54 protein-coding genes (1 of these 54 running past the window's edge) are annotated in these 56,417 nt (G+C 60.5%); 41 read left to right on the forward strand and 13 right to left on the reverse strand.

Features of this window, described 5'->3' with window-relative positions:
• Positions 1-812, reverse strand: partial view of a zinc/cadmium/mercury/lead-transporting ATPase gene (locus ACRAWE_RS21750; RefSeq protein WP_432525875.1) — the 5' portion only. The gene continues 1,507 nt to the left of window position 1, outside the view; only the first 812 of its 2,319 coding nucleotides appear in the window; its start codon is at positions 810-812; its stop codon lies beyond the left edge, outside the window.
• Between the two features lie 681 nt (positions 813-1,493).
• On the opposite strand from ACRAWE_RS21750, the gene ACRAWE_RS21755 reads away from it, so the two are divergent.
• Positions 1,494-2,957, forward strand: a complete 1,464-nt coding sequence (locus ACRAWE_RS21755) for a serralysin family metalloprotease (protein WP_019452520.1) — start codon at positions 1,494-1,496, stop codon at positions 2,955-2,957.
• A gap of 55 nt (positions 2,958-3,012) precedes the next feature.
• Positions 3,013-3,390, forward strand: a complete 378-nt coding sequence (locus ACRAWE_RS21760) for an AprI/Inh family metalloprotease inhibitor (RefSeq protein ID WP_025160390.1) — start codon at positions 3,013-3,015, stop codon at positions 3,388-3,390.
• Positions 3,391-3,432: 42 nt separating this feature from the next.
• On the opposite strand, the gene ACRAWE_RS21765 is transcribed toward ACRAWE_RS21760, so the two are convergent.
• The gene (locus ACRAWE_RS21765) at positions 3,433-4,059 is read right to left on the reverse strand and encodes a lysoplasmalogenase (protein WP_019452518.1); all 627 of its coding nucleotides are present in this window, start codon (positions 4,057-4,059) and stop codon (positions 3,433-3,435) included.
• A 160-nt stretch (positions 4,060-4,219) separates the two neighbouring features.
• Between ACRAWE_RS21765 and ACRAWE_RS21770 the strand changes: the two genes are divergently transcribed.
• On the forward strand, positions 4,220-4,576 hold the full coding sequence (locus tag ACRAWE_RS21770) for a DUF2500 domain-containing protein (protein WP_015376283.1): 357 nt from the start codon (positions 4,220-4,222) through the stop codon (positions 4,574-4,576).
• A gap of 3 nt (positions 4,577-4,579) precedes the next feature.
• On the opposite strand, the gene ACRAWE_RS21775 is transcribed toward ACRAWE_RS21770, so the two are convergent.
• The gene (locus ACRAWE_RS21775; RefSeq protein ID WP_004934327.1) at positions 4,580-4,852 is read right to left on the reverse strand and encodes a DUF1145 family protein; all 273 of its coding nucleotides are present in this window, start codon (positions 4,850-4,852) and stop codon (positions 4,580-4,582) included.
• Complete coding sequence (gene rsmD, locus ACRAWE_RS21780) at positions 4,842-5,462, reverse strand: 16S rRNA (guanine(966)-N(2))-methyltransferase (RefSeq protein WP_049186124.1); 621 nt, start codon at positions 5,460-5,462, stop codon at positions 4,842-4,844. The genes ACRAWE_RS21775 and rsmD overlap by 11 nt, the downstream gene beginning before the upstream one ends.
• Positions 5,463-5,704: 242 nt before the next feature.
• Between rsmD and ftsY the strand changes: the two genes are divergently transcribed.
• The 4 genes from ftsY (at position 5,705) to rpoH (ending at position 10,148) form a co-directional block, all read left to right on the forward strand.
• Complete coding sequence (gene ftsY, locus ACRAWE_RS21785; RefSeq protein ID WP_432525876.1) at positions 5,705-7,354, forward strand: signal recognition particle-docking protein FtsY; 1,650 nt, start codon at positions 5,705-5,707, stop codon at positions 7,352-7,354.
• A gap of 5 nt (positions 7,355-7,359) precedes the next feature.
• Positions 7,360-8,031 (forward strand): cell division ATP-binding protein FtsE, encoded by a 672-nt coding sequence (ftsE, locus tag ACRAWE_RS21790; protein ID WP_004934337.1) that lies wholly within the window; start codon positions 7,360-7,362, stop codon positions 8,029-8,031.
• On the forward strand, positions 8,021-8,974 hold the full coding sequence (gene ftsX, locus ACRAWE_RS21795) for a permease-like cell division protein FtsX (RefSeq protein ID WP_019455313.1): 954 nt from the start codon (positions 8,021-8,023) through the stop codon (positions 8,972-8,974). The genes ftsE and ftsX overlap by 11 nt, the downstream gene beginning before the upstream one ends.
• 316 nt (positions 8,975-9,290) lie before the next feature.
• Positions 9,291-10,148 (forward strand): RNA polymerase sigma factor RpoH, encoded by an 858-nt coding sequence (rpoH, locus tag ACRAWE_RS21800; protein WP_004934345.1) that lies wholly within the window; start codon positions 9,291-9,293, stop codon positions 10,146-10,148.
• Positions 10,149-10,210: 62 nt separating this feature from the next.
• Here rpoH and ACRAWE_RS21805 read toward each other — a convergent pair whose 3' ends face one another.
• The 3 genes from ACRAWE_RS21805 to panM are packed head-to-tail and all read right to left on the reverse strand — an operon-like array spanning position 10,211 to position 13,879.
• The gene (locus ACRAWE_RS21805) at positions 10,211-12,229 is read right to left on the reverse strand and encodes a hypothetical protein (protein WP_154747421.1); all 2,019 of its coding nucleotides are present in this window, start codon (positions 12,227-12,229) and stop codon (positions 10,211-10,213) included.
• Positions 12,230-12,272: 43 nt separating this feature from the next.
• Positions 12,273-13,490, reverse strand: coding sequence for a DUF3142 domain-containing protein (locus tag ACRAWE_RS21810; protein WP_432525877.1), 1,218 nt, complete (start codon positions 13,488-13,490; stop codon positions 12,273-12,275).
• Positions 13,487-13,879 carry an aspartate 1-decarboxylase autocleavage activator PanM gene (gene panM, locus ACRAWE_RS21815; protein ID WP_019455310.1) on the reverse strand — a complete coding sequence of 131 codons (393 nt, stop codon included), beginning with the start codon at positions 13,877-13,879 and terminating at the stop codon, positions 13,487-13,489. The genes ACRAWE_RS21810 and panM overlap by 4 nt, the downstream gene beginning before the upstream one ends.
• 405 nt (positions 13,880-14,284) lie before the next feature.
• Here panM and ACRAWE_RS21820 point away from each other — a divergent pair, with 405 nt between their 5' ends.
• The 12 genes from ACRAWE_RS21820 (at position 14,285) to ACRAWE_RS21875 (ending at position 26,695) form a co-directional block, all read left to right on the forward strand.
• A complete protein-coding gene (locus ACRAWE_RS21820) occupies positions 14,285-15,400 on the forward strand; it encodes a branched-chain amino acid ABC transporter substrate-binding protein (RefSeq protein WP_015376289.1) in 1,116 nt (371 codons plus the stop codon).
• A gap of 117 nt (positions 15,401-15,517) precedes the next feature.
• A complete protein-coding gene (gene livH / locus ACRAWE_RS21825) occupies positions 15,518-16,444 on the forward strand; it encodes a high-affinity branched-chain amino acid ABC transporter permease LivH (protein ID WP_019455308.1) in 927 nt (308 codons plus the stop codon).
• Positions 16,441-17,724 (forward strand): high-affinity branched-chain amino acid ABC transporter permease LivM, encoded by a 1,284-nt coding sequence (locus ACRAWE_RS21830; RefSeq protein WP_019455307.1) that lies wholly within the window; start codon positions 16,441-16,443, stop codon positions 17,722-17,724. The genes livH and ACRAWE_RS21830 overlap by 4 nt, the downstream gene beginning before the upstream one ends.
• Positions 17,721-18,491: a high-affinity branched-chain amino acid ABC transporter ATP-binding protein LivG gene (gene livG / locus ACRAWE_RS21835; RefSeq protein ID WP_019455306.1), complete on the forward strand. Its 771-nt coding sequence runs from the start codon at positions 17,721-17,723 to the stop codon at positions 18,489-18,491. The genes ACRAWE_RS21830 and livG overlap by 4 nt, the downstream gene beginning before the upstream one ends.
• A 1-nt stretch (position 18,492) precedes the next feature.
• Entirely contained in the window at positions 18,493-19,194 is a 702-nt protein-coding gene (livF, locus tag ACRAWE_RS21840; protein WP_019455305.1) for a high-affinity branched-chain amino acid ABC transporter ATP-binding protein LivF, read from the forward strand.
• A 44-nt stretch (positions 19,195-19,238) separates the two neighbouring features.
• On the forward strand, positions 19,239-20,426 hold the full coding sequence (locus ACRAWE_RS21845) for a PLP-dependent aminotransferase family protein (protein ID WP_309530784.1): 1,188 nt from the start codon (positions 19,239-19,241) through the stop codon (positions 20,424-20,426).
• A 311-nt stretch (positions 20,427-20,737) separates the two neighbouring features.
• A complete protein-coding gene (gene ugpB, locus ACRAWE_RS21850; protein WP_432525878.1) occupies positions 20,738-22,057 on the forward strand; it encodes a sn-glycerol-3-phosphate ABC transporter substrate-binding protein UgpB in 1,320 nt (439 codons plus the stop codon).
• A gap of 78 nt (positions 22,058-22,135) precedes the next feature.
• The gene (gene ugpA, locus ACRAWE_RS21855) at positions 22,136-23,023 is read left to right on the forward strand and encodes a sn-glycerol-3-phosphate ABC transporter permease UgpA (protein ID WP_432525879.1); all 888 of its coding nucleotides are present in this window, start codon (positions 22,136-22,138) and stop codon (positions 23,021-23,023) included.
• Positions 23,020-23,865 (forward strand): sn-glycerol-3-phosphate ABC transporter permease UgpE, encoded by an 846-nt coding sequence (ugpE, locus tag ACRAWE_RS21860; RefSeq protein ID WP_019455301.1) that lies wholly within the window; start codon positions 23,020-23,022, stop codon positions 23,863-23,865. The genes ugpA and ugpE overlap by 4 nt, the downstream gene beginning before the upstream one ends.
• Before the next feature lie 5 nt (positions 23,866-23,870).
• Positions 23,871-24,941: a sn-glycerol-3-phosphate import ATP-binding protein UgpC gene (locus ACRAWE_RS21865; RefSeq protein WP_019455300.1), complete on the forward strand. Its 1,071-nt coding sequence runs from the start codon at positions 23,871-23,873 to the stop codon at positions 24,939-24,941.
• Positions 24,941-25,678 (forward strand): glycerophosphodiester phosphodiesterase, encoded by a 738-nt coding sequence (gene ugpQ, locus ACRAWE_RS21870; RefSeq protein ID WP_019455299.1) that lies wholly within the window; start codon positions 24,941-24,943, stop codon positions 25,676-25,678. The genes ACRAWE_RS21865 and ugpQ overlap by 1 nt, the downstream gene beginning before the upstream one ends.
• Before the next feature lie 60 nt (positions 25,679-25,738).
• On the forward strand, positions 25,739-26,695 hold the full coding sequence (locus ACRAWE_RS21875) for an AEC family transporter (RefSeq protein ID WP_074055617.1): 957 nt from the start codon (positions 25,739-25,741) through the stop codon (positions 26,693-26,695).
• Here the strand turns inward: ACRAWE_RS21875 and ACRAWE_RS21880 are convergent.
• Positions 26,676-27,005 (reverse strand): hypothetical protein, encoded by a 330-nt coding sequence (locus ACRAWE_RS21880; protein ID WP_198636712.1) that lies wholly within the window; start codon positions 27,003-27,005, stop codon positions 26,676-26,678. The genes ACRAWE_RS21875 and ACRAWE_RS21880 overlap by 20 nt on opposite strands.
• A 151-nt stretch (positions 27,006-27,156) precedes the next feature.
• On the opposite strand from ACRAWE_RS21880, the gene ACRAWE_RS21885 reads away from it, so the two are divergent.
• On the forward strand, positions 27,157-28,017 hold the full coding sequence (locus tag ACRAWE_RS21885) for a carboxylate/amino acid/amine transporter (protein WP_019455296.1): 861 nt from the start codon (positions 27,157-27,159) through the stop codon (positions 28,015-28,017).
• 33 nt (positions 28,018-28,050) lie between these two features.
• Here the strand turns inward: ACRAWE_RS21885 and metR are convergent, their stop codons facing one another.
• Positions 28,051-28,995, reverse strand: coding sequence for an HTH-type transcriptional regulator MetR (gene metR / locus ACRAWE_RS21890; protein WP_063918291.1), 945 nt, complete (start codon positions 28,993-28,995; stop codon positions 28,051-28,053).
• A gap of 90 nt (positions 28,996-29,085) precedes the next feature.
• Here metR and metE point away from each other — a divergent pair, with 90 nt between their 5' ends.
• Positions 29,086-31,374: a 5-methyltetrahydropteroyltriglutamate--homocysteine S-methyltransferase gene (gene metE, locus ACRAWE_RS21895; protein WP_432525880.1), complete on the forward strand. Its 2,289-nt coding sequence runs from the start codon at positions 29,086-29,088 to the stop codon at positions 31,372-31,374.
• 83 nt (positions 31,375-31,457) lie between these two features.
• Here the strand turns inward: metE and ACRAWE_RS21900 are convergent, their stop codons facing one another.
• Positions 31,458-32,285: a dienelactone hydrolase family protein gene (locus ACRAWE_RS21900; protein ID WP_063918293.1), complete on the reverse strand. Its 828-nt coding sequence runs from the start codon at positions 32,283-32,285 to the stop codon at positions 31,458-31,460.
• 487 nt (positions 32,286-32,772) lie between these two features.
• On the opposite strand from ACRAWE_RS21900, the gene udp reads away from it, so the two are divergent.
• The 12 genes from udp (at position 32,773) to hemB (ending at position 43,391) form a co-directional block, all read left to right on the forward strand.
• Positions 32,773-33,534, forward strand: coding sequence for a uridine phosphorylase (udp, locus tag ACRAWE_RS21905; RefSeq protein ID WP_004934432.1), 762 nt, complete (start codon positions 32,773-32,775; stop codon positions 33,532-33,534).
• Between the two features lie 129 nt (positions 33,535-33,663).
• Positions 33,664-34,446, forward strand: coding sequence for a tyrosine-protein phosphatase (locus ACRAWE_RS21910; protein WP_063918294.1), 783 nt, complete (start codon positions 33,664-33,666; stop codon positions 34,444-34,446).
• A 79-nt stretch (positions 34,447-34,525) separates the two neighbouring features.
• Positions 34,526-35,056: a DedA family protein gene (locus ACRAWE_RS21915; protein ID WP_019455291.1), complete on the forward strand. Its 531-nt coding sequence runs from the start codon at positions 34,526-34,528 to the stop codon at positions 35,054-35,056.
• Between the two features lie 140 nt (positions 35,057-35,196).
• Complete coding sequence (gene rmuC / locus ACRAWE_RS21920) at positions 35,197-36,744, forward strand: DNA recombination protein RmuC (protein ID WP_432525881.1); 1,548 nt, start codon at positions 35,197-35,199, stop codon at positions 36,742-36,744.
• A 78-nt stretch (positions 36,745-36,822) separates the two neighbouring features.
• Entirely contained in the window at positions 36,823-37,578 is a 756-nt protein-coding gene (gene ubiE, locus ACRAWE_RS21925; RefSeq protein ID WP_004934443.1) for a bifunctional demethylmenaquinone methyltransferase/2-methoxy-6-polyprenyl-1,4-benzoquinol methylase UbiE, read from the forward strand.
• Positions 37,579-37,591: 13 nt separating this feature from the next.
• Entirely contained in the window at positions 37,592-38,200 is a 609-nt protein-coding gene (ubiJ, locus tag ACRAWE_RS21930) for a ubiquinone biosynthesis protein UbiJ (protein ID WP_019455289.1), read from the forward strand.
• A complete protein-coding gene (ubiB, locus tag ACRAWE_RS21935; protein ID WP_019455288.1) occupies positions 38,197-39,828 on the forward strand; it encodes a ubiquinone biosynthesis regulatory protein kinase UbiB in 1,632 nt (543 codons plus the stop codon). The genes ubiJ and ubiB overlap by 4 nt, the downstream gene beginning before the upstream one ends.
• Before the next feature lie 79 nt (positions 39,829-39,907).
• Complete coding sequence (gene tatA / locus ACRAWE_RS21940; protein WP_019455287.1) at positions 39,908-40,171, forward strand: Sec-independent protein translocase subunit TatA; 264 nt, start codon at positions 39,908-39,910, stop codon at positions 40,169-40,171.
• A gap of 3 nt (positions 40,172-40,174) precedes the next feature.
• The gene (gene tatB / locus ACRAWE_RS21945) at positions 40,175-40,744 is read left to right on the forward strand and encodes a Sec-independent protein translocase protein TatB (RefSeq protein WP_019455286.1); all 570 of its coding nucleotides are present in this window, start codon (positions 40,175-40,177) and stop codon (positions 40,742-40,744) included.
• A 3-nt stretch (positions 40,745-40,747) separates the two neighbouring features.
• Positions 40,748-41,518, forward strand: coding sequence for a Sec-independent protein translocase subunit TatC (gene tatC / locus ACRAWE_RS21950; RefSeq protein ID WP_019455285.1), 771 nt, complete (start codon positions 40,748-40,750; stop codon positions 41,516-41,518).
• Between the two features lie 53 nt (positions 41,519-41,571).
• Entirely contained in the window at positions 41,572-42,354 is a 783-nt protein-coding gene (gene tatD, locus ACRAWE_RS21955) for a 3'-5' ssDNA/RNA exonuclease TatD (protein ID WP_432525882.1), read from the forward strand.
• A gap of 14 nt (positions 42,355-42,368) precedes the next feature.
• Entirely contained in the window at positions 42,369-43,391 is a 1,023-nt protein-coding gene (gene hemB / locus ACRAWE_RS21960) for a porphobilinogen synthase (RefSeq protein ID WP_019455283.1), read from the forward strand.
• A gap of 42 nt (positions 43,392-43,433) precedes the next feature.
• Here the strand turns inward: hemB and rfaH are convergent, their stop codons facing one another.
• Positions 43,434-43,922, reverse strand: a complete 489-nt coding sequence (gene rfaH, locus ACRAWE_RS21965) for a transcription/translation regulatory transformer protein RfaH (protein ID WP_019455282.1) — start codon at positions 43,920-43,922, stop codon at positions 43,434-43,436.
• 247 nt (positions 43,923-44,169) lie between these two features.
• On the opposite strand from rfaH, the gene pepE reads away from it, so the two are divergent.
• The 3 genes from pepE to fre all read left to right on the forward strand — a co-directional run bounded on the left by pepE (position 44,170) and on the right by fre (position 47,230).
• Positions 44,170-44,895, forward strand: coding sequence for a dipeptidase PepE (pepE, locus tag ACRAWE_RS21970; protein WP_432525883.1), 726 nt, complete (start codon positions 44,170-44,172; stop codon positions 44,893-44,895).
• A 62-nt stretch (positions 44,896-44,957) separates the two neighbouring features.
• Positions 44,958-46,478, forward strand: coding sequence for a 4-hydroxy-3-polyprenylbenzoate decarboxylase (gene ubiD / locus ACRAWE_RS21975; RefSeq protein ID WP_043129093.1), 1,521 nt, complete (start codon positions 44,958-44,960; stop codon positions 46,476-46,478).
• 50 nt (positions 46,479-46,528) lie between these two features.
• Positions 46,529-47,230 (forward strand): NAD(P)H-flavin reductase, encoded by a 702-nt coding sequence (fre, locus tag ACRAWE_RS21980; protein ID WP_025160385.1) that lies wholly within the window; start codon positions 46,529-46,531, stop codon positions 47,228-47,230.
• Between the two features lie 172 nt (positions 47,231-47,402).
• On the opposite strand, the gene fadA is transcribed toward fre, so the two are convergent.
• The gene (gene fadA, locus ACRAWE_RS21985; protein ID WP_063918298.1) at positions 47,403-48,566 is read right to left on the reverse strand and encodes an acetyl-CoA C-acyltransferase FadA; all 1,164 of its coding nucleotides are present in this window, start codon (positions 48,564-48,566) and stop codon (positions 47,403-47,405) included.
• A gap of 10 nt (positions 48,567-48,576) precedes the next feature.
• A complete protein-coding gene (gene fadB / locus ACRAWE_RS21990) occupies positions 48,577-50,766 on the reverse strand; it encodes a fatty acid oxidation complex subunit alpha FadB (RefSeq protein ID WP_019455278.1) in 2,190 nt (729 codons plus the stop codon).
• Between the two features lie 233 nt (positions 50,767-50,999).
• On the opposite strand from fadB, the gene ACRAWE_RS21995 reads away from it, so the two are divergent.
• The 5 genes from ACRAWE_RS21995 (at position 51,000) to hemG (ending at position 56,296) form a co-directional block, all read left to right on the forward strand.
• Entirely contained in the window at positions 51,000-52,196 is a 1,197-nt protein-coding gene (locus ACRAWE_RS21995; protein ID WP_432525885.1) for an MFS transporter, read from the forward strand.
• Between the two features lie 112 nt (positions 52,197-52,308).
• Complete coding sequence (pepQ, locus tag ACRAWE_RS22000) at positions 52,309-53,640, forward strand: Xaa-Pro dipeptidase (protein ID WP_432525886.1); 1,332 nt, start codon at positions 52,309-52,311, stop codon at positions 53,638-53,640.
• A complete protein-coding gene (locus ACRAWE_RS22005; RefSeq protein ID WP_019455275.1) occupies positions 53,640-54,254 on the forward strand; it encodes an IMPACT family protein in 615 nt (204 codons plus the stop codon). The genes pepQ and ACRAWE_RS22005 overlap by 1 nt, the downstream gene beginning before the upstream one ends.
• Positions 54,255-54,289: 35 nt before the next feature.
• Positions 54,290-55,741 (forward strand): Trk system potassium transporter TrkH, encoded by a 1,452-nt coding sequence (gene trkH, locus ACRAWE_RS22010; RefSeq protein WP_004934492.1) that lies wholly within the window; start codon positions 54,290-54,292, stop codon positions 55,739-55,741.
• A 21-nt stretch (positions 55,742-55,762) separates the two neighbouring features.
• Positions 55,763-56,296: a menaquinone-dependent protoporphyrinogen IX dehydrogenase gene (hemG, locus tag ACRAWE_RS22015; protein ID WP_004934493.1), complete on the forward strand. Its 534-nt coding sequence runs from the start codon at positions 55,763-55,765 to the stop codon at positions 56,294-56,296.
• Positions 56,297-56,417 lie beyond the last annotated feature (121 nt).

Raw genomic sequence — 56,417 nt, forward strand, 5'->3', positions numbered from 1 at the left:
GGCACCAGCTCCATCAGCGCCGTCACCCCGCGCCGCGCGCGGTTGGCGGCGTAGGATTCCAACAGTTCACCAACCATAAACAGCAGCAGCACCATCGCCGCCTCGGCGGTGGCGCCGATGAACAGCGCGCCGATGGCCGCCACGCTCATCAGCGTTTCGATGGCGAACGGCGTGCCGGAACGGATCAGGCGCACTGCCTTGGCGGCAACCGGTGCCAACCCGACCAGCGTGGTGGCGATAAAGGCGATGCGGCCCAGCTCCGGGTTAACCCGATCCAGCACCCAGCTGACGACCATCAACGAGGTCAACAGCAGCAGCGGCGCGAATTCGCCGAAGCGCGAGGTTTTTTCCGCGGCGCCTTTGGCGGTCTGCGCGCCGAGCAGGGTAAAGCCGGCCTGGGCGACCGCGTCCTGGATCCGCTGGCTGATGTCGGACTGCGCGTCTACCACCAATTTCTCAGTGGCGAACAGCACCCGCGCGCTGTCGACGCCAGGGATGGCGGTGACGGCATTCTCAATTTTCTTGGCGCAGCTGGGGCAGTCCATACCGGTGACTTTCCAGCTGAAACGTTGGCTGCCGGAAGGGGGAGCGGCGGCCAGCCTGTCGCTTTCCTCGTCCGGATCGTCGGGCGCGGCGGTGCCGCAGCCGCTATCGCCATGATCGTGATGGTGGTGAGCGTGTTCGGTCTGTGCGGCGGCGTTTTTCGGCTCGCTGCTGCAGCCGTGCTGCGTTTTGCTGTGGCTGTGGTTGCAGCCGCACCCGCCTTCGGCGTGGTGATGTTCCTGATGATTATGATTTTGCTGATTGAGCATAACGTCCCCCTTCGGGCTGTTAACCGGGTTTGCTTGTCCGACTCTACACCCTGGAGTCCACTCCAGAGTCAAGCGATGGATGAGAATTATTGCTAACGGCGCTCAGGCGCATGCAGGAATATTCATTCAATAATGAATAATGCGAATTTCAACCTATTGGCTTTCCTTATTACCTATTTCGATAAAGCGGCTCGCCGCCGTTAGTTTAAATAAGAAAATAATATTCCTATAGAAACTAAAAAGTCGCCCGACCTAATAATAAAGAGTTATTAATCTATGACGCTTTAGCAAAATTTACCTTTTTGTGATGGGGCAGCCAGCATTATTCGCTTGTGTCTGCAGGCCGCATTTCTATTGAAGTTTGGTGCCAACTTATCGGTGTTGAGTTTCATTTGTTTTGTAAAGATAGCGATAAAGTAGCATAACAATCTTTCGTTGAGTCAATAAATGGTTGATTATTTTATGTTCAGTTTTGCGGCCCTGCCTATAATTGGAATCGATTACCATTTTTAGTGGTGATCTTATTTGCTGATATATATGCATTAATTCTACCTAACACACTGCCGGCAACGGCGCATAAGCCCCTTCCAGCAAGCTTAAGGTTCATTAACCGTGGCTTACGGGGAGGTTATGTCTATCTGTCTGATTGATATCAATCAGGTAATGAGTGGAATCGAACCAATGCAATCTACTAAAAAGGCAATTGAAATTACTGAGTCCAACTTCGCGGCCGCCAAAACCGGCTACGATGCTGTAGCCGACCTGCTGCATTATCATGAGCGTGGCAACGGGATTCAGATTAATGGCAAGGATTCATTTTCTAACGAGCAAGCTGGGCTGTTTATTACCCGTGAGAACCAAACCTGGAACGGTTACAAGGTATTTGGCCAACCGGCCAAATTAACCTTCTCCTTCCCGGACTATAAGTTCTCTGCCACCAACGTCGCCGGTGACACCGGGCTGAGCAAGTTCAGCGCGGAACAGCAGCAGCAGGCTAAGCTGTCGCTGCAGTCCTGGGCCGACGTCGCCAATATCACCTTCACCGAAGTGGCGGCCGGGCAAAAGGCCAACATCACCTTCGGCAACTACAGCCAGGATCGCCCTGGTCACTATGATTACGGCACCCAGGCCTACGCCTTCCTGCCGAACACCATTTGGCAGGGCCAGGATCTGGGCGGCCAGACCTGGTACAACGTCAACCAGTCCAACGTGAAGCATCCGGCGACCGAAGACTACGGCCGCCAGACGTTCACCCATGAGATTGGCCATGCGCTGGGTCTGAGCCATCCGGGCGATTACAACGCCGGTGAAGGCAACCCGACCTACCGTGACGCCAGCTATGCGGAAGACACCCGTCAGTTCAGCCTGATGAGCTACTGGAGTGAAACCAACACCGGCGGCGATAACGGCGGTCACTACGCCGCCGCTCCGCTGCTGGACGACATTGCCGCCATTCAACACCTGTATGGCGCTAACCTGTCGACCCGCACCGGTGACACCGTGTATGGCTTCAACTCCAACACCGGTCGTGACTTCCTCAGCACCACCAGCAACTCGCAGAAACTGATCTTTGCGGTCTGGGATGCGGGCGGCAACGATACCTTCGACTTCTCCGGTTACACCGCTAACCAGCGTATTAACCTGAATGAGAAATCGTTCTCCGACGTGGGCGGTTTGAAGGGCAACGTGTCGATCGCCGCCGGTGTAACCATCGAAAACGCCATTGGCGGTTCCGGTAACGACGTGATCGTCGGCAACGCGGCCAACAACGTGCTGAAAGGCGGCGCGGGCAATGACGTGCTGTTCGGCGGCGGCGGGGCGGATGAGCTGTGGGGCGGTTCCGGTCAGGATACCTTCGTCTACACTGCCGCCAGCGAGTCCGCACCGGGCGCTTCCGACTGGATCCGCGACTTCCAGAAAGGGATCGACAAAATTGACCTGTCGTTCTTCAACAAAGAAGCGAATAGCAGTGATTTCATCCACTTCGTCGATCACTTCAGCGGCGCAGCCGGTGAGGCGCTGCTCAGCTACAACGCGTCCAACAACGTGACCGATCTGGCGGTGAACATCGGCGGCCATCAGGCGCCGGACTTCCTGGTGAAAATTGTCGGCCAGGTAGACGTTGCCACCGACTTTATCGTGTAACACAGCAACGAAACGCCCGGCGCTGTCTCGGCCGGGCGTCATGCGGGAGCCCGGTATGAAAGGTAATCTAACGCGCACCGCTCTGGCAGCGGGAGGCATGATGGTGACGAGTGCGGTAATGGCCGGCAGTTTGGCGCTGCCGACCGCGCAGTCGCTGGCGGGGCAATGGCAGGTTGCCGACAGTGAACGGCAATGCCAAATCGAGTTTCTGGCCAGTGAGCAAAGTGAGACCAACGGCTATCAGCTGGTGGATCGGCAACGTTGTCTGCAAAGCGTGTTTGCGACCGAAGTGGCGGGCTGGCGCCCGGCGCCGGACGGCATCGCGTTGCTGAGGGAGGATGGCAGCACGCTGGCGTTCTTCTCGCGCGACGGCGATCTGTATCGCAACCAGCTGGGCGCTGATGATGCCCTGACGTTGAAAGCGCTGGCGTAATATGAAGAAACGGGTTCGGCGCGCCGAACCCGCGGCAGGTATTTACAGGTAGAGCGAGCGCACGATCAGGAAGTGGCCGGAGAAGTAGCAGAAGGCCACGATGGCGTCCGCCGCGCGGAAGGTAAAGCGGTAGCGGTTGATCAGCCAAACTACGTTGGCCAGCAGCAGCAGCGAGGTGCCGGTCAGCAGCGAAAAACCGAAATCGGTGCTGCGCAGGAAGTATTGCTCACCTGCCAGCCAGACCATCAGCAGCGTCATCGCCACGTAGGTGACGATTGGCCAGCGCATCTCTTCCAGCCGGGTCCAGACGGTGGCCAGCAGCAGTGCGCCGATCGCCAGCAACGCCAGCGGCAGCGGCCAAAACAGGCTGAACGTCATCTGGCTGGCGAAACTCAGGGTATACAGCAGGTGGGACAGGAAAAAGGCGCCGATGGCGTACAGCACCCGTTCGCGCGGCAACAGGAGCAATGCGTCGCCGATCAGCGTCGCCAGCAGGCCGAGTACGATCAGATAGCCCGCAGCGCTGAGCACCGGCGCCTGCCAGGCCAACAGCAACAGCAACAGCAGCGTGACGGGTTTGAACACCCAGCGCTGCCAGCGCGGCCCACGGTAAGAGGCGTCGACGAACAGCCAACCGGAAAAGAATACGGCAAGGAACGGCCAACTCATTAATGTCTTCCTTATGTATGAGGGAGCCGCAACAACCGGCTCCAAACTGTCACCAATGTCACTTCTTCATTTCAGTGTAGGTAGCCTGTCGGCGATCGACAATGCTTTCTTGAGAATGCTATGTTTACGCTGATTTAGCCGCGAAGGAAATGGGAAACCGATGAGTAAGCCACCGTTATTTTTTGTCGCCGTGATTGCGTTGATCGCCGTGCTGGCCACGCAACGCTACTTCAAGCAGCGGCAGCAGGAGGCGGAAAACGATCGCGCGCCGATGCGCAGTCTGCAGGTGACGGTGAGCGACAAACGCGCGGTGCCGGTCACCAAGACCCGCGCGCCGCAGCGCGAGCCGTTGGTCAATGAACCGATGAATTACGAGGTGGTGTTCAGCCCGGTACAGGGAGGTGAAGACATCCAGCTGCGGCTGAAGCAATGGCAGTACAACCCGATAGAAAAGGGCGCGCAGGGCACGTTGAACATGCAGGGCACGCGCTTCGTCTCGTTCACCGCTCAGCCGTAGCGGTCACTTCTTCTTGATGGGCGGCTGTTTCTTTTGCCAGGCCAGCAGCTCGAACACGCCAAAGATAAAGATCTTGGCCTCTTGCCAGTAGCTGATCGGCTGATCCTTCGGCTGGGTGGATTTCAACAGCACCAGTTGCAGGCCGTGCATCACCACCATAAAGAACAGCGCCACGTCGATGAAATACTTCAGCGGCTTGGGAAATGGATGGAACAGGTTAGAGAGCAGGAAGCCCCACACGCACAGCATCAGCAGGCGGCCCAGATTAATCAGCATGGTCGGTTTTCTCTTGCGAACGAATATAAAGGCGATAGGCCACCTGGCCGGCGACCTTCTCCCGGTGCAGCTGCCAGCTGGCAGGCACGTCCGCCGCGGCGCTTTCCGCCTCGGCTTCTACATAGATCCAGGCCTCGTCGGCCAGCCAGCCACGTTGCTCCAGCAACAGGGCGGTTTCCGCCAGCAGGCCTTTGCGAAACGGCGGATCGAGGAACACCACGTCGAACGGTTGGCCATCGCCCGCCAGCCAGCTCAGCGCGTTGGTGTTGATAACCACCCCTTTGCCCTGCAGCAGTGCCAGATTTTTTTCCAGTTGCTGCGCCACCGGCCGTTCGAATTCCAGCAGCGTGGCGCTGCCGGCATAGCGCGATAGCGCCTCCAGCCCCAATGCGCCGCTGCCGGCGAAACAGTCGAGGCAGCGTGCGCCCTGAATCACCGGCGCCAGCCAGTTGAACAGGGTTTCGCGTACCCGATCGGTGGTGGGGCGCAGCCCCGGGCTGTTCGGCACCGGGAGTTTGCGACCGCGCCATTGGCCGCCGATGATGCGGATCTGTCCGGCTGCGGCCTGGGGCGGTTTTTTGGCCGCCGCCCGTGGCGAGAGTCTTGTCATAAGCGTTGTTTGGTTTCTTTTGCGGCGCGGGGCCGCCGAGGTTAACGAAAAGTTGTCCCTATTCTACCGGTGACGGGCGTCGGGGGGAACGGTAAAACGTTGTTGTCTGATTTCACGCCGGAAAGCATGCCGGATGCGTGTTGCTGCGCGAGGGAAAGTGATAGACTCGGCGGATTATTGTCAGCATATATCCTTCAGGTATGTAGGGTAAGCGAGCCTTCGGTACGGAGTAGAGTCATAACATGGCAAAAGATAAGAAACGTGGGTTTTTCTCCTGGCTGGGCTTTGGCCAGAAGGAGAAGGAAGAAGAGCAACAGCAACCTGAGCCGTCGGTAGAGCAGGCGGAACCTCAGGCCGCGGAGACGCCGGCTGAACCGGTCGCCGCCAAGCTGGACGACAAGCTCCCCGCCCAGGAATCTGAACCTGCCGCCTCCGTCGACACCCCGGGAGAGTGGGATAACGGTCAGGCCGGCGAGCAAATCGCAGAAAATCTGCCTGCGGCGGCCGAACATCCGGCGGCGCAAGCGCTGGCCGAAGAGATCGTCAGCGTAACTGAACAGGTGGCGGCGCAGCAGCAACCTGTCACCGAACCCGAGCCGGTTGTCGAGCCAGAGCCGGTCGTTGAATCCGAGCCGGTCGTTGAATCCGAGCCGGTTGTCGAGCCAGAGCCAGTCGTTGAACCCGAGCCGGTTGTCGAGCCAGAGCCAGTCGTTGAACCCGAACCGGTTGTCGAGCCTGAGCCGGTCGTTGAGCCTGAGCCGGTCGTTGAACCTGAGCCGGTCGTTGAGCCTGAGCCGGTCGTTGAGCCTGAGCCGGTTGTCGAACCCGAGCCGGTCGTTGAGCCTGAGCCGGTCGTTGAGCCTGAGCCGGTCGTTGAACCCGAGCCAGTCGTTGAGCCCGAGCCGGAAGCGGAAGAAGAGCCGCTGGAACCCGTCGTGCCGGCCGCTGCGCAAGAGCAAGAGCGCCCGACCAAAGAGGGCTTCTTCGCGCGCCTGAAGCGCAGCCTGCTGAAGACCAAGCAGAACCTCGGCTCCGGCTTTATGGGGCTGTTCCGCGGCAAAAAGATCGACGACGACCTGTTCGACGAGCTGGAAGAACAGCTGCTGATCGCCGACGTTGGTGTGGACACCACGCGCAAGATCATCACCTCCCTGACTCAGCACGCCAGCCGCAAGCAGCTGAAAGACGCCGAAGCGCTGTACGGCAAGCTGAAGGAGGAAATGTCCGAAATTCTGGCCAAGGTCGATCAGCCGCTGGATGTCAGCGGGAAAACCCCGTATGTCATTCTGATGGTCGGCGTGAATGGCGTGGGTAAAACCACCACTATCGGTAAACTGGCGCGCCAGTTCCAGGCGGAAGGCAAGTCGGTGATGCTGGCGGCGGGGGACACCTTCCGCGCCGCGGCGGTGGAGCAGCTGCAGGTGTGGGGCGAGCGCAACCGCATTCCGGTGGTGGCGCAGCATACCGGCGCGGATTCCGCTTCGGTGATCTTCGATGCGGTGCAGGCCGCCAAGGCGCGTGGCATCGATGTCTTGATCGCCGATACCGCCGGCCGTCTGCAGAACAAATCGCATCTGATGGAAGAGCTGAAGAAGATCGTCCGCGTCATGAAAAAACTGGACGACCAGGCCCCCCATGAGGTTATGCTGACGCTCGATGCCAGTACCGGCCAGAATGCGGTCAGTCAGGCGAAATTATTTAATGAAGCCGTGGGCTTAACCGGCATCACGCTGACTAAACTGGACGGTACCGCCAAGGGCGGGGTGATCTTCGCCATCGCCGATCAGTTCGGTATCCCGATTCGCTATATCGGCGTCGGGGAAGGCATCGAAGATTTGCGGCCGTTTAAGGCTGACGATTTTATTGAGGCACTTTTTGCCCGAGAGGATTAATACGGATGATTCGCTTTGAACAGGTCAGTAAAGCTTATCTGGGCGGACGGCAAGCGCTGCAGGGGGTAGATTTCCATCTGCGCCCAGCGGAAATGGCGTTTCTGACCGGCCATTCCGGCGCGGGGAAAAGTACCCTGCTGAAACTGATTTGCGGTATCGAACGGCCCAGCGCCGGCCACATCTGGTTTGGCGGTCACGACATCAGCCGTTTGAAAAACCGCGAGGTGCCGTTCCTGCGCCGGCAGATCGGCATGATCTTCCAGGATCACCACCTGCTGCTGGATCGCACGGTGTATGACAACGTGGCGATGCCGCTGATCATCGCCGGTGCCAGCACCGAAGACATCCGTCGCCGCGTCTCCGCCGCGCTGGATAAGGTCGGTCTGCTGGATAAAGCGAAGAACTTCCCGATTCAGCTGTCTGGCGGTGAGCAGCAGCGTGTGGGCATCGCCCGTGCGGTGGTGAACAAACCGGCGGTGCTGCTTGCGGATGAACCGACCGGTAACCTGGACGATGCGCTGTCGGAAGGCATTCTGCGCCTGTTTGAAGAATTCAACCGCGTCGGCGTGACCGTCCTGATGGCGACGCACGACACCGGGCTTATCGCCCGCCGCAATTACCGCATCCTGACGCTGAGCCAGGGCCGCATGCAAGGGGGCGCTCACCATGGCCAATAACGCAAAAACCGCCAAGAGCAAGGCGCTGCGCGGCGGCTGGCGCGAACAGTGGCGTTATGCCTGGATGAACGCCATCAAAGACATGCTGCGTCAGCCGTTGGCGACGCTGCTGACGGTGATGGTGATCGCCATTTCCCTGACGCTGCCGAGCGTGTGCTACATCGTGTGGAAAAACGTCAGCACCGCAGCCAGCCAGTGGTACCCGACGCCGCAGTTGACGGTCTACCTGGATAAATCGCTCGATGACGACGCGGCGCTGAAAGTGCTCGACGCCATCAAGGCGGAAGCCGGGGTGGAGAAAGTGAACTACCTGTCGCGTGAAGAAGCGCGCGGCGAGTTCCGCAACTGGTCGGGCTTTGGCGGCGCACTGGACATGCTGGAGGAGAACCCGCTGCCGGCGGTGGCGATCGTCACGCCGAAGCTGAGCTTCCAGAGTTCGGACACCCTCAACACCCTGCGCGATCGCGTAGCGGCGGTGCAGGGGGTGGAAGAAGTGCGTATGGATGACAGCTGGTTTGCCCGCCTGGCGGCGCTGACTGGGCTGGCGGGCCAGATCGCGGCGATCATCGGCGTGCTGATGATCGTGGCGGTGTTCCTGGTGATCGGCAACAGCGTGCGTCTGAGCATCTTCAGCCGTCGCGACACCATCAACGTGATGAAGCTGATCGGCGCCACCGACGGCTTTATTCTGCGGCCGTTCCTCAACGGCGGGGCGATGCTGGGCTTTGCCGGCGCGCTGCTGTCGCTGGTGCTGTCCGGCGCGCTGGTGTGGCAGCTTGAGTCGGTGGTCACCGGCGTAGCTAAAGTGTTCGGCACCACCTTCACCCTGCACGGGCTGGGTTGGGATGAGGCGCTGCTGCTGCTGATCATCTCCGCGATGATCGGTTGGATCGCCGCCTGGCTGGCGACGGTGCAACATTTACGCCGATTTACACCACAGTAAGATTTTTTTGGTATACTCTTCTCCTGCTGCTTTTGATCGCGTTGCGGGAGAAGAGTGACCTCAAGCGAAGTCAGCACCATCCTCTCTTCTTAGCGCACAAATTCCCTATCGGCCTGTACCCTCGTCACGTATTGTCAGCAACAATGCTTGCAAAAAAGGGTGAACTTATAGGGCGGAGTACGGTCAAAAATTGCAGCAAATGTTAAGGTGCCCGGCGTGTGGAACCGCTTTTGCTTCAGCAACTGCCGTAGAATCAATCATTTCCCCGCTGTAATAATCACCTGCATGATTTTGTATTCTCATAGAGAGGGTTTGAATGACCAAAGAAATGCAAACTTTAGCCTTAGTACCCCAAGGTAGCTTGGAAGCCTATATCCGGGCAGCCAACGCCTATCCGATGCTGACGGCAGAGGAAGAGCGGGAGCTGGCTGAACGGCTGCATTATCAGGGCGATCTGGATGCCGCTAAGCAGCTCATCCTGTCTCACCTGCGCTTTGTCGCTCATATTGCCCGCAACTATTCAGGCTATGGTCTGCCACAGGCGGATCTGATTCAGGAAGGCAATATCGGCCTGATGAAAGCCGTTCGCCGCTTCAACCCTGAAGTCGGCGTGCGTCTGGTTTCCTTTGCGGTGCATTGGATTAAGGCGGAAATCCACGAGTACGTATTGCGCAACTGGCGCATCGTAAAAGTGGCGACCACCAAAGCGCAGCGCAAGCTGTTCTTTAACCTGCGCAAAACCAAACAGCGTTTGGGCTGGTTCAACCAGGACGAAGTGGAACTGGTGGCCCGCGAGCTGGGCGTAACCAGCAAAGACGTACGCGAGATGGAATCTCGCATGGCAGCGCAGGACATGACTTTCGATCCGACTCCGGACGACGAGGCCCGCGACGGCCAGTCGATGGCGCCGGTGCTGTACCTGCAGGACAAGAGTTCTGACTTCGCCGAAGGTATCGAGGAAGATAACTGGGAAAGCAACGCCGCAGACAAACTGGCCTATGCGCTGGAAGGTCTGGACGAGCGTAGCCAGCATATCATTCGTGCCCGTTGGTTGGACGACGACAACAAGTCGACGTTGCAGGAGCTGGCCGATCAGTATGGCGTTTCCGCCGAGCGTGTGCGCCAGTTGGAAAAGAACGCCATGAAGAAACTGAAAATGGCGATCGAAGCCTGAGTTGACGCGATATTCGAAAAAAAGCCCGGCAAGCCGGGCTTTTTCATGCCTGAAATCCGGCGTTATGGCGCTACGGTGGCGAAGTCCGGCGCCGGGCAGTCGTAGCCGAATTTCGCCGCCCACGGGTAGCGGGTGCCGGTGTTGATGTAGCGCTGATAAAGCGCCCGGCCGGTTTTGGCGTCGCGCTTGATCACCCAGCTGGCGGCGTTACACAGCACGGCGGCGTAGGCCTGGCTCTTCGGCGGCAGCAGATCGGCCGCCTGTTGCGCCAGCTCCACCGCCTGCCAGCGATAGTGCAGGAAACGGTTGTCTTCCGGCGGCAACGCCGCCTTGGCGCGCGCCGCTTCTGCGCTGTCGATCCAGCTTTTATGCTTCAGCTCGCGAGTATCGAACGCATCCCCCAGATAGGAATAGCCGGCGCCATAGATGGCGTAGTCCGGCGTCATCTCATAGCCGGTAAATTCCAGCCCCTGGGCGCGCAGCAGGTTGGCAGCGCGATAGTAAGCCTGCGCACGCGCCAGCGGTGCGGCGGATTTGTCCTTGGTGGCCTTCAGCTCGTCGGCGTACTGCTGCGCCGCCTGCCGGTAGTTGGGTATATCGAAGTAGGCCAGCGCCTCCGGGGCTCTTCCTACGCGCATCAGCCGCCGCGCCAGCAATTCGCGCAGCTGCACCTCCGGCGTGATCTGCTGGCCGCCGTAGTCGTCCGGGTTAACCGGCTTGAGTGGCGTCGTCGGCGCCGGGACGTGCTTATCGACAAAGCCTTTCAACTCATCGACGGTCAGCACCCGCTCCGCCACATCGGCCACGTCGGCCCAATAGAGTGCCTTGCCGCGATACAGCAGGTCCATCGCCTGCAGATAGTCGCCGCGGTTCAGCGCCAGAATGGCCTGTTCGCCGGCCACCCGGCATTCGGGCACGATGGTTTCCGCGACAAAGTCGGCGTTGCGCTGTTCGCCCCAGCTTTCGTCGGCGGGGAACGCGCTTGCCGCCTTGGCGTAGGCTGCGGTGGCGGCTTTCACGTCGCCGTCGCGCAGCGCCATTTTCGCGCGCAGCCACCATGCGAGGCCGCTGTCACCGGCGTTTTTCAGCAGGCTTGCCGCCATCGGGTACTGGCCGGAGCGGTAAGCCAATGCCGCCAGCCGATCGCTGCCGGCGAAGCCGCTTTTCACGGAGCCATCCAGCAGCGCCAGGATCTGGCTGATGATCTGCGCGGAGCGGCTGTTACCGTCGGTATCTGCCATTTGCAGGTTGCCGCTGCGGGCGAATAGCTCAATGGTTACCAACTGCTGGATCAAGGGATCGCCGATCGCCTGTTTCAGCGTGTCCAAATGATCGGGGTTGACCAGGAAGCTGGAGACGTACTGCAACGACTGCCCGCCGCTCGGATCGCCCTGCGCCGCCTGCTGTGCGTACAGGTGGGCGGCGGGGGTGACCTCACCCAGCCACAGATGGATGCGCGCCTGCTGCCCAAGGCTGCTCAGCGCCAGCTGATCGGGATCGGCGGCGCCGCCTTTCACCCGGTCGATCACCTGCTGGAATGCCGCCAGCGCCTGTTCAAGTTCGGCTTTGGGCGGATGCTCGGCGGCGGGAGCCGCTTCACCAGATTCATTCACCGGCGTACCGTGGTCATCCATCAATACCCGCCCCAGCGAATACTGCGCCCGCAGTCCCCAATCGCCCTGCTCGGCGGCCGGCAGCTTCAACACCTGCTGGAAATAGTCTGTGGCGCGCGGATCGTGGCTGGCGAAAGCGACGGCCCCCAATTGATAAAGACGCGCGGCGTTGGATAACCCCTGTGTATTGACTGCGTCGGCTTCTTCCACCGTATTGGCGGCGCGCATTTTGCCGATCGCCACCGTTTCCAGCGACTGCGGCATCGGTTTCGGCGGCATCGGCGGCGGCGGGGCCTGCCAGTGCGGCAACTGACTGTCCGCCGGCACCAGCCGGCCGGCTTCGAAGGCGAAATTGCCCTCCGGCATATACAGCAGGGTGCCATTGCGGTCGATCAGCAGCCGGTTAGGGAAATCCGGGCCGCAGGCATAGCCGTTCAGCGGCAGCGTCAGCGCGGCGCCGATCAGCATGGCCAGCGGAAGAAGGCGGCGGGTGTTCCGTGCCGCGCGCGTATCAAGGTGTGACAAGGGTGCCTCCTGGCGTCAGTTGTTGGCAGCGCAGCCAGCCCAGCGGCCGGGATTGCCCGACGCGCAGCTGATCGCTGCTGATGCGGATAAAACGCTGCCGTTGCGGTGCGGATTCCAACCGGTAGTTACCGACCGCGTCCGCCGCCAGACAGTCGTCGGCGCGGATGAGCACTTCTTGCGGCAGCGGGGCGTCCACCGGCCCGTTGTTATGAATTATCAGATCATACAGCCCGTTTTGCTGTGGCTGAGGCCTAAATTTTACCTGCCACTCGACGTTCAGTGGCCGCCGTTCGATCACCGCTCGTAGCGTAGCGAGCGACCAGGCGCGCCGATCGTCCGCCAGCGGCAAGCGGAACCAGATAATGCCGCGCAGCCGGGGCGGCGTTTGCTGCGTCAGCGTTTGCAGAAAATCGGCGATCTGCCGCGGCGCGGCCGTCAGCTCGCGGCCGTTGCCCGCCACGCGCAGCGAGGATTCGCTCTCCACCTGTGCGCCCTGCGCATCAAAACCCAGCAGCGCCATGCCATAGGCCGGCAGCGCGACGCGAAACGGCTTCGGTGTGACGGCGGCGTACTGCCGTACCCAGCGCAGCGCCAGCGGGCCGTCAAACAGCCCTTGCTGCGGTGAGAGCACCGCGTGTACCTGCAGGACGGAGCTATCGGCCTGTTGCAGTATGCCGGGCAGGTCGGGCGAGCCGATCCAGGCCGGCAGGGCGGTAATGCCGAGTTGCAAAGAGGCGGGCAGCCGTTGGCGCAGCTGCTGCAGAAAACGTTGATAGTCGGGCAGGCGAGCGGTGGCGGCGTCATGATCGATCTCGACGCCGGTGACGTGGAGCCCGGCCGTCTGCCAGCGCTGGGCCAGCGCCAGCAGACGCTGGATAATGGCCGCCTGGTCCAACTGCGGCAGCTGGCCGTCAAGGCGCGCCACCAGCCACAGCGGGCGGCCGTCCTGCCGCAGCAAGCGAAGGTCGGCCGGGATTTCTCGCCAACCTTCGCCTGGATGCACCTGCAATGCCAATACTCGCAGCTCGGTGAACAGATCACGGCTGTGCGCCAGCGCATCGGCGTGTTGCGGCGTCCAGACCCGCTGCCAGACATAAACCTGCTGATCCCAGACAGGGGGCAGGCGCAGCGCCTGCTGGCGCCCGGCGAACCAGGCCGCCAACCCCAGCGCAATCAGCACCAGCGCCGCCAGCCGGCGTTTCATTTTTGCCAGAGATCGCCCTGCGGTGCGAAGCCGCAGGCGCGCATGAAGTTATCGACTTCGCCGCGTTCGCGCGGCGTCAGACCGGCAGTCGACAGCTGCCAGTGGGCTGCCTGCGGCAGCTGACGCTGCGCATCCTGCACCAGGTAAAGACCGACGCCGCGGCGGCGCGTCACTTCACGGACCAGCAAATCCTGCAGCTCGGCGCGGTCGTCCTGCAGCACGATTTTTACCGCGCCCAGCAGGCGCTCGTTAAAGCGGGCGGCGAACAGCGCTTTGCCGTCGTTCAGCCAGTTCTGCCACTGTTCCGGCTGCTGGTGTGGCCAAATTTTACCGAGGTCGATAAGGTCTTGCGGGGACAGCGCGGTCAGGCGCTCGATGGTCAGTTTCATGCAGAATTTCCGCGCAGCTAAATGATGCCGACAGTGTAATAGATCTTGTGCAGAGCGTTGTGTAAGTTTTTCTGTACGATTACTGTGCAATATGTTTTTTGCACGGGGCATTTTCCGAGTAAATAGTTAGTAAAGGGATTGTTAACCAGCACAACGCGCTACGCCTCAAGGTAAACAGCGCAGATTTAATTCGAATTTTATCCTGTTTACACCGCTTGTTTCTGCCGGATGAAGTTGATTTGCAGCAGAAAATTCCTGTTTAATGGTATGAAAAATAAAGTCTTATTAGAAAATAATGCCGACAAAACGCCTAAATCATTATTACTTATAACAAAAGCGGTCAATAACGATCGGGCGCAGGCAAACACAACAGGTACGTTCACAACGACAGATGGGGATTTGCGGATGAAATTAACAACAGGTAAGGCACTGCTGGCGGGTTGTATTGCGATGGCCATGAGCCAGGCGGCCATGGCGAAAGACATCAAGGTGGCGATCGTCGGGGCGATGTCCGGTCCGGTGGCGCAGTATGGCGACATGGAGTTTACCGGCGCGCGCCAGGCGATCGCCGACATCAACGCCAAGGGCGGCATCAAGGGCGACAAGCTGGTCGGCGTCGAATACGACGACGCCTGCGACCCGAAACAGGCGGTTGCGGTCGCCAACAAGGTGATCAACGACGGCATTCGCTACGTAATCGGCCACCTGTGCTCCTCTTCCACCCAGCCGGCGTCCGATATCTATGAAGACGAAGGCGTGATCATGATTACCCCGGCGGCCACCAACGCCGACCTGACCACCCGCGGCTACAAGATGATCCTGCGCACCACCGGCCTGGATTCGGATCAGGGCCCGACTGCCGCCAAGTACATCCTCAGCGACATCAAACCGAAGCGCATCGCCGTGGTGCACGATAAGCAGCAATACGGCGAAGGCCTGGCGCGCTCGGTGCGCGACAGCCTGAAAAAACAGGGCACCGAAGTGGCGATGTTCGAAGGCATCACCGCCGGCGACAAAGACTTCTCCACCCTGGTGGCGCGCCTGAAGAAAGAAAATATCGATTTCGTGTATTTCGGCGGTTACTACCCGGAAATGGGCCAGATCCTGCGTCAGGCCAAACAGGCCGGGTTGACCACCCGCTTCATGGGGCCGGAAGGCGTGGGTAACTCTTCGCTGTCCAACATCGCCGGCGCCGCCTCGGAAGGCATGCTGGTGACGCTGCCGAAACGCTACGATCAGGTGCCCGCCAACCAGCCGATCGTCGATGCGTTGAAAGCCAAGAAGCTGGATCCGACCGGCCCGTTCGTCTGGACCACCTATGCCGCGCTGCAGTCGCTGACCACCGGCATGGAGCGCAGCGGCAGCCAGGAACCGGCGGACATCGTCAAGGATCTGAAAACCGGCAAGCCGGTGGACACCGTGATGGGGCCGTTGAGCTGGGATGATAAGGGCGACCTGAAAGGCTTCGAGTTCGGCGTGTTCGAGTGGCATGCCAACGGCACATCCACACCGATCAAATAAGCCATCATGATTAGGGTGGGGCGCAGCGCGCTGCGCCCGGTGGGTCGGCTTGCCGGCCCCGCTTCCCTTTACCTGCCGGTTCTCCGCCGGCGGGTTTCGCAGCCAAGGGTTCAGAGTATGTCAGAGCAACTCCTCTATTTTCTGCAGCAGATGTTCAACGGCTTAACGTTGGGCAGCACCTATGCATTGATCGCCATCGGTTACACCATGGTTTACGGCATCATCGGCATGATCAACTTCGCCCATGGCGAGGTGTACATGATCGGCAGCTATGTCTCCTTTATCGTCATCGCCGCCCTGATGATGCTCGGCATCGACGTCGGCTGGCTGCTGATCGGCGCCGCGTTCCTGGTCTCGATCGTCATTGCCAGCGCCTACGGCTGGAGCATCGAGCGGGTGGCCTACAAGCCGGTACGCAACTCCAAGCGCCTGATTGCGCTGATCTCGGCCATCGGCATGTCGATATTCCTGCAAAACTACGTCAGCCTGACGCAGGGCTCGCGCGATCTGGCGCTGCCCAGCCTGGTGACCGGCCAATGGGTGCTGGGGGAAAGCAACGGCTTCGCCGCCACCATCAGCACCATGCAGCTGACCATTTGGATCGTGACCTTCCTGGCGATGCTGGCGCTGACGCTGTTTATCCGCTATTCGCGCATGGGGCGCGCCTGCCGCGCCTGCGCGGAGGACCTGAAGATGGCCAGCCTGCTGGGCATCAACACCGACCGGGTGATCTCGCTGACCTTCGTTATCGGGGCGGTAATGGCGGCGGTGGCCGGGGTGTTGCTCGGCCAGTTCTACGGCGTCATCAACCCTTACATCGGCTTTATGGCCGGTATGAAAGCCTTTACCGCCGCGGTCCTGGGCGGCATCGGCAGCATTCCCGGCGCGATGATCGGCGGCCTGGTGCTGGGCGTGGCGGAGGCATTGACCTCCGCCTACCTGAGCACCGAGTATAAAGACGTGGTGTCGTTCGCGTTGCTGATCGTGGTGCTGCTGATCATGCCGACCGGTATCCTCGGGCGTCCGGAGGTTGAGAAAGTATGAAACTCAATCTGCTTAATGCGCTGATCGCCACGGCGGTGCTGTTCGTGATGGCGTCGTTCCTGATGGGCATGCAGCTCAGTCTCGACGGCACCAAACTGGTGGTACACGGCGCGGCGGAAGTGCGCTGGATGTGGATCGGCATCGGCTGCGCCATCGTCTTTCTCTTCCAGCTGTTGCGCCCGCTGATGCAGCAGGGGCTGAAAAAGGTCTCCGGCCCGGCGTTCGTGCTGCCGAGCTTCGACGGCACCACGCCGCGGCAAAAGCTGTTGGCGGCTCTGCTGCTCGTCGCGGCGGTCGCCTGGCCGTTCCTGGTGTCGCGCGGCACGGTGGATATCGCCACGCTGACGCTGATCTACGTGATGCTGGGCCTCGGCCTCAACGTGGTGGTGGGTTTGTCCGGCCTCCTGGTGCTGGGCTACGGCGGTTTCTACGCCATCGGCGCCTACACCTATGCGCTGCTGAATCACTATTACGGCCTCGGCTTTTGGGAGAGCCTGCCGCTGGCGGGCATCGTCACCGCCGCTTTCGGCTTCCTGCTCGGTTTCCCGGTGCTGCGGCTGCGCGGCGACTATCTGGCGATCGTGACGCTCGGCTTCGGCGAGATCGTGCGCATCCTGCTGCTGAACAATACCGAGATCACCGGCGGGCCGAACGGTATCAGCCAGATCCCGAAACCGACCTTTTTCGGCCTGGAGTTTAACCGTAGCCTGCGCGACGGCGGTTGGGATACCTTCCATAACTTCTTCGGCCTGAAATACGATCCGAGCGATCGCATCGTGTTCCTGTACCTGGTGGCGCTGCTGCTGGTGGTGCTGACGCTGTTCGTCATCAACCGCCTGCTGCGCATGCCGCTGGGGCGCGCGTGGGAAGCGCTGCGTGAAGACGAGATCGCCTGCCGCTCGCTGGGCCTCAGCCCGACGCGCATCAAGCTGACCGCCTTTACCATCAGCGCCGCCTTCGCCGGGTTCGCCGGCACGCTGTTTGCCGCGCGCCAGGGGTTCGTCAGCCCGGAATCCTTCACCTTCGTCGAATCGGCCTTCGTGTTGGCGATCGTGGTGTTGGGGGGCATGGGGTCGCAGTTCGCGGTCATTCTGGCGGCGATCCTGCTGGTGGTGTCGCGCGAGCTGATGCGCGATCTGAATGAATACAGCATGCTGCTGCTGGGTGCACTGATGGTGCTGATGATGATTTGGCGGCCGCAGGGGTTGTTGCCGATGAAACGGCCGCAGCTGAAGCTGCAGGCGGCGGATATTCGCGCGGGCAAGGGGGAGCAGGCATGAGCGTTCAACCTTTACTGCAGGTGGAAGGCCTGTCGATGCGTTTCGGCGGGCTGCTGGCGGTCAACAATGTGGCGTTGACGCTGAACGAAGGCGAAATCGTATCGCTGATCGGCCCCAACGGCGCCGGCAAGACGACGGTGTTCAACTGCCTGACCGGTTTTTACCGCCCGACCGGCGGCACCATCAAATTGCGCGATCGCCATCTGGAAGGGCTGGCGGGGCAGGCCATCGCCCGTATGGGCGTGGTGCGCACCTTCCAGCACGTGCGGTTGTTCCGTGAAATGACGGTGATCGAGAACCTGCTGGTGGCGCAGCATCAGCATCTGAAAAGCGGCGTGTTCGCCGGACTGCTGAAAACCCCGGCCTTCCGCCGCGCCGAAGCCGAGGCGCTGACGCGCGCGGCGGAGTGGCTCGAGCGCGTCGGCCTGCTGGAGATGGCCAACCGTTCGGCGGGCAACCTGGCCTACGGGCAGCAGCGGCGGCTGGAGATCGCCCGTTGCATGGTGACCCGGCCGGAGTTGCTGATGCTGGACGAACCGGCCGCCGGCCTTAACCCGAAAGAGACCGATGAGCTGGATCATCTGATCGTCGAGCTGCGTGACCGGCATAAGGTATCGGTACTGCTGATCGAGCACGACATGAAGCTGGTGATGGGCATTTCCGACCGCATTTATGTGGTGAATCAGGGCACGCCGCTGGCGCAGGGCACACCGGCGGAGATCCGCAACAACCCGGACGTGATCCGGGCTTATTTGGGCGAAGAATAATATGTTGTCATTCAATCAGGTATCCGCCCATTACGGCAAAATTCAGGCGCTGCATCAGGTCAGCCTGACGATCAGGCAGGGCGAAATCGTGACGTTAATCGGGGCCAACGGCGCCGGTAAAACCACGCTGCTCGGCACCCTGTGCGGCGAACCGCGCGCCAGCGAAGGCAGCATCATCTTCCTGGATCAGGACATCACCCAGTGGCAAACCTCGCGCATCATGCGCGAGGCGGTGGCGATCGTGCCGGAAGGGCGGCGCGTCTTCTCGCGCATGACGGTGGAAGAAAACCTGGCGATGGGCGGCTTTTTCGCCGATCGCCAGCAGTATCAACAGCGCATCGAACGGGTGTTCACTCTGTTCCCGCGCCTGCTGGAGCGGCGTAACCAGCGCTCCGGCACTATGTCCGGCGGCGAGCAGCAAATGTTGGCCATCGGCCGCGCGCTGATGAGCCAGCCGAAGCTGCTGCTGCTCGACGAGCCCTCGCTCGGGCTGGCGCCGATCATCATCCAGCAGATCTTCGACATCATTCAGCAGCTGCGGGAAGAGGGCATGACCATCTTCCTGGTGGAGCAAAACGCCAATCAGGCGCTGAAATTGGCGGACCGCGGTTATGTGCTGGAAAACGGCCGCGTGGTGTTGGAAGATACGGGGGCTGCATTGTTAGCCAACGAAGCAGTGAGGTCGGCGTATCTGGGCGGTTAATCCGCCCCCCTACGAATTAAAATAATCAGGTACGAGAAGAAGAAATGAAGACAGAAGGGTTACTCGCGCAGCGCATCGTTAACGTAAAAAGTTCGGCCATCCGTGAATTGCTTAAGCACAGCAAGATGGAACACGTCATTTCGCTGGCGGGCGGCATCCCCTCTGATGCGCTGTTCGATTTCGAAGGATTGAGCATCGCCACGCAGCAGGCGATCACCGAACAGCCGAAAAGCGCGTTCCAGTATGGCTTGACCGAGGGCAGCCCGCTGCTGCGTGAGCGCATCTGCGCGCTGTGCGCCGAGCGCGGCGTCACCGCTCGCGCGGAAGAGGTGATGGTCACCGCCGGCTCTCAGCAGGCATTGGATTTGGTGATGCGCGCCATCGTCAATCCGGGCGACGTGTTCGTGGTGGAGCGCCCGACCTACCTGGCGGCGCTGCAAACGCTGGAACTGGCGGAGGCCAACATCATGTCGGTTTCGTCCGACAGCGACGGCATGGTGGTGGAAGAGTTGGCCGAGCTGCTGAAAACCCAGCGCATCAAGGGCGTGTATGTGGTGCCGAACTTCGGCAACCCCAGCGGCATCACCCTGAGCGCCGCGCGCCGCGAACTGCTGGTGAAGCTGGCCGTCGAACATAACTTCCTGATCATCGAAGACGATCCGTACGGCGAGCTGCGCTTCACCGAAGAGCGCCACCCGACGCTGCATCAGGTGTCGCAGCGGGTGCTGGGCAACACCGACCACATCATCTATACCTCGACCTTCTCCAAGATCCTGGCGCCGGGCCTGCGGTTGGGCTGGGCGATCCTGCCGCCGTTCCTGCTGCATAAAGTGGCGATCATCAAACAGGCGGCGGATCTGCACGCCAGCGCGCTGTCGCAGAGCATCGTCGAGTGCTACCTCGGTTTGGGCCGCCTGCCGGCGCAGATCGACAAGATCCGCGCCGCCTACAAACAGAAGGGCGAGATCCTGGCCGGTTTGGTGGAACAGGAGCTGGGCGACTACATCACCTTCGATAAGCCGAAGGGCGGCATGTTCCTGTGGGCGCGTTTCCGCCAGCCGTTCAACGCCACCGAATGGCTGAACGCCACCCTGCAGCAGGGCGTGGTGTTCGTGCCGGGGGAATACTTTTTCTCCGACAACCCGGATCGTTCGACCTTCCGCCTGTCGTTCGCCACCGCCACCGAGCAACAGATGCAGGAAGCGGTGGCGCGTCTGCGCCGTTCGCTGTAATCCTCGCGGCGGCGGAGCACATGCCCGCCGCCGACATCAAACCGCCATCTTCACTTCACCTTGCCGTCATGTGGCTGTCATGTAACGGTTATTTTTCTGTCATCCGAGCATGGCATGTTATCCCCCGTCATCTTTCGAGCCGCAGCGTTGTTGGCTGCCCGGCTGCCCCCTGTCACTTAGTTAGCTAAGCTCCAGGGTGCCAGCAGGTTGCCGCCTGGCTGCAACTCGAAAGCTATAGGGGGCACTCCCTCATCAAGAATTGATTCTTTTCGCTCACGCGCTTTTACACCAGCTTTTTTCAGGAGTTAGGCATGCTCACCTACGCTATTCGCAAAACCACGCTGTGCGTCGCGTTGACCCTGGCGGTCAGCACTCAGGCACTGGCGGCGACCGAGATCCCGTTCTGGCATTCGATGGAAGGCGAACTGGGTAAGGAAGTGGATTCCCTGGCGGATCGCTTCAACCAGTCGCACAGCGACGTCAAGATTGTGCCGGTTTATAAAGGCAACTACGAACAGAGCCTGGCGGCGGGCATCGCCGCTTACCGCTCCGGCAAAGCGCCGGCGATCCTGCAGGTTTACGAGGTGGGCACCGCCACCATGATGGCCAGCAAGGCCATCAAGCCAGTCTACGAAGTGTTCAAAGAGGCCGGCATCAACTTCGACGAATCGGTGTTCGTGCCGACGGTAGCCGGCTATTACACCGACAACAAGAGCGGCCATCTGCTGTCGCAGCCGTTCAACAGCTCCACGCCGGTGCTGTACTACAACAAAGACGCCTTCAAGAAGGCCGGCCTGAACCCGGATCAGCCGCCGAAAACCTGGCAGGAACTGGCGGCGGATACCGCCAAGCTGCGCGCGGCCGGCATGAAATGCGGCTACGCCAGCGGCTGGCAGGGCTGGATCCAACTGGAGAACTTCAGCGCCTGGCACGGCGTGCCGTTCGCCAGTGAAAACAATGGCTTCGGCGGTACCAACGCCAAGCTGGAGTTCAACAAGCCGCTGCAGGTCAAGCATATCGAGCTGCTCGAAGCGATGAACAAGAAGGGTGATTTCACCTACTTCGGCCGCAAAGACGAATCCACCGAGAAGTTCTACAACGGCGATTGCGCCATCACCACCGCCTCTTCCGGTTCGCTGGCGGACATCAAGCACTACGCCAAATTCAACTACGGCGTCGGCATGATGCCTTACGATGCCGACGCGAAAAACGCGCCGCAGAACGCCATCATCGGCGGGGCCAGCCTGTGGGTGATGAACGGCAAAGACGCCGCCACCTACAAGGGCGTGGCCGAGTTCCTGCAGTACCTGGCGCAGCCGAAAATCGCCGCCGAATGGCACCAGAAGACCGGCTATCTGCCGATCACCACCGCGGCTTACGATCTAACCAAGCAGCAGGGCTTCTACGACAAGAACCCGGGCGCCGACGTCGCCACTCGCCAGATGCTGAACAAGCCGCCATTGCCGTTCACCAAGGGGCTGCGCCTGGGCAACATGCCGCAGATCCGCAGCGTGGTGGATGAGGAGCTGGAAGGCGTGTGGACCGGCAAGAAAACGCCTCAGCAGGCGCTGGACGCCGCCGTGCAGCGCGGTGACGTGCTGCTGCGCCGTTTCGAAGCGTCGACCAAGTAATCCTGTGTCGCGGGCCCGGTAGACCGGGCTCGCATCTTCACGCCGATCCTCCCGCACCCGATTAATGGTTTAACGTCTATGTCATCTTCCCGTCCCGGTTTCGGCTGCAGCTGGTTGCCCTATGCATTGGTGCTGCCGCAGCTGCTGATTACCGCCGTGTTCTTTTTATGGCCCGCCGGCGAGGCGCTGTGGTATTCGGTGCAGAGTCTCGATCCGTTCGGCCTGTCCAGTCAGTTTGTCGGGCTGGATAACTTTAAGCAGCTGTTCCAGGATCCTTACTACCTCGACTCGTTCTACACCACGCTGATCTTCAGCCTCCTGGTGGCGGGCATCGGGCTGGCGGTCTCGCTGTTTTTCGCCGCGCTGGTGGACTACGTGCTGCGCGGCAGCCGCCTCTACCGCACGCTGATGATCCTGCCCTACGCGGTGGCACCGGCAGTGGCGGCGGTGCTGTGGATCTTTCTGTTCAACCCCGGCCTCGGGTTGATCACCCACTTCCTCAATGGGCTGGGCTATAACTGGAACCATGCGCAAAACAGCGGCCAGGCGATGTTCCTGGTGGTGCTGGCCTCGGTATGGCAGCAGATAAGCTATAACTTCCTGTTTTTCCTCGCCGCGCTGCAGTCGATCCCGCGTTCGCTGGTGGAGGCGGCCGCCATCGACGGCGCCGGTCCGGTACGCCGCTTCTTCCATCTGGTGCTGCCGCTGATCGCGCCGGTGAGCTTCTTCCTGCTGGTGGTCAATCTGGTGTACGCCTTCTTCGATACCTTCCCGGTGATCGACGCCGCCACCGGCGGCGGGCCGGTGCAGTCCACCACCACGTTGATCTACAAGATCTACCGCGAAGGCTTCGCCGGATTGGATCTCTCCAGCTCCGCCGCGCAGTCGGTGATCCTGATGCTGCTGGTGATCGGCCTGACGGTGATCCAGTTCCGCTTCGTTGAACGTAAGGTGCGCTACCAATGATTGAGAATCGACGCGGGCTGGACATCTTCAGCCATGTGATGCTGATTATCGGCGTGCTGGTGGTGCTGTTCCCGCTGTACGTGGCCTTTGTCGCCGCCACGCTGGACGACAAACAGGTGTTTCAGGTGCCGATGACGCTGGTGCCCGGCGGCCACCTGTGGGAGAACATCCGCAATATCTGGCAGGGCGGCGTGGGCAACCTCAAAGTGCCGTTCTCGTTGCTGCTGCTGAACAGCGTGATCATGGCGCTGGCGATCACCTTCGGCAAGATCGCGGTGTCGGTGCTGTCGGCTTACGCCATCGTGTACTTCCGCTTTCCGCTGCGTAGCCTGTTCTTCTGGCTGATTTTCCTCACCCTGATGCTGCCGGTGGAAGTGCGTATTTTCCCGACGGTGGAGGTGATCTCCAACCTCAACCTGCTGGACAGTTACACCGGTCTGACGCTGCCGCTGATGGCCTCGGCTACCGCCACTTTCCTGCTGCGCCAGTTCTTCATGACGCTGCCGGATGAGCTGCTGGAGGCGGCGCGCATCGACGGCGCCGGGCCGATGCGTTTCTTCTGGGACATCGTGTTGCCGCTGTCGAAAACCAATCTGGCGGCGCTGTTCGTCATCACCTTTATCTACGGCTGGAACCAATACCTGTGGCCGATCCTGATCACCAGCGACGCCTCGATGGGCACCGCGGTAGCGGGCATCAAGAGCATGATCTCCACTTCCGGCGCGCCGACCCAGTGGAACCAGGTGATGGCGGCGATGATTCTGACTTTATTGCCACCGCTGGCGGTGGTGCTTCTGATGCAGCGCTGGTTTGTGCGCGGTCTGGTTGATAGCGAGAAATAACGACGATGGCAGGATTAAAACTACAGGCGGTCACCAAGTCTTACGACGGTAAAACGCCGGTGATCAAACAGATCGATCTCGATGTGGCGGACGGTGAGTTCATCGTGATGGTTGGCCCGTCCGGCTGCGGCAAGTCCACGCTGCTGCGCATGGTAGCCGGGCTGGAACGCACCACCAGCGGCGATATCTATATCGATACCCGGCGCGTGACCGATCTGGAGCCCAAGGATCGCGGCATCGCGATGGTGTTCCAGAACTACGCGCTCTATCCGCACATGAGCGTATACGACAACATGGCCTACGGCCTCAAGATCCGCGGTTTTGGCAAGGATCATATCCGCCAGCGGGTGGAGGAGGCGGCGCGCATTCTGGAGCTGGAGCCGCTGCTCAAGCGTAAACCGCGCGAGCTATCCGGCGGCCAGCGTCAGCGCGTGGCGATGGGGCGCGCCATCGTGCGCGAACCGGCGGTGTTCCTGTTCGATGAACCCTTGTCCAACCTGGACGCCAAACTGCGGGTGCAGATGCGCCTGGAGCTGCAACAGCTGCACCGGCGCCTGAAAACCACCAGCCTGTACGTGACCCACGATCAGGTGGAGGCGATGACGCTGGCGCAGCGGGTGATCGTGATGAATAAGGGCGTGGCGGAGCAGATCGGCACGCCGAGCGAAGTGTACCAACGGCCGGCTTCGCTGTTCGTCGCCGGCTTTATCGGCTCGCCGGCGATGAATTTGCTGCCCGGCACCCTCAGTGCCGACGGTAGCCAGCTGCTGCTGGCGGACGGCATGGCGCTGCCGTTGCCGGTGGCCAAACCGCAGTGGGCGGGGCGGCAGTTGACGCTGGGCGTCAGGCCGGAGCATATTCAGTTGGTGGCGCAAGGCCAGGGCGTGCCGTTGCAGTTGCAGACGCTGGAACTGCTGGGAGCCGACAATCTGGCGCACGGCCAGTGGGGCGGCCACGGAGTGATCGCGCGGTTGTCGCATGAAACCTTGCCGACGGCGGGCAGTACGCTATATTTGCAGCTGCCTGCTCAGGCGCTGCACTTCTTTGACACCCACAGCGGATTACGGATGGATTGATGACTAGACCCTGGCCTTATCCTCATATTGTCGCCCATCGCGGCGGCGGTTCTCTGGCGCCGGAAAATACCCTGGCGGCGATCGACGTCGGCGCGCGCCATGGCCACAAGATGATCGAGTTCGACGCCAAGCTGGCGCAGGACGGACAAATTTTCCTGCTGCATGACGATACGCTGGATCGCACCAGCAACGGCTGGGGCGTGGCGGGCGAACTGCCGTGGGATAAACTGGTGCAGCTGGACGCCGGCAACTGGTACAGCTCGGCCTTCAAGGGCGAGCGGCTGCCGCTGCTGTCGGAAGTGGCGGAACGCTGCCAGGAACATGGTCTGATGGCCAATATCGAAATCAAACCGACCACCGGCAGCGACGATGAAACCGGCCGGGTGGTGGCGCTGGCGGCGCGGCTGCTGTGGCAAGGGCAGACCGACCCGTTGCTCTCCTCCTTCTCGGTGGAAGCGCTGGCGGCGGCGCAGCGCACCGTGCCGGATTTGCCGCGCGGCTTGCTGCTGGAGGACTGGGACGATAACTGGCGCGAGCTGACGGAACGCCTGGACTGCGTCTCGCTGCATATCGACCATAAAGCGCTGACCGCCGAGCGGGTGAAAGCGTTGAAAGACGCCGGTCTGCGCATTCTGGTGTACACCGTTAACCAGCCGGATCGCGCGCGCCTGCTGCTCGACTGGGGCGTTGACTGCATTTGCACCGACCGGATAGATTTGATTGGCCCGGAGTTCTAATCCGGCGCCGATGAATCCCGCGACGACAAGCCTTGCCGCCGCACCACCGGAAGGAATGCGATGCCTGGCTTTATCCTGTCACTGTGGCACCAGATGGTGCTGTCTTTACCGCTGTTCGTCCTGATCGCGTTGGGTTATGGGCTGATTCGCTGGGGGAAATGGCCCACCAGCATCACCGATGGCCTGACGCGCTTTGTGTTTTCCCTCGCCTTGCCCGCCATGCTGTTTCGCATGATGTGTGACTTCTCGCAGCGTCCGGCGGTCGACGCCCGGCTGCTGATCGCGTTCTTCGGCAGTTGCCTGATCGTGTTCGTGCTCGGCCGTCTCGTCGCCCGGCACCTTTTCCGGCTGGATGGCGTCGCCGGGTCGGTGTTTGCGCTGGGCGGTATTTTCTCCAATAACGTGATGCTCGGTTTACCGATCGCCAGCGTGATGCTGGGGGAGGCGGCGATCCCGTCGGTGGCACTGGTGCTGGTGTTCAACGGCCTGATCTTGTGGACGCTGGTCACGGTGTCGATCGAATGGGCGCGCAACGGCTCGCCGACGCTGGGGGGCTTTGCTAAAACCGCGCGCAGCGTACTGACCAATCCGCTGATCGTCGGCATTTTGTCCGGCACGCTGTTCAGCCTGACTGGCTTGCCGCTGCCGGACTTCGTCGACCGGCCGGTCAGCATGCTCGGCCAGGTGGCGGCGCCGCTGTCGCTGGTGGTGCTCGGCATGGGGCTCGCTGAGTACCGCATCAGCGAAGGCTGGCAGTTGAGCAGCGCCATCTGCGTGTTGAAATTGCTGGTGCAGCCGTTAGTGATTTGGCTGCTGGCCTGGATGATGGCGCTGCCGCCGATGGAGACCCGCGTCGTGGTGCTGCTGGGCTCAATGGCGGTGGGCGTGAACGTCTACCTGATGTCGCGCCAGTTCAATACGCTCACCGGCCCGGCCGCCACCAGCCTGGTGATGTCCACCGTGCTGGCGGCGATCACCACGCCGCTGATCCTCACCGTTATGGGCGTGCGGGCGTAGCCGGTAGCGGCGCCTGCGGCACTGCCGGCGTGGTGCGGTTGAACGGATCGCGCGGTTGGTTGCCGTTAGGCAGCAGTTGGCCGCCGTTCGGCGTGGTTTGCAGCAGCTGTTGCCGCTGATTGTCGAACTGCCGCTGCTGCTGCTGGCGGCGTTGATCCATCTGCCGGTTGTTCAACAGGCGCTGTTGCTGGGCCTGTTGGCTGTTTTGGTTGAGGAACTGCTGCTGTGAACGCAGGTCGGTCACGCCGTTGGCCGCCGCGGCCAGACCGGGCAGCAGCAACAGAGCGAACAGGATGTGAGACGTTTTCATGATGGTTACCTCGCTTTTTTATTAAGCCTAACGCAGCGGCGAAATTTTGCCGGTAGTTTATATTTTGCTCAGATGTAAACCGCCTTTCATCCCCTTATGCATCCATCTTCCGTTACAATCGCCCTTTCGGTATTTTTAGGATGAACCCATCGTGCTGCTCTTGGTTATCACCACCATTTTGTGGGCGTTCTCTTTCAGCCTGATCGGCGAATATTTGGCGGGCCATGTCGACAGCTGGTTCTCGGTGCTGATGCGCATCGGGCTGGCGGCGCTGGTATTCCTGCCGTTTCTGCGCTGGCGCAATATCAAACCCAGGGTGATCCTGCTGTATATGCTGGTGGGTGCCTGCCAACTGGGCATCATGTACCTGTTCAGCTTCCGCGCCTATCTCTACCTGACGGTGCCGGAGTTCCTGCTGTTTACCGTGCTGACGCCGCTGTACATCACGCTGATCTATGACTTGCTGAGCGGCCGGCGCTTGCGCTGGGGCTACGTATTCAGCGCGCTGTTGGCGGTGCTGGGCGCGGCGATCATCCGCTATCACCAGTTGAGCGAGCACTTCTGGTGGGGGCTGCTGTTGGTGCAGGCAGCGAACATCAGCTTCGCCATCGGCATGGTCGGCTATAAGCGCCTGATGGAAGTGCACCCCTTGCCGCAGCACACCGCATTTTCCTGGTTCTACCTGGGGGCGGCGGTGGTGGCGGTTGTGGCCTGGTGCCTGTGGGGCAATCCGCAACAGCTGCCGACCACTCACCTGCAGTGGGGCGTGCTGATTTGGCTGGGCGTGGTGGCGTCAGGGCTGGGTTATTTCATGTGGAACTACGGCGCGACGCAGGTGGATGCCGGCACACTCGGCATCATGAACAATATGCATGTGCCGGCCGGGCTGTTGGTCAACCTGGCTATCTGGCAACAGCAGCCGCACTGGCCGAGTTTTATCATCGGCGGAGCGGTGATCGTCGCTTCGCTGTGGGTGCACCGCCGCTGGGTGGCGCCGAAACAGAACGGCTAAGAGGATGGGCCCCGGCAGGAGGGGCCCGTAAGTTTATACGCCGGCCGCCAACGCTTTGGCGCCGGTTGCGCCGGGGCGTGCGGCGTCGCGCACAAACGGCAGATGATCGCAGGCGTGCTGACGGGCCGAGCGGATAAAGGCTTCAGTCACCGTCTGGCGCTGCTCGCCGTCGCGCACGGCGGCGTACAGCCGGCTCCACAGGCCGTCGCCCAGGGTTTTGGTCACCACCAGGCCTTGCTGTTCGAAGCTCTCCACCACCCAGTGCGGCAGCGCCGCAATCCCCATCCGCGCCGATACCATCTGGATCAGCAGCAGCGTGTTATCGACGTTCTTCAACGCCGGGCTGACGCCCGCCGGCTGCAGGAAATGCCGCCAGATATCCAGCCGCTGGCGCTGCACCGGGTAAATCAACAGCGTTTCATCGCTCAAGTCTTCCGGTTCGATGTGCGGCTTGCCGGCCAGCGGATGATCCGGCGCCAGCACCAGACGCACCTCGAAATCGAACATCGGCGAATAGTGCAGGCCGCTGCGCGGCAGAATATCCGACGTCATCACCAGATCCAGCTCGCCCTGCTGTAAAGCCGGCTGCGGATCGAAAGTGACGCCGGAGGTGAAGTCCATCACCACCTGTGGGAAACGCCGGCGGAAATTGTCCAGCGCCGGCGTCAGCCACTGAATGCAGCTGTGGCATTCGATGGCGATGCGCAGCGTAGTCTGATGGGGCTCGTGGCAGGCCTGCAGCGCCTGTGAGATTTGTGGCAGCACCTGTTCCGCCAGCTGCAGCAGGATCTCGCCCTGGGCGGTGAAGCGCAGCGGCTGGCTCTTGCGCACGAACAGCTTGAAGCCCAGACGTTGCTCAAGATCGCTGAACTGGTGCGACAGGGCAGACTGCGTCTGATGAAGTTGGGCCGCCGCCCCCGCCAGCGAACCGCTGCTGCGCAGGGCCTGCAGCGTCCGTAAATGTTTCAGTTCGATCATGAGAGTCCTTCACATTGACAGTGAATAAATTGCGCTTGTGGTTAATACAGTACCTGCTGATTATGGATGTGTAAACATCTGGACGGCTAAATGGGGAATATGACGATGGCAATTTTGAATCACACACTGGGTTTTCCTCGCGTTGGGCTGCGACGTGAGCTGAAAAAAGCTCAGGAAAGCTACTGGGCTGGCAACTCAACGCAGGAAGAGCTGTTGGCGGTTGGCCGCGAGCTGCGCGCTCGCCATTGGCAACAGCAACAGCAGGCCGGGGTGGATTTGGTGCCGGTCGGCGATTTCGCCTGGTACGATCATGTGTTGACCACCAGCCTGCTGTTGGGCAACGTGCCGGCGCGCCATCAGAATGCGGATGGCTCGATCGATCTGGACACGCTGTTCCGCATCGGCCGAGGCCGCGCACCGACCGGCGAGCCGGCGGCCGCGGCGGAAATGACCAAATGGTTCAACACCAACTACCACTACATGGTGCCCGAGTTCCAGCAAGGTCAGCAGTTCAAGCTGGGCTGGACTCAGCTGCTGGATGAAGTGGACGAAGCGCTGGCGCTTGGTCACCGCATCAAACCGGTGCTGCTTGGCCCGGTGACCTATCTGTGGCTGGGTAAAGTGAAGGGCGAGCCGTTCGATCGCCTGTCGTTGCTGAAAGACATTCTGCCGGTTTACCAGCAGGTGCTGGCCGAGCTGGCGAAACGCGGCGTCGAGTGGGTGCAGATTGACGAGCCTGCGCTGGTGCTGGAGCTGCCGCAGGCCTGGCTGGACGCCTTTAAACCGGCTTACGACGCGCTGCAGGGGCAGGTGAAACTGCTGCTGACCACTTACTTCGACAGCGTCGGCCACAACATCGACACTATTCGCACGCTGCCGGTGCAGGGGCTGCACGTCGATCTGGTCGCCGGCCATGACGATATCGCCGCGTTGAGCGCCGCATTGCCGCAAGAGTGGCTGCTGTCGCTGGGCGTGATCAACGGCCGCAACGTTTGGCGCGCCGATCTGAGCCGCTGGTTCGAACGTCTGCAACCGCTGGTGGGCCGCCGCCCGCTGTGGATCGGCACCTCCTGTTCACTGCTGCACAGCCCGATCGATCTGAGCGTGGAAAGCCGTCTGGACGAAGAAGTGAAGAGCTGGTTCGCCTTCGCGTTGCAAAAATGTACCGAGCTGGCGCTGCTGACTGCGGCGCTGAACGCGCCCGACGCGGCGAAACAGGCCGAACTGGACGCCTACAGCGCGCCGATCCGCGCCCGCCGTCAGTCGAGCCGTGTACACAATGCGCAGGTTGAGCGCCGTCTGGCCGCTATCACCGCGCAGGACAGCGAGCGCCACAGCGCTTACGCCGAGCGCGCCAGGGCGCAGCGCGAACGTTTCAACCTGCCGGCCTGGCCGACCACCACCATCGGTTCGTTCCCGCAGACCACCGAGATCCGCGGCCTGCGCCTGGACTTCAAGCAGGGCCGTCTGGACGGCAGCAACTACCGCACCAGCATCGGTGAGCACATCAAACAGGCGATCGTTGAGCAGGAGCGCCTCGGGCTGGACGTGCTGGTGCACGGTGAAGCCGAGCGCAACGACATGGTGGAATATTTCGGCGAGAACCTGGACGGCTTCGTGTTTACCCAGAACGGCTGGGTGCAGAGCTACGGTTCCCGCTGCGTGAAGCCGCCGGTGATCATCGGCGATGTCAGCCGCCCGGAAGCCATCACCGTCGAATGGGCCAAATTCGCCCAGTCTCTGACCGACAAGCCGGTAAAAGGCATGTTGACCGGGCCGGTGACCATCCTGTGTTGGTCGTTCCCGCGTGAAGACGTGACCCGCGAAGTGATCGCCAAGCAGATTGCGCTGGCACTGCGTGACGAGGTGGAAGATCTGGAAAAAGCCGGCATCGGCATCATTCAGATCGACGAACCTGCGCTGCGCGAGGGGCTGCCGCTGCGTCAATCCGATTGGGCCGCCTATCTGAACTGGGCGGTGGACGCCTTCAAGCTGAACGCCGCCGTGGCGCGGGATGATACCCAGATCCACACCCACATGTGTTATTGCGAGTTCAACGACATCATGGACTCCATCGCCGCGCTGGACGCCGACGTGATCACTATCGAGACCTCGCGTTCCGATATGGATCTGCTGGAAGCCTTCAAAGAGTTCGAATACCCGAACGAAATCGGGCCGGGCGTCTACGACATCCACTCGCCGAACGTGCCGAGCGTGGAATGGATTGAAGCGTTGCTGCGTAAAGCCGCGCAGAATATCCCGGCTGAACGCCTGTGGGTTAACCCGGATTGCGGCCTGAAAACCCGCGGCTGGCCGGAAACCCGCCAGTCGCTGGCCAACATGGTATTGGCGGCGCAGCGCCTGCGCGAGCAGGCGTGATGAGTGCGGCGGATTGACCGCCGCTTATAGATTTACTGGTGTGATGATTGGGCGCTTCGGCGCCCTTTTTTATGCAGGGGAGGTTACTTGACGCCGTGCTGGGCGAACCACGCCAGCATGCGCTGCCAACCGTCCTGCGCCGCTTCGGCGTTGTAGCTGGGGCGATAGTCGGCGTTGAACGCGTGCCCGACGCCGGGGTACACCACGATTTCAGCATCAGCGTTGGCGGCGCGGATCGCCTGACGCATGGTTTCCACCGTCTCCAGCGGAATACTGCTGTCCTGCCCGCCATACAGCCCCAGCACCGGCGTCGACAGGTGCGTTGCGACATCGACCGGATGCTTCGGTGAATTCAGCGTTTTTTCACCCACCAGCTTGCCGTACCAGGCGACCGCTGCCTTCAACTGCGGGTTGTGCGCCGCATACAGCCAGGTAATGCGGCCGCCCCAGCAGAAGCCGGTGATCGCCAGCTTGCCGGCATCGCCGCCGTGGCGGATGGCCCAGTGCGCGGCGTGGTCCAGATCCGACAGCACCTGGCGATCCGGCACCTTGGTCACCAGTTGCTGGAACAACTCGCCGATATCGGTGTAGTCATTGGCGTCGCCCTGGCGGAAATAGAGCTCGGGCGCGATCGCCAGATAGCCCTGTTTCGCCAGGCGGCGGCACAGATCCTGAATATGTTCATGTACGCCGAAGATTTCCTGCACCACCAGCACGATGGGGAAGGGGCCATTATGCTCGGCGGGTTTGGCGACGTAGGCCGGCAGCGCGTCTCCCTGAGAAGGGATGGTCGTTTGCCCGGCGTGAATGCCCTGTTCATCGGTGATAATCGCGGAGGCGGCCAACGGCGCGGCGGCCGGGGCGAATCCCCCCTGAGCCTGTTCTAATGTCATCACATGTTCGGTTTTCATTGCGGTCTCCGTGCAATAGAAAAAAGCGCTGAGATTAACTATAGGAAAGATTACCCATTATTGGCGCTGCGTGGAGCACTTTCGGACAAGTCGATAAAAAACGGCTAATTATCTGGCTTTACGGCATTTTTAGGCGCTTTTTATCATGTTATTGCGGGTTTTGGCCCACGTAATTGCCATAAGGTGCGTTAGATGGCTTTTTTGTCCCTAAGCAGCCGATAAGATAGGGTTATTTCTGGTTGTTGAGCTAAATAGTTTCAACCGGCAACCAACGGGGAGAGGCGGTAAGCTTTGTCGGCTAGACTGAGGTTCAGCAAGAGAGTGCTGGCGGCGCTGCCTCGTTATTTTGTGATAAAAATCACAAAAAATATGTAGCATGTAATTTGTTTCTCTTTTCATAGTGACTGTCGTCACGAAAATGGGCGACGATTTTCAGTAGAGTGCTTTTTTGTTCCTCCCAATAAACATGATCCATGAGGAGTCTCGTATGTCTCAGTCTGACGTTTTTCATCTCGGCCTCACCAAGAACGATTTACAAGGGGCCCAGCTTGCCATCGTGCCGGGCGATCCGCAGCGCGTAGAGAAGATTGCCAAGCTGATGGAAAATCCGGTGCATCTGGCCTCCCATCGTGAATTCACCACCTGGCGCGCGGAGCTGGACGGCAAGGCGGTGATCGTCTGCTCCACCGGCATCGGCGGCCCGTCTACCTCTATCGCGGTGGAAGAGCTGGCGCAGCTGGGCATCCGCACCTTCCTGCGCATCGGCACCACCGGCGCCATTCAGGCGAACATCAACGTCGGTGACGTGCTGGTCACCACGGCGGCGGTACGCCTCGACGGCGCCAGCCTGCACTTTGCGCCGATGGAGTTCCCGGCGGTCGCGGACTTCGCCTGCACCACCGCGCTGGTGGAAGCTGCCAAAGCCAGCGGCGCGACCACCCACATTGGCGTAACCGCCTCTTCCGATACTTTCTACCCGGGCCAGGAACGTTACGATACCTACTCCGGCCGCGTGGTCAGCCGTTTCAAAGGCTCGATGGAAGAGTGGCAGGCGATGGGCGTGATGAACTATGAAATGGAATCCGCCACGCTGCTGACCATGTGCGCCAGCCAGGGCCTGCGCGCCGGCATGGTGGCTGGGGTGATCGTCAACCGCACCCAGCAAGAGATCCCGAACGCCGAGACCATGAAAAACACCGAAAGCAAAGCGGTGCAGATCGTGGTGGACGCCGCTCGTCGCCTGCTGTAATCGCCTTCCCTGAACGGGCCGCCGACGCGGCTCGTTTTTCCATTCGCGACTAATCTGTTACGGTGATACTCCTCAGCGCTGCGCCGATGGCCGCCGCGCGTTGTCAGAATAACAACAACGAGGACGTTTATGACCGCCCAGATCCTGCTTCATCCTTCGCTTGCGCCGCTCGACGGCGGCATCAATTTCCGTGACTTCGGCGGCAACGGCGTGGCCGATGGGCGCCGCATCAAGCGCGGCCTGCTGTTTCGCTCCGGTTCCCTCGAGCGGCTGACGGAAAACGACTGCGCCTTTCTCGCCGGTGTGCCGGTGCGTTCGGTGCTGGACTATCGCGATGCCGACGAAGTGCAGGCCAAGCCGGATATTCTGTGGAATGGTGCCGACTATCATCACGTGCCGGCCAACCCGCTGAGCAGCGAAGTCAACGCCAACCTGGAGAAGCTCACCAACGAAACGCTGGCCGCTTTCGACGCCCGCGCGTTCATGCTGGAACTGTATCGCCGCCTGCCGTTCGGCAATGCGGCCTATCAGCGGCTGGCGCAGCTGCTGAGCAATCCTGGCGGTGGCGCCATCGTGCAGCATTGCGCGGTCGGCAAGGATCGCACCGGTGTCGGCTCGGCGCTGGTGCTGTTCGCGCTGGGTGCCGACGAAGCGACCGTGCTGGAAGACTATCTGCTGACCGAAACCACGCTGGCCGCTTTCCGCGAGCAGATGCTGGATCAGCTGTCTATCAAGCTGAATGCGGCGGCGCTGGAGCAATTCGCCTACGTGCTCAGCGCGCGTGAGGAGTTCCTGATGACCGCGCTGGGCTGCATCCGTCAGCAATACGGCTCCACCGACCGCTGGCTGGAGGCGGAATACGGTCTGGGCGCGGCACAGCGCGAAGCGCTGCAGGCGTTCTACCTCGAGTAAATCGCCGCGTGTTTAACCGGGGTTTAACTCGCCCCGGCCTATCCTAAGCGGTGAATTATCGCGTATCAGGAGCCCCGCATTGAGCCTCAATGACGTTATCAACTGGGTCAGCGACGTCGTGCGTCAGCACGAAGGCTGGGCCATTCCCATCATTTTTTTCCTGGCGTTCGGCGAGTCGTTGGCGTTTTTGTCGCTGCTGTTGCCGGCCACGGTGATCCTGCTGGCGCTGGGTGCGCTGATCGGCGAAAGCGGAATCGCCTTTTGGCCGATTTGGGCCGCCGCCGCCGTCGGGGCGTTTTTCGGTGACTGGCTCTCTTACTGGATCGGCTACCACTATCAGGATCGCGTGGCCCATATGTGGCCGCTGTCGCGCAATCCGCAGTTGCTGGCGCGCGGCCACGCGTTCTTTGAACGCTGGGGCGTGCTGGGCATTTTCATCGGCCGCTTCTTCGGCCCGCTGCGCGCCGTGGTGCCGCTGGTGGGCGGCATTTGCGGCATGCCGCAGCGCTACTTCCAACTGGCCAACGTCACGTCGGCGATGATCTGGGCGTTCGGCATTCTGGCGCCGGGGGCATTCGGCATCAAGTGGCTCAGCCAGTGGCTGGGTTGATTTCTCGCTAAATTGCGCAGCGCCGCGCAATATTGTGCGCGGCCGGCAAAATCAGGCTGGACATCCATACAGCCTCCCCTTAACGTGACGGGCAATGGGCGTGCAAAACGCCGCAACGGCAAGGTGCAACAGGAGGCAGGGTGGATACCAGTCTGATTTATGGGATTGGCGGCGTAGCGATCGGCATGCTGTTGGGGTGGCTGATCGCCAGTCTGCGGGTGCAGCAGACGCATGCGCAACATGAAACCGAGCTGCGGTTGCTGGAGCAAGCGTTGCAGCAGGCGCAGCAGGAAACGGCGGCGCGGCAGGAAACGTTGCAGCGCCACGAGCAACAGCTGCGCCAGAGCGAGCTGGAGCTGCGCAATCTGCACAGCCAACTGGCGGCCGGGCATGAGAAGCTGCAACAGCTCAACCATTGGCGCAACGAATGCGAACTGCTCAATCAGGAGCTGCGTGCCCAGCGCGAGGTCAATAGCGCGCAAGAAGCCGAACTGCGCGAAGTCACCATCCGTCTGGAAGAGACGCGCATGGCGTCGGAAGAGAAGCAACGCCTGCTTATCAACAGCGAACAGCGGCTCACCACCCAGTTTGAAAATCTCGCCAACCGCATTTTTGAACACAGCGGCCGCAAGGTTGACGAGCAAAATAAGCAAAGTCTGGATCGTTTACTGTTGCCGCTGCGCGAACAGCTGGACGGTTTCCGCCGTCAGGTGCAAGACAGCTTTGGCCAGGAGGCGCGGGAGCGCCACACGCTGACGCACGAGATACGCAATCTGCAGCAGCTGAACGCGCAGATGGCGCGCGAGGCCATCAACCTCACCAAGGCGCTGAAAGGCGACAACAAGACGCAGGGCAACTGGGGCGAGGTGGTATTGAGCCGGGTGCTCGAGGCCTCAGGCCTGCGCGAAGGGCACGAATATGAAACGCAGGTCAACGTGCGGGTGGATCACCAGAGCCGCATGCAGCCCGATGTCATCGTGCGTCTGCCGCAGGGCAAGGATGTAGTGATCGACGCCAAGATGTCGCTGATCGCCTACGAGCGCTATTTTAACGGCGAAGACGAGGTGGAGCGCGAAGCGGCGCTGAGCGAACATATCGCCTCGCTGCGTGGCCACATCCGCATGCTGGGCCGCAAGGACTACCAGCAATTGCCGGGGCTGCGCTCGCTGGATTATGTGTTGATGTTCATTCCGGTCGAACCCGCCTTCCTGCTGGCTATCGATCGCGAACCGGAGCTGATCAGCGAAGCGCTCAAGCACAACATCATGCTGGTCAGCCCGACCACGTTGCTGGTGGCGCTACGCACCATCACCAATCTGTGGCGCTATGAACATCAGAGCCAGAACGCCCAACGCATCGCCGATCGCGCGGCGAAACTGTATGACAAGATGCGGCTGTTCGTGGACGATATGTCCGCGCTGGGGCAGAGCCTGGACAAGGCTCAAGGCAGTTATCGTCAGGCGATGAACAAACTGAGCGAAGGCCGTGGTAATCTTATTGGCCAAATTGAAGGTTTTCGCGCGTTGGGGGTTGAGGTCAAACGGCCGATCAACCCGCTGCTGGCGCAGCAAGCCGGCGCGCAACACGATGAAGCGGAAGAGGCGAACGACGACGATGTCGCCGCGCTGCCGCAGACGAACGACGATGATGATACCGCCGGGGAACCGGGCTTCGTTTCGCACGGCTGAGGCCGTGGCGAGGTGGGGTATTCCCCGGGCTTCTGGTACACTCATCCACACAAAATTGACTGAATAGCAGGCAGGACAATGGCAGATCAATCGCAGGAAACCACCGATTTCGGTTTTCGCACCGTCGCTAGAGACGAAAAACAGGCCATGGTGGCGGACGTTTTTCATTCGGTAGCGGCAAAGTATGACGTGATGAACGACCTGATGTCGTTCGGCATTCACCGTATCTGGAAGCGTTTCACCATTGACTGCAGCGGCGTGCGCCGTGGGCAGCGCGTACTGGATCTGGCCGGCGGCACCGGCGACCTGGCCGCCAAGTTCTCCCGCATGGTGGGCGAGCAGGGGCAGGTGGTGCTGGCTGACATCAACGATTCGATGTTGAAAATGGGGCGCGAGAAGCTGCGCGATCGCGGCATTGTCGGCAACATCAACTACGTCCAGGCCAATGCGGAAGCGTTGCCGTTCCCGGACAACTACTTCGATTGCATCACTATCTCCTTTGGCCTGCGCAACGTCACCGACAAAGACAAAGCGCTGCGTTCGATGTTCCGCGTGCTGAAGCCGGGCGGCCGCCTGCTGGTGCTGGAGTTCTCCAAGCCGCTGCTGGCGCCGCTGAGCAAAGCCTACGACGCTTACTCCTTCCACGTGCTGCCGAAGATCGGCGAGCTGGTGGTGAAAGATCCGGACAGTTACCGCTACCTGGCGGAATCGATCCGCATGCACCCCGATCAGGAAACCCTGAAGGGCATGATGGGCAACGCCGGTTTTGAAAACGTCACCTATTTCAACCTGACCGGTGGGATTGTCGCCCTGCATCGCGGCTTCAAGTTCTGAGAGGGAGATGCCGATGCTGTTTACCCCTCTGCTGACCGGTGCGCTGGAAACCTCGCTGAATAATCTGCTGTTTCGCGATCGCAGCATGAAAGCCGCCCGCCAACGTTTGGCGGGCAAGGTGCTGCGTATTGAACTGGAAGAGTTGGCTTCGCCGCTGGTGCTGGTGTTCAGCGAACTGCGCGTGGATGTGCTGGGGCAGTCTGAAGACAGCGCTGATTGCACGGTGCGCAGCCGCATTCCCTCCTTGCTGAAGCTGCGCGATCGCCAGCAGTTGCCGGTGCTGATGCGCAGCGGTGAATTGACGGTGGAAGGTGATATTCAGGTGGTGCAACAGCTGGTTGGCCTGCTCGATCTGGCGGAGTGGGATCCGGCGGAGTGGCTGGCGCCCTACATCGGCGATATCGCCGCTCAGGGCATCACGCAGGCGCTGGGAAAAGGTGCCTCGTTACTCAAGACCGGATTGATGCGTCGGCAACAAGACATGGCGGAGGCGCTGACCGAAGAGTGGCGTCTGGCGCCGGGGCCGCTGGAAGTGGTGTGGTTCCATGAAGAAGTCGACGCGCTCGCCCGCAGCGCGGAAGCGCTGATTGCCCGTATGGACAAGTTGGAGGGCAAGCGATGACCCCAGGCGAACTGCGTCGTTTGTATTTTATCGTCCGCGTTTTTCTCAGCTATGGGCTGGATGAGCTGATCCCTAAAATGCGTTTGACGCTGCCGCTGCGCTTCGGCCGCCGGCTGCTGTTCTGGATGCCGAATCGGCACAAGGACAAACCGCTGGGTGAACGCCTGCGGCTGGCGCTGCAGGAGTTGGGGCCGGTCTGGATCAAGTTTGGCCAGATGATGTCGACCCGCCGCGATCTGTTTCCACCGCAGATTGCCGATCAGCTGACGCTGCTGCAGGATCGGGTGGCGCCTTTCGACGGTGCGTTGGCGCGCAAGCATATCGAGTTGGCGATGGGCGGCCCGCTGGAAACCTGGTTCGACGACTTCGAGCAGCAGCCGCTGGCTTCCGCTTCGATAGCGCAGGTGCACACCGCGCGGCTGAAAACCACCGGTCAGGAAGTGGTGCTGAAGGTGATCCGGCCGGATATCGGGCCGGTTATCAAGGCCGACGTGCGGCTGATGTACCGGTTGGCCGGCTGGGTGCCGAAGCTGCTGCCGGACGGCCGCCGCCTGCGTCCGCGCGAAGTGGTGCGCGAGTACGAGAAAACGCTGCTGGACGAATTGAACCTGCTGCGCGAAGCGGCCAACGCCATTCAGCTGCGCCGCAATTTCGACGGCAGCCCGATGCTGTATGTGCCGGAGGTCTATTCCGACTACTGCCGTGAAAGCGTATTGGTGATGGAACGCATCTATGGCATTCCGGTTTCGGACATCGCCACGCTGGAGCAACAGGGCACCAACATGAAACTGTTGGCGGAACGCGGCGTCCAGGTGTTCTTTACCCAGGTATTCCGCGACAGCTTCTTCCATGCGGACATGCATCCCGGTAATATTTTCGTCAGCTATGAACATCCGGAGGATCCCTGCTACATCGGCATCGACTGCGGCATCGTCGGTTCGCTGAACAAGGATGACAAACGTTACCTGGCAGAAAACTTCATCGCCTTCTTCAACCGCGATTACCGTAAGGTGGCGGAACTGCACGTCGATTCCGGGTGGGTGCCGCGCGACACCAATGTGGAAGACTTCGAATTCGCCATCCGCACGGTGTGCGAACCGATTTTCGAGAAGCCGCTGGCGGAGATTTCCTTCGGCAACGTGCTGCTGAACCTGTTCAACACCGCGCGCCGCTTCAATATGGAAGTGCAGCCGCAGCTGGTGTTATTGCAGAAGACCTTGCTGTATGTTGAAGGTCTGGGGCGCCAGCTCTATCCGCAGCTGGATCTGTGGACCACCGCCAAGCCGTTCCTCGAGAGCTGGCTGCGCGATCAGGTCGGCATTCCCGCGGTGGTGCGCGCGCTGAAAGAGAAAGCGCCGTTCTGGGCGGAGAAGCTGCCTGAACTGCCCGAGCTGTTTTACGACAGCCTGCAGCAACATAAACTGTTGCAACAAAGCGTTGATAAGCTGACTAATCAGATGCAGGCTCAGCGGGTTCGTCAGGGGCAGTCACGTTATTTGTTCGGCGTTGGCGCTACACTGTTGGTAAGCGGCACGCTGTTGCTGCTGGGGCAAATCGAGGTGTTTCCCGCCTGGATGATGGCCGCCGGCATCGTATGCTGGGTGATTGGCTGGAAGCGAACCACCTGATTTAATTCGTTACTCTGGTAAAGTCGGCCCTATAATGCGGGCTGGCTTTAAAAGACCCTTTAAATTAGAGGTAATTAAAATGGGCGGTATTAGTATTACGCAATTGTTGATCATCGCAGTGATCGTGGTGCTGCTGTTCGGTACCAAAAAACTGCGCACGCTGGGCTCCGATCTCGGCGCCTCGATCAAGGGCTTTAAGAAGGCGATCGGCGACGATACGCCGTCGACCACCAACACGGCTGAAAAAAGCAGCCTGGATGACGCTGACTTCTCGGCCAAGCCTATTACCGAAAAGCAGCCGGAAGTGAAACCGGAAGAGTCGAAGAACAAAGAGCAGGTATAAACCGTGTTTGACATTGGGTTTAGTGAGCTGCTGTTGGTGCTGGTGATCGGCCTGGTTGTCCTGGGGCCGGAACGGTTGCCGGTCGCGGTCAGAACGGTGTCGGGCTGGATCCGCGCGCTGCGCTCGCTGGCGGCCTCGGTGCAGCACGAACTGTCTCAAGAGCTGAAGCTGCAGGAGCTGCAGGACAGCCTGAAAAAAGCGGAACAGGCCGGCCTGCAGAACCTGACGCCGGAGCTGAAGGCGTCGATGGATGAGCTGAAAGACGCGGCGGAATCTTTGAAACGCACCTACCGGGGCGAGAAAGAAGAGCTGGCGAATACCATCCATAATCCGCAGGTCACCGATCCGGAAGCCTTGCATGACGGCGTGACGCCGGCTGAAGCGGCAACCCGCGCCAGCGCGCCCGCCGCTGCGCCAAAACCGCCAGCGGAGCCTGAAGCCGTCGCGCCCGTGTCACCGGCACCGCCAGTGGCGGCGCAACCCGCTAAAGCGCCGGTGGAAACGGCGCCTGCCTCTGTCGAACCTGTTGCGGATAAAACCCCAGCGTCTCACCAACCTAGTGGCGATCGTTAATACATGGCTGTTGAAGATACCCAACCCCTTATCAGTCATCTGATAGAGCTGCGCAAGCGGCTGTTGAACTCGATTATTTGCGTGCTGGCGGTGTTCGTGGTGCTGGTGTTTTTCGCCAATGACATCTACCAGCTGGTTTCCGCGCCGCTGCTCAAGCAGCTGCCGGCCGGGGCGAGCATGATCGCCACCGACGTGGCGTCACCGTTCTTTACTCCGATCAAGCTGACCATGATCGTCTCGGTGTTCGTCTCTGCGCCGATGATCCTGTATCAGGTATGGGCATTCATCGCGCCGGCGCTGTACAAGCACGAACGCCGCCTGATGATGCCGCTGCTGGTGTCCAGCAGCCTGCTGTTTTACCTCGGTATGGCCTTCGCCTACTTCATCGTGTTCCCGCTGGCCTTCGGCTTCTTCGCCAAGACCGCGCCGATGGGGGTGACCATTGCTACCGACATCAAAAACTACCTCGACTTCGTCATGGCGCTGTTTATGGCGTTTGGCGTCGCCTTCGAAGTGCCGGTCGCTATTATTCTGCTGTGCTGGAGTGGCGTCACTTCGCCGGACGACCTGAAGAAGAAACGGCCGTATGTGCTGGTCGGCGCGTTTGTGGTCGGCATGTTGTTGACGCCGCCGGACGTGTTCTCGCAAACCCTGTTGGCGATACCGATGTATCTGCTGTTTGAAGTCGGGGTGTTCTTCGCCCGCTTCTATACCGGCAAACGTCGTCCGCAGGCGGAAGAAGAAGACGAGGGCGACGAACCCCCAGCCCCCTGAACCACATTGATTGCTAAGCCGCCCATTGGGCGGCTTTTGCTTTGGAAAAAACCATGTTTGATATCGGCGTTAATCTTACCAGCAGCCAATTCGCCAAAGACCGTCAGGTGGTGGTGGAGCGCGCCCGCGCCGCAGGGGTGACCGGGATGTTGATTACCGGCACCGATCTGCCGGAGAGCCGCGAAGCCGCCGAACTGGCGCAACAACATCCGGGCTATTGTTGGTCTACCGCCGGCGTACATCCGCACTACGCCAGCAGTTGGAATGAACAAACCGCCGATCAGATTTATGCCCTGGCCGCCCGCCCCGAAGTGGTGGCGGTCGGCGAATGCGGTCTGGATTTCAACCGCAATTTCTCGACGCCTGAGCAGCAGGAAGCGGCGTTCACTGCGCAGCTGGCGCTGGCGGCGGAGTTGGCGCTGCCGGTGTTTCTTCATTGCCGCGACGCACACGCACGTTTTGCCGAGCTACTGACGCCGTGGTTGGATAAACTGCCCGCGGCCGTGGTGCACTGCTTCACCGGCACCGCCGAAGAATTAGCAAGCTGTCTGTCGTTGGGCCTGTCGATCGGGATTACCGGTTGGGTCTGCGACGAGCGGCGCGGCCTGGAATTGCGCGCCCTGTTGCCGCAGATCCCGGCCGAGCGTCTGCTGCTGGAAACGGACGCCCCTTATCTGTTGCCCCGGGATTTACTGCCTAAACCCGCATCTCGCCGCAACGAACCCTGTTTCCTGCCCCACATCGTGCATCAGGTCGCCATCTGGCGGCAGGAAGAGCCGCAATGGCTGGGGCAAAAAACCGATGAGAACGCCCGCCGGCTATTCCGGCTGGTTTGAGCTAGGAGAAAACTATGAGCTATGCATTTCCGGGCACCTTCCCTGGTCGCCGTATGCGCCGCGTGCGCCGTCATGACTTCAGCCGCCGCCTGGTCGCCGAGAACCAACTGACGGTCAACGACCTGATCTATCCGGTGTTTGTCATGGAAGGCAGCAACCGCCAGGAAGAAGTGGCCTCGATGCCTGGCGTATCGCGCATGACGATCGATCTGCTGGTCAAGGAAGCGGAAGCCATCGCCAAACTCGGCGTGCCGGTGATTTCCCTGTTCCCGGTGATCGAACCGGGCCTGAAATCGCTGCATGCGGAAGAAGCCTATAACCCGGAAGGGCTGGTGCAGCGCACGGTGCGCGCGCTGAAAGACGCGGTGCCTGAGCTGGGCATTCTGACCGACGTAGCGCTCGATCCTTACACTACGCACGGGCAGGACGGGGTGATCGATGAACAGGGCTACGTAATTAACGACGTGACCAAAGACATTCTGGTGCGTCAGGCGCTGTCCCATGCCGAAGCGGGCGCGGAAATCGTGGCGCCGAGCGACATGATGGACGGCCGCATCGGGGCGATCCGCGATCGTCTGGAGCTGCAGGGCCTGGTGAACACTCAGATCATGGCCTACTCCGCCAAGTACGCTTCCTGTTACTACGGCCCGTTCCGCGATGCGCTGGGCTCCAGCGGCAATCTGAAGGGCGGCAACAAGAAGACTTATCAGATGGATCCGGCCAACAGCGACGAAGCGCTGCAGGAGATTGCACAGGATCTGCAGGAAGGTGCGGACATGGTGATGGTGAAGCCGGGCATGCCGTACCTGGACGTGGTGCGCCGCGTGAAGGATACCTTCGGCGTGCCGACCTTCGCTTATCAGGTGTCCGGTGAGTACGCCATGCACATGGCGGCGATTCAGAACGGCTGGCTGCAGGAGCAGCCGGCGGTGATGGAGTCGTTGATGTGCTTCAAACGCGCCGGTGCCGACGGCGTGCTGACTTACTTCGCCAAGCGTGTCGCCCAGTGGCTGCATGAAGAAGCGCTGCGCCGCTAAGCGCGAAACCGTAAAAAAGGCGCCTGAGGGCGCCTTTTTACATTACATTTTCTGGAATTGCCGATTGTCGATGCTTTGACTGACCTGTTTGTTGATCAGGTTCAGCAGCAGCATGGATCGCGCCTCGCCGTCCGGCTCGGTGTAGATCGCCTGCAATCCTTCGAACACGCCGTCGACGATCAGGACGGTATCCCCAGGCTGTGGGGTTTCCGGATCGACATAGGCTTCGCTGGCGTGGGTGCGCAGCTCATCGATCACCTTGCTCGGGATGACGCTCGGCAGCGCGCCGAAACGCACGAAGTGGCTGACGCCGCGGGTGGCGCTGATGGTGGTGGTGTGAATGCGCTCCGGGTCGAACTCCACAAACAGATAGTTGGGAAACAGGGGTTCGCTGACCGCAATGCGTTTGCCACGCACGATTTTTTCCAGCGTGATGATCGGGCTGAGGCAGTTTACCTGCTGCCGTTCCAGATGTTCCTGCGCTCGCAACAGCTGACCGCGTTTGCAATAAAGTAGATACCAGGATTCCATAATTTCACATGCCTTTCTGCCAGCCGGTAAGCATATCAAAAGCTATTCCGGATACATAGTGATGCAAGTTTCAGCATGTAACATCGCCTATCTCTATGAATCTATGGCTATTAGCGAAGGGTCACACACTTGTCGATACGGTGCTGGTATAACAGAGGACTGAAAAATTTGTTACCGTCACAGTATGGCAAGGCGTTGCGCCACCGGCTGTGACGCTATTCATCGTTTTTGACCGAGGGGGAGAGAAATGGAGCTGTTTCTGTTGAGCAACGGCAAGCTGTCTGGCGAAGCCGAACTGCTGGGGTACGCCAAAAGCCAACTGCTGGCGATGATTGCGCGCCGCGGCATTAAATCCGCCGTCTTTATCCCTTACGCGCTGATCCGTTACGACTACGATCGGCGTGCGCAGGAGCTGGCGCAAACATTGGGCATTGAAGTCACCAGCATCCACCACGCCGCTTCGCCCGCGGAGGCCATCGCGCAGGCGGAATGCATTTTGGTCAGCGGCGGCAATACCTGGTTGCTGAACCAGATGCTGCACGAGCAAGGCCTGATTGTGCCTATCCAGCGCGCGGTGCGCGAACGCGAAGTGCCTTACGTCGGCTGGAGTGCCGGTTGCAACGTGGCCACGCCGAGCATTCGCACCACCAACGATATGCCGGTGCGCTGCAGCGTGGTGCTGCCGGCGTTGGGGCTGTTCCCGGTGCAGATCAACCCGCATTACATCGATGCGCATATCAGCGGCCACATGGGCGAAACCCGTGACGAGCGCCTGGCGGAGTTCTGCGCGATCAACCCGAGCGAATCGGTAGTGGCGCTGCGTGAAGGCAGCCTGTTGCACGTTGAAGGCAACCAGCTGCGTTACTTCAGCGCCAACGGGCAGGGCTTCAAGGTGTTCCGCCACGGCGAAGAGACGCGCGAATATCAGGATACGCGCGCATTGGCCTCGCTGGTGCCGTTCCACTGCCGCTGAACGCCGCCCGGCAGCGGGCGGCGTTAACAAAATTGCAGCAACAACCGTGAAGAGGGCTTATAATGCCCTCCCCACTGGCCGCTATAATGATCAGCATGAAATACCGTGACTTACGCGATTTCCTCTCGTTGCTGGAGAAGAGAGGGGAACTAAAACGCATCAGCCAGCCGATCGATCCTTACTTGGAAATGACGGAGATTGCCGATCGCACCCTGCGGGCGGGCGGCCCGGCATTGCTGTTTGAAAACCCGAAAGGGTACGACATGCCGGTGCTGTGCAACCTGTTCGGCACCGCCAATCGCGTGGCGATGGGCATGGGGCAGGAAGACATCAGCGCGCTGCGCGAAGTCGGCAAACTGCTGGCGTTCCTCAAAGAACCGGAACCGCCGAAAGGTTTCCGCGATCTGTTCGACAAAATGCCGAAGTTCAAGCAGGTGCTGAACATGCCGACCAAGGTGCTGGGTTCAGCGCCTTGTCAGGAGCAGGTATGGCAAGGCGATGATGTCGATCTCAGCCGTATTCCGGTGATGCACTGCTGGCCGGAAGACGCCGCGCCGCTGATCACCTGGGGGCTGACGGTGACCCGCGGCCCGCACAAGGAACGGCAAAACCTCGGCATCTACCGCCAGCAGGTGCTGGGCAAGAATAAAGTGATCATGCGCTGGCTGTCGCACCGCGGCGGCGCGCTGGATTACCAGGAGTGGTGCCAGGCGCATCCCGGCGAGCGTTTCCCGGTCGCCGTGGCGTTGGGCGCCGATCCCGCCACTATCCTCGGCGCGGTCACGCCGGTGCCGGATACCCTGTCTGAATACGCCTTTGCCGGGCTGCTGCGCGGCAATAAAACCGAAGTGGTCAAGTGCCTTTCCAACGATCTGGAAGTGCCCGCCAGTGCTGAAATCGTGCTGGAAGGCTATATCGAACCGGGTGAAATGGCGCCGGAAGGCCCGTACGGCGATCACACCGGCTACTACAATGAAATCGACCAGTTCCCGGTATTCACCGTCACCCACATCACCCAGCGCCGCAACGCGATCTATCACTCGACCTACACCGGCCGGCCGCCGGATGAGCCGGCGATCCTGGGCGTGGCGCTGAACGAAGTGTTCGTGCCGATCCTGCAAAAGCAGTTCCCGGAAATCGTTGATTTCTATCTGCCGCCGGAGGGATGCTCGTATCGCCTGGCGGTAGTGACCATGAAAAAACAGTACGCCGGCCACGCTAAACGCGTGATGATGGGCGTCTGGTCGTTCCTGCGGCAGTTTATGTACACCAAATTTGTTATCGTCTGTGATGATGACGTCAATGCGCGCGACTGGAACGACGTGATTTGGGCGATCACGACACGAATGGATCCGGCAAGGGATACCGTTCTGGTGGAGAATACGCCGATCGACTATCTGGACTTCGCCTCGCCGGTTTCCGGGCTGGGTTCGAAGATGGGGCTGGACGCCACCAATAAATGGCCGGGTGAAACCGATCGCGAATGGGGCCGTCCGATTCAGATGGATGAAAAGGTACGTGCGCGCGTCGACGAAATCTGGGATGAGCTCGCAATCTTCAGTGACAGGGAGCCGACGTTATAACGTCAGGCTCTGTTCTCAGCTTTGCATTGATGACCCGACAGAGGGAACGCATGACAATATTGAGCTGTAAAGTGACCTCGGTAGAGGCCATTACCGATACGGTTTATCGGGTACGTCTGGTGCCTGAACAGCCGTTTTCTTTCAAGGCAGGGCAATATCTGATGGTGGTGATGGACGAGCGCGACAAGCGTCCGTTCTCGCTGGCATCTACCCCGACGCAGCAAGATTATATCGAGCTGCATATCGGCGCTTCGGAACTGAATTTGTACGCCATGGCGGTGATGGATCGCATCCTGAAAGAGCAGGCGATCACCGTCGACATGCCGCACGGCGATGCCTGGCTGCGGGAAGAGGGCAGCCGTCCGCTGGTGCTGATCGCCGGTGGCACCGGTTTCTCTTATGCGCGTTCAATTCTGCTGACCGCGTTGGAGCAGCAGCCCGATCGCGACATTTCTATCTACTGGGGCGGGCGTGAGCTGAAGCACCTGTACGATCTGAGCGAGCTGGAAGCGCTGTCGTTGCAGCACCCGAACCTGAAGGTGATCCCGGTGGTCGAGCAGCCGGATGCCGAATGGCGCGGCCGCAGCGGCACCGTGCTCAGCGCGGTGCTGCAGGATTTCGGGACGCTGGCGGAGCATGACATCTATATCGCCGGGCGTTTCGAGATGGCGAAAATCGCCCGCGAGCGTTTCTGCGCCGAGCGCGGCGCGCAGGAAGCGCATATGTTCGGCGACGCGTTTTCGTTTATCTGACAGAAGCGATGCACAGTGAACGGGGTGGCCGAGGGTCGCCCCGTTTTTATTTGGGCGTCGGCAAATTTCAGGCATAAAAAACCCGCCCCTGACAGGCGGGAAGAACGGCAACTAAACTTGGCGGGATGCCGCGATTTGAAGTGGTGACGCGGTCATCCCAAGATAGACACAGCTAAACGCGTTCAAAGACGGTGGCGATACCCTGGCCCAGACCGATGCACATGGTCGCCAGGCCAAACTGCGCGTCGCGACGTTCCATGTTGTTCAACAAGGTAGTCGAGATGCGAGAGCCTGAACAACCCAGCGGGTGGCCGAGCGCGATGGCGCCGCCGTTCAGGTTGATCTTGTCGTCGAGGCTGTCCATCAGCCCCAGATCCTTGATGCACGGGAGCGACTGGGCGGCGAACGCTTCGTTCAGCTCGAACAGATCGATGTCCTGCACGCTCAGACCGGCACGTTTCAGCGCCAGCTTGCTGGCCGGCACCGGGCCGTAGCCCATGATGGAAGGATCGCAGCCGACGACCGCCATCGAGCGGATACGGGCGCGGGCCTTCAAACCGAGCGCTTTGGCGCGCGATTCGCTCATCAGCAGCATGGCGGAAGCGCCGTCCGACAGGGCGGAAGAACTGCCGGCGGTGACGGTGCCGTTGACCGGATCGAACGCTGGGCGCAGGGCCGACAGGCTTTCGACGGTGGTTTCCGGGCGAATGACTTCATCGAAGTCGAAACGGGTCAGCACGCCGTCGGCGTCGTGGCCGTTGGTCGGTACGATCTCGTTTTTAAAGTAACCCGCCAGCGTCGCTGCATGCGCGCGCTGGTGGGAGCGGGCGGCGAATTCATCCTGCATCTGGCGGCTGATGTTGTGCATCTTGGCCAGCATTTCGGCGGTCAGCCCCATCATCCCGGCGGCTTTGGCCACGCTGCGGCTCAGGCCCGGATGGAAATCCACGCCGTGGTTCATCGGCACATGGCCCATGTGTTCCACGCCGCCGATCAGGCTGACGTGCGCGTCGCCCACCATGATGGCGCGCGCCGCGTCATGCAGCGCCTGCATCGAAGAGCCGCACAGGCGGTTGACGGTCACCGCCGGCACGCGGTGCGGGATCTCGGCCAGCAGCGCGGCGTTGCGGGCGATGTTGAAGCCTTGCTCCAGCGTCTGCTGCACGCAGCCCCAGTAAATGTCATCGATCTCGGCGGCGTCCAGCGCCGGGTTGCGGCTCAGCACTTCGCGCATCAGGTGAGCGGAGAGATCTTCGGCGCGTACCTGGCGGAAGGCGCCACCCTTGGAGCGGCCCATCGGCGTGCGTACGGCATCAACAATAACTACGTTTTCCATCTTTATGACCTCATGCCGGTTGGCGGGTAGCGACGTCGGACAGCGGTGTCGCCACCGGGTAGTAGCTTTCATTGTGCTCGGCCTTGGCGCGCAGACCGGCCGGCACCTGATACAGCGCGCCGAGGTGTGCGTAACGCTGGGCCAGCTCAACGTAGTTGGCGGTGCCAAGCGTATCCAGGTAGCGGAACGCGCCGCCGTGGAACGGAGGGAAGCCGATGCCGTAGACCAGCGCCATATCGGCTTCCGCCGGGCTGGCGACGATCTTCTCTTCCAGGCAGCGAACCACCTCGTTGATCATCGGGATCATCATGCGCGCGATGATTTCTTCGTCGCTGATGGTCTGGCGCGGTTGGCTCACTTCGGCCAGCAGCGCATCGGTCTGTTCGTCGTTGTCCTTGCGCGGCTTGCCTTTGTTGTCCTGGCTGTAACGGTAGAAGCCCAGTTGGTTTTTCTGACCGAAGCGCTGGCTGTCGAACATCACGTCAATGGCGTCGCGGTAGTCTTTGCTCATGCGATCCGGGAAGCCGGCGGCCATCACCGCCTGCGCGTGGTGCGCGGTATCGATGCCCACGACGTCGAGCAGGTAGGCCGGGCCCATCGGCCAGCCGAACTGTTTCTCCATCACTTTATCGATCTGACGGAAGTCGGCGCCGTCGCGCAGCAGCAGGCTGAAACCGGCGAAATACGGGAACAGCACGCGGTTGACGAAGAAGCCCGGGCAGTCGTTCACCACGATCGGCGTTTTGCCCATGCGGCTGGCGTAGGCCACCACTTTGGCGATGGTGTCGTCGCTGGTCTGTTCGCCGCGGATGATCTCGACCAGCGGCATGCGGTGCACCGGGTTAAAGAAGTGCATGCCGCAGAAGTTTTGCGGGCGCTTCAGCGATTTTGCCAGGTGATTAATCGGAATGGTCGAGGTGTTCGACGCCAGAACAGTGTCTTCACCGATCAGGCCTTCCACTTCCGACAGCACGGCGGCTTTCACCTTCGGATTCTCCACCACCGCTTCGACGATCACCTGCGCGCGCTCGATGCCAGCGTAGTCCAGCGTCGGCTGAATGGTCGACAGCACCTGCGCCATTTTCAGGCCATCCAGCTTGCCGCGTTCCAGCTGCTTGTTGAGCAGCTTGGCCGCTTCGCTCATGCCCAGCGTCAGCGACTTGTCGCTGATGTCTTTCATGATCACCGGCACGCCTTTCAGCGCCGATTGGTAGGCGATGCCGCCGCCCATGATGCCGGCGCCCAGCACCGCCGCCTGTTTCGGCGCATCCACATTCTTGGCCAGCTTTTTCGCCTGGCCCTTCACGAACTGGTCGTTAAGGAAGATGCCGACCAGCGCGCGCGCTTCGTTGGAACGCGCCAACGGCACGAAGCTGGCGGTTTCCAGTTTCAGCGCTTCATCGCGGCCCAGCTTGGCGGCGGCTTCAATGGTCTTCACTGCGGTCATCGGCGCCGGGTAATGTTTGCCGGCGGTCTGCAGCACCATGCCTTTGGCGGTGGTGAAGCTCATCGCCGCTTCGATCGGGCTGAGTTTCAGCGGCTCCAGCTTCGGTTGACGCGCGGCGCGCCAGTCCAGTTTGCCGTCGATCGCCTGCTGCAGCATTTTGAGCGCCGCTTCGGCCAGTTTTTCCGGCGCCACTACCGCATCGACCAGGCCGACTTTCAACGCGTCTTTGGCGCTGACGTCTTTGCCGGCGGCGATGATTTCCAGCGCGCTGTCGTTACCCAGCAGGCGCGGCAGGCGGACGGAACCGCCGAAGCCCGGCATGATGCCCAATTTGGTTTCCGGCAGGCCGATACGCGCGTCCGGTGAGGCGACGCGGAAATCGGTCGCCAGAATGCATTCGCAACCGCCGCCGAGCGCATAGCCGTTAATGGCCGAAATGGTCGGCACCGGCAAATCTTCCAGCCGGTTAAAGACGTTGTTGGCGAACACCAGCCACTCTTGCAGCTTTTCGGCCGGCGCGGCGAACAGAGAAAGGAATTCGGTGATATCGGCGCCGACGATAAACGCGGCTTTGGTGGAGCGCAGCAACAGCCCCTTCAGCGCAGGCTGGTTTTCCAGCACGGTGAGCGCTTCGCCCAGGCTGGCGACGGTGCGGGTATCCAGCTTGTTGACCGAGCCTGGTGCATTGAACACCAGCTCGGCGATGCCGTTATCGAGCCAGTGCAGTTGTAATGTTTCGCCTTGGTAGAGCATGTCTATCTCCTGAATCAGCGTATGATCTGGTATGACCAGATGAAGAGGAGTGTGGTTTTTATGTTAATAATATGCAAATAAGAGATTGCATATTTGCTGGTCGGATCACATCTCACCAAGTTAGTGTTTTGATTTAGAACGAAGTTATATTTTATGTGCTATCGGCATTTGCTGGAGTTGGTCGGCCCTCATACACTTGCTCGCAGCGATTGATCATTCAGACGAGGTTACGCATGAATAAGGCGGCTTGTGTCAAACGCAGCGGCTTATGGAGCATTCCCGCCAGAACCATGACGCTGGCGTGTCTGTTGGTGTTCATGGCACAAATGGCGACGACCGTGTACCTGCCTTCGCTGCCGACGGTGATGCGGGAGTTGACGATGAGCCGGCGAGCCACCGAGTTGTCCATTTCAATCTTCGTCATCGGCGCTGCGTTGCCGGTGCTGTTCTGGGGCGCGGCGGCCGATCGCTTTGGCCGTCGAGCGCCGCTGACGCTTTCCCTGTTTCTCTTCATTGGCTGCAGCGGGCTGTTGGCGCTGTGCAGCAACGGCGCCGAGCTGCTGACCCTGCGCGCTCTGCAGGGCGTCGGCGCCGGCGGTGCGGCGATCATTGCGCGTATCATCGTGCGGGATAACTGGAGCGGTGATGAGCTGGCGCGCCGTCTGTCGGTGCTCTCCATCGCTTTCATCACCGCGCTGGGCGGGGGGCAGTTTATCGGCGGCCTACTCAGCCAATATTCGCACTGGCAGATGGGCTTCGTCTTGATGGGCGCCACCGGATTGACCGTTCTGGCGCTGATGGCGACGCTGCCGCTGGAGGCGGGGCGGGCACGCGGGCCACGTCCGGCGATGGCGGCCACCTACTTCGCCATCCTGCGGCGGCCGGGGTTCTTTTGGCCGGCCTGCGTTGGCGGGCTGGGCTTCGCCACCACGGTGACGTTGCAGGAGGTGAGCCCGTTCGTCATGCAGCAAGGTTTTGGTCTCAACGTCACGGCGTTCGGCGCGTTGGGATTGGTGATCGGCATCGCCTACTTTAGCGGCGCGTTGACGGTGAACCGCACGGTGGCGCGTGTCGGCGGGAAAAAGCTGATGCAAACCGGCAGCGGCATCGTGGCTCTGGCGACGGCAGCGATCCTGCTGCTGTGGTGGAGCGGCGTCCTGGCCGGCCTTTCCGGCATGGCGGTGTTCATCGCGCTGTATTGCCTGACTATTTTTGGCCAGGCGGTGCTGTTTCCCAACAGCATGGCGATGGCGGTCAGCGACGCCAAAGAGTACGGCGCCTATGCGATGGCGCTGTGCGGTTTTCTGCAGCAGTGTCTGGCGGGCGTCGCCGCAGCCGGCGCGGTGTTGTTGGAGCACCATGGCCTGTGGGCGCTGGCGATAGCGCTGCTCGGTCTGGCCGGCTGGCTGATGGTTAAACTGCGGATGTAACGGCATTTGCAGGGAATTGCGAGCTGCTCCGCATGCCCAACGCGATGAGGTTGGTGCGCCGGAGCGCTGTGTTAAGATGGCTTCTTTCGTGCTAAGGCATAAGGGTATTGTGATGGAAACGCTGGCTTCTTTGTATAACGACCACCTGGCAGAGCTGCAAAAACGCGCGCGCGAAGTGCTTGAACGCAACAAGTTGGATGCGCTGCTGATTCACTCCGGGGAACTGCAAAAGGTATTTTTGGACGACCATAGCTATCCGTTCAAAGTGAATGCGCATTTCAAAGCCTGGGTGCCGGTGACGTCGGTGCCGAACTGCTGGTTGTGGATCGACGGCGTCAATAAGCCGAAGCTGTGGTTCTACTCTCCGGTTGACTATTGGCATAGCGTAGAGCCGCTGCCGAACAGTTTCTGGACCAAATCCCTTGAATTGATGCCGCTGGCCAACGCTGACGCTATTGCGCAGCAGCTTCCGCCTCAGCGTGAGCGCGTCGGCTATATCGGTTATGCGCAACAGCGCGCCCGCGATCTCGGCATCCCTTCTGAGAACATCAATCCGAAAGCGGTGTTGAACTACCTGGATTTCCACCGTTCGATCAAAACCGGTTACGAGCTGGCCTGCATGCGCGAAGCGCAGAAGACGGCGGTAACCGGCCATCGCGCGGCGCATGAGGCCTTCCTCTCCGGCATGAGCGAGTTCGACATCAACCTGGCCTACCTGACGGCGACCGGCCACCGCGATACCGACGTGCCTTACGACAACATCGTGGCGCTGAACGAACACGCTTCGGTGCTGCACTACACCAAACTGGATCACCAGCCGCCGGCCGAGTCACTGAGTTTCCTGATCGACGCCGGTGCGGAATATAACGGCTACGCCGCCGATCTGACCCGCACCTATGCAGCGCAAAGCGGCAGCGAGTTCGCCCACCTGGTGAAAGATCTCAATAGTGAACAACTGGCGTTGATCGACACCATCAAGACCGGCGTGCGCTATACCGACTATCATGTGCAGATGCACCAGCGCATCGCCAAGCTGCTCAAGAATCACAAGCTGGTGGACGGCCTTAGCGAAGAGGCGATGGTTGAAACGGGCATCACCACGCCGTTCCTGCCGCACGGGTTGGGTCACCCGCTGGGCCTGCAGGTGCACGACGCCGCCGGCTTTATGCAGGATGAGCAAGGCACCCATCTGGCGGCGCCGTCCAAGTATCCGTTCCTGCGGTGTACCCGCGTGTTGCAGCCGGGCATGGTGTTGACCATCGAACCGGGTCTGTACTTTATCGACTCTCTGTTGGCGCCGTGGCGCAGCGGTGAGTTCAAGCAGCACTTCGCCTGGGATCGCATCGATGCGCTGAAGCCGTATGGCGGCATCCGTATCGAAGACAACATCGTGATCCACGAAAAGCGCATCGAGAACATGACGCGCGATCTGAACCTGGCCTGATGCGGCCGTACCCGATACCGGCGGAAGCAACCTGCTTTACCGAAGAGATAAAGAAGAGCCGTTTTATCACCCTGCTGGCGCCGACCAGCGGGGTAGAAGCGGCAAAGACGTTTATTCAGCAGGTACGGGATGAGCACCCGGCGGCGCGGCACCACTGCTGGGCCTTCGTCGCCGGTAGTCCCGATGACTCGCAGCAGTTGGGGTTCTCCGACGACGGCGAACCGTCGGGCACCGCCGGCAAACCGATCCTCGCGCAGCTGATGGGCAGCGGTATCGGCGAAGTGACCGCCGTGGTTGTCCGTTACTACGGCGGCGTCAAATTAGGCACCGGCGGGCTGGTGAAAGCCTATGGCAACGGTGTGCAACAGGCGTTGAAGCAGTTGGCATTGGTACAAAAGGTGCCGGAAGCCGAATATATCTTGCAGTGCGACTATGCGCAGTTGGCGTTGGTGGAGAACTTGCTGCAGCAAACCGCAGGTCGGATCCTGCAGGGCGAATACGGCGCCGCCGTCGTGCTGCATCTGGCGTTGCCGGCCACCGAGGTCGATCTGTTTGGGAATAAATTGCGTGATCTCAGTCGCGGTAATTTGCAATTAACCCCCATTTCGCAATAATTCCTCCCAATTGAATTGCTAAGGATCGTGCTGAAATGCATTTTCGCGCCATAACCCGTATCGTTGGTCTGCTGGTCATCCTGTTCTCCGGGACGATGTTTATTCCCGGCTTGGTGGCATTGATTTACCGCGATGGGGCGGGGCGCGCGTTCAGCCAAACCTTCTTCGTGGCACTGACCATCGGCCTGATGCTGTGGTGGCCGAACCGCAAACAGAAACACGAGCTGAAGCCGCGCGAAGGCTTCCTGATCGTCGTATTGTTCTGGACCGTGCTGGGCAGCGTAGGGGCATTGCCGTTCCTGTTTTCGGAACGGCCCAACTTGTCGCTGACCGACGCCTTCTTTGAATCCTTCTCGGGATTGACGACTACCGGCGCGACGACGCTGGTGGGGCTGGACTCGCTGCCGAAGGCCATTCTGTTTTATCGCCAAATGCTGCAATGGATGGGCGGTATGGGGATCATCGTGTTGGCGGTAGCGATACTGCCGATACTCGGCGTCGGCGGCATGCAGCTGTATCGGGCGGAAATGCCCGGGCCGCTGAAAGATAACAAGATGCGTCCGCGCATTGCCGAAACCGCCAAAACTCTGTGGCTAATCTATGTATTGCTGACCGTGGCCTGCGCGCTGGCGCTATGGGGTGCCGGGATGTCGGTGTTCGATGCCATCGGCCACAGTTTCTCGACTATCGCCATCGGCGGTTTTTCTACCCACGACGCCAGTATCGGTTATTACGCCAGTCCGACCATCAACACCATCATCGCCGTGTTCCTGCTGATTTCCGGCTGTAACTATGGCCTGCACTTCGCTTTGCTGAGCGGCCGCAGTCTGAAGGTGTATGGGCGCGATCCTGAATTCCGCATGTTTATCTTCGTTCAGCTGACGCTGGTGGTGGTGTGTACGTTGGTGCTTTGGGGGCATGGCGTGTACAAGAGCGGTATGGAAACGCTCAATCAGGCGTTTTTCCAGGTGGTCTCGATGGCGACCACGGCCGGTTTTACGACCGACAGCATCGCCAAATGGCCGCTGTTCTTACCGATGTTGTTGCTGTGTTCGGCGTTCATCGGCGGCTGCGCCGGCTCGACCGGCGGCGGCCTGAAGGTGATCCGTATTCTGCTGCTATACCTGCAGGGCTCGCGCGAGTTGAAGAGGCTGGTGCACCCCAATGCGGTCTATACCATCAAACTGGGCAACCGCGCGCTGCCGGAACGCATTCTGGAAGCGGTATGGGGATTCTTCTCCGCCTACGCGCTGGTGTTTATCGTCAGCATGCTGGCGATCATTGCCACCGGTGTCGACGACTTTTCCGCGTTCGCCGCAGTGACGGCAACGCTCAATAACCTTGGCCCCGGCCTGGGCGTGGTGGCGGATAACTTCACCACGATGCCGGCGGCAGCCAAGTGGATCCTGGTGGTGACGATGCTGTTCGGGCGTCTGGAAGTGTTTACATTGCTGGTGCTGTTCACGCCAACCTTCTGGCGTGAGTGAGCCTGATATAAGGAGTACGCCATGAAGGCATTGATACTTTATTCGAGCCGTGACGGGCAAACACGTGCTATCGCTTCTTATATAGCAAGCAAGTTGCAGGACACGCTGCGCTGTGAGGTGATCGATCTGCTGCAGGCGGAACAGGTCGACCTTAGCCAGTATCAGCAGGTGATGATCGGCGCCTCCATCCGCTACGGGCACTTTAACCCGGTACTGGATAAATTCGTTAAGCGCCATGCCGAACAGCTGAATAGGATGCCGAGCGCGTTCTTCGCGGTGAACCTGACCGCGCGTAAACCGGAAAAGCGTTCGCCGCAAACCAACGCCTATACCCGCAAGTTCCTGTTGGCCTCGCCGTGGCAGCCAAAACAGTGCGCGGTGTTTGCCGGCGCATTGCGTTATCCGCGCTATCGTTGGTTCGACCGCATCATGATTCAATTTATTATGCGTATGACGGGCGGTGAAACGGATACCAGTAAGGAAGTGGAGTACACAGATTGGCAGCAGGTCGATCGTTTCGCCCAGGAATTTAGCCAGATCCAGTACGAAAAGTGACAAAAACGCGGGTTTGGCCAGCGTTTTGCCGAAAAAATCCGCGTTTGAAAAGTTTTTTGCAATTAGGGGTTGCGGCCCGCCGAGAACTCCCTATAATGCGCCTCCACTGACCGGGAACAAC

This window comes from Serratia sp. BFP-2025 (assembly GCF_050880365.1).
GTDB lineage: Bacteria > Pseudomonadota > Gammaproteobacteria > Enterobacterales > Enterobacteriaceae > Serratia > Serratia surfactantfaciens.

Bases quoted from the DNA above. Each gene is read 5' to 3' on its own strand.
- ACRAWE_RS21900 (WP_063918293.1), bottom strand. From the start codon at position 32,285: ATGAAAACCGAACATGTGATGACATTAGAACAGGCTCAGGGGGGATTC.
- ACRAWE_RS21810 (WP_432525877.1), bottom strand. From the start codon at position 13,490: ATGAAACGCCGGCTGGCGGCGCTGGTGCTGATTGCGCTGGGGTTGGCG.
- metE (WP_432525880.1), top strand. From the start codon at position 29,086: ATGGGGAATATGACGATGGCAATTTTGAATCACACACTGGGTTTTCCT.
- ftsX (WP_019455313.1), top strand. From the start codon at position 8,021: ATGGCCAATAACGCAAAAACCGCCAAGAGCAAGGCGCTGCGCGGCGGC.
- rpoH (WP_004934345.1), top strand. From the start codon at position 9,291: ATGACCAAAGAAATGCAAACTTTAGCCTTAGTACCCCAAGGTAGCTTG.
- tatC (WP_019455285.1), top strand. From the start codon at position 40,748: ATGGCTGTTGAAGATACCCAACCCCTTATCAGTCATCTGATAGAGCTG.
- ugpQ (WP_019455299.1), top strand. From the start codon at position 24,941: ATGACTAGACCCTGGCCTTATCCTCATATTGTCGCCCATCGCGGCGGC.
- fadB (WP_019455278.1), bottom strand. From the start codon at position 50,766: ATGCTCTACCAAGGCGAAACATTACAACTGCACTGGCTCGATAACGGC.
- fre (WP_025160385.1), top strand. From the start codon at position 46,529: ATGACAATATTGAGCTGTAAAGTGACCTCGGTAGAGGCCATTACCGAT.
- ACRAWE_RS21865 (WP_019455300.1), top strand. From the start codon at position 23,871: ATGGCAGGATTAAAACTACAGGCGGTCACCAAGTCTTACGACGGTAAA.
- ugpB (WP_432525878.1), top strand. From the start codon at position 20,738: ATGCTCACCTACGCTATTCGCAAAACCACGCTGTGCGTCGCGTTGACC.
- ACRAWE_RS21875 (WP_074055617.1), top strand. From the start codon at position 25,739: ATGCCTGGCTTTATCCTGTCACTGTGGCACCAGATGGTGCTGTCTTTA.
- pepE (WP_432525883.1), top strand. From the start codon at position 44,170: ATGGAGCTGTTTCTGTTGAGCAACGGCAAGCTGTCTGGCGAAGCCGAA.
- ubiD (WP_043129093.1), top strand. From the start codon at position 44,958: ATGCCCTCCCCACTGGCCGCTATAATGATCAGCATGAAATACCGTGAC.
- ACRAWE_RS21765 (WP_019452518.1), bottom strand. From the start codon at position 4,059: ATGAGTTGGCCGTTCCTTGCCGTATTCTTTTCCGGTTGGCTGTTCGTC.
- livF (WP_019455305.1), top strand. From the start codon at position 18,493: ATGTTGTCATTCAATCAGGTATCCGCCCATTACGGCAAAATTCAGGCG.
- ACRAWE_RS21760 (WP_025160390.1), top strand. From the start codon at position 3,013: ATGAAAGGTAATCTAACGCGCACCGCTCTGGCAGCGGGAGGCATGATG.
- ACRAWE_RS21820 (WP_015376289.1), top strand. From the start codon at position 14,285: ATGAAATTAACAACAGGTAAGGCACTGCTGGCGGGTTGTATTGCGATG.
- ACRAWE_RS21880 (WP_198636712.1), bottom strand. From the start codon at position 27,005: ATGAAAACGTCTCACATCCTGTTCGCTCTGTTGCTGCTGCCCGGTCTG.
- livG (WP_019455306.1), top strand. From the start codon at position 17,721: ATGAGCGTTCAACCTTTACTGCAGGTGGAAGGCCTGTCGATGCGTTTC.
- ACRAWE_RS21910 (WP_063918294.1), top strand. From the start codon at position 33,664: ATGACCGCCCAGATCCTGCTTCATCCTTCGCTTGCGCCGCTCGACGGC.
- hemG (WP_004934493.1), top strand. From the start codon at position 55,763: ATGAAGGCATTGATACTTTATTCGAGCCGTGACGGGCAAACACGTGCT.
- ACRAWE_RS22005 (WP_019455275.1), top strand. From the start codon at position 53,640: ATGCGGCCGTACCCGATACCGGCGGAAGCAACCTGCTTTACCGAAGAG.
- pepQ (WP_432525886.1), top strand. From the start codon at position 52,309: ATGGAAACGCTGGCTTCTTTGTATAACGACCACCTGGCAGAGCTGCAA.
- ACRAWE_RS21845 (WP_309530784.1), top strand. From the start codon at position 19,239: ATGAAGACAGAAGGGTTACTCGCGCAGCGCATCGTTAACGTAAAAAGT.
- ubiB (WP_019455288.1), top strand. From the start codon at position 38,197: ATGACCCCAGGCGAACTGCGTCGTTTGTATTTTATCGTCCGCGTTTTT.
- metR (WP_063918291.1), bottom strand. From the start codon at position 28,995: ATGATCGAACTGAAACATTTACGGACGCTGCAGGCCCTGCGCAGCAGC.
- ACRAWE_RS21830 (WP_019455307.1), top strand. From the start codon at position 16,441: ATGAAACTCAATCTGCTTAATGCGCTGATCGCCACGGCGGTGCTGTTC.
- ftsY (WP_432525876.1), top strand. From the start codon at position 5,705: ATGGCAAAAGATAAGAAACGTGGGTTTTTCTCCTGGCTGGGCTTTGGC.
- ACRAWE_RS21995 (WP_432525885.1), top strand. From the start codon at position 51,000: ATGAATAAGGCGGCTTGTGTCAAACGCAGCGGCTTATGGAGCATTCCC.
- ugpA (WP_432525879.1), top strand. From the start codon at position 22,136: ATGTCATCTTCCCGTCCCGGTTTCGGCTGCAGCTGGTTGCCCTATGCA.
- ubiE (WP_004934443.1), top strand. From the start codon at position 36,823: ATGGCAGATCAATCGCAGGAAACCACCGATTTCGGTTTTCGCACCGTC.
- ACRAWE_RS21755 (WP_019452520.1), top strand. From the start codon at position 1,494: ATGCAATCTACTAAAAAGGCAATTGAAATTACTGAGTCCAACTTCGCG.
- rfaH (WP_019455282.1), bottom strand. From the start codon at position 43,922: ATGGAATCCTGGTATCTACTTTATTGCAAACGCGGTCAGCTGTTGCGA.
- ftsE (WP_004934337.1), top strand. From the start codon at position 7,360: ATGATTCGCTTTGAACAGGTCAGTAAAGCTTATCTGGGCGGACGGCAA.
- hemB (WP_019455283.1), top strand. From the start codon at position 42,369: ATGAGCTATGCATTTCCGGGCACCTTCCCTGGTCGCCGTATGCGCCGC.
- ACRAWE_RS21805 (WP_154747421.1), bottom strand. From the start codon at position 12,229: ATGCTGATCGGCGCCGCGCTGACGCTGCCGCTGAACGGCTATGCCTGC.
- panM (WP_019455310.1), bottom strand. From the start codon at position 13,879: ATGAAACTGACCATCGAGCGCCTGACCGCGCTGTCCCCGCAAGACCTT.
- tatA (WP_019455287.1), top strand. From the start codon at position 39,908: ATGGGCGGTATTAGTATTACGCAATTGTTGATCATCGCAGTGATCGTG.
- ubiJ (WP_019455289.1), top strand. From the start codon at position 37,592: ATGCTGTTTACCCCTCTGCTGACCGGTGCGCTGGAAACCTCGCTGAAT.
- ACRAWE_RS21775 (WP_004934327.1), bottom strand. From the start codon at position 4,852: ATGCTGATTAATCTGGGCCGCCTGCTGATGCTGTGCGTGTGGGGCTTC.
- ugpE (WP_019455301.1), top strand. From the start codon at position 23,020: ATGATTGAGAATCGACGCGGGCTGGACATCTTCAGCCATGTGATGCTG.
- trkH (WP_004934492.1), top strand. From the start codon at position 54,290: ATGCATTTTCGCGCCATAACCCGTATCGTTGGTCTGCTGGTCATCCTG.
- livH (WP_019455308.1), top strand. From the start codon at position 15,518: ATGTCAGAGCAACTCCTCTATTTTCTGCAGCAGATGTTCAACGGCTTA.
- udp (WP_004934432.1), top strand. From the start codon at position 32,773: ATGTCTCAGTCTGACGTTTTTCATCTCGGCCTCACCAAGAACGATTTA.
- rsmD (WP_049186124.1), bottom strand. From the start codon at position 5,462: ATGACAAGACTCTCGCCACGGGCGGCGGCCAAAAAACCGCCCCAGGCC.
- ACRAWE_RS21770 (WP_015376283.1), top strand. From the start codon at position 4,220: ATGAGTAAGCCACCGTTATTTTTTGTCGCCGTGATTGCGTTGATCGCC.
- fadA (WP_063918298.1), bottom strand. From the start codon at position 48,566: ATGGAAAACGTAGTTATTGTTGATGCCGTACGCACGCCGATGGGCCGC.
- tatD (WP_432525882.1), top strand. From the start codon at position 41,572: ATGTTTGATATCGGCGTTAATCTTACCAGCAGCCAATTCGCCAAAGAC.